52 protein-coding genes and 8 pseudogenes are annotated in these 56,878 nt (G+C 51.4%); 20 read left to right on the plus strand and 40 right to left on the minus strand.

Annotated features, from left to right (window positions below):
* Window positions 1-264: pseudogene (locus ACIPF8_RS22655) on the plus strand (hypothetical protein); the annotation flags it as partial.
* A 64-nt stretch (window positions 265-328) separates the two neighbouring features.
* Here ACIPF8_RS22655 and ACIPF8_RS22660 read toward each other — a convergent pair.
* The 21 genes from ACIPF8_RS22660 to tssH all read right to left on the minus strand — a co-directional run bounded on the left by ACIPF8_RS22660 (window position 329) and on the right by tssH (window position 27,463).
* Entirely contained in the window at window positions 329-562 is a 234-nt protein-coding gene (locus tag ACIPF8_RS22660; RefSeq protein WP_400425729.1) for an ATP-binding protein, read from the minus strand.
* Window positions 547-1,656, minus strand: a complete 1,110-nt coding sequence (locus tag ACIPF8_RS22665) for an ImpA family type VI secretion system protein (RefSeq protein ID WP_400425731.1) — start codon at window positions 1,654-1,656, stop codon at window positions 547-549. Before ACIPF8_RS22665 ends, ACIPF8_RS22660 begins: the two co-directional genes overlap by 16 nt.
* Window positions 1,650-2,783: a type VI secretion system baseplate subunit TssG gene (gene tssG / locus ACIPF8_RS22670; RefSeq protein WP_400425853.1), complete on the minus strand. Its 1,134-nt coding sequence runs from the start codon at window positions 2,781-2,783 to the stop codon at window positions 1,650-1,652. Before tssG ends, ACIPF8_RS22665 begins: the two co-directional genes overlap by 7 nt.
* A gap of 8 nt (window positions 2,784-2,791) precedes the next feature.
* Window positions 2,792-4,672, minus strand: coding sequence for a type VI secretion system baseplate subunit TssF (gene tssF, locus ACIPF8_RS22675; RefSeq protein WP_400425733.1), 1,881 nt, complete (start codon window positions 4,670-4,672; stop codon window positions 2,792-2,794).
* Window positions 4,673-4,726: 54 nt separating this feature from the next.
* Entirely contained in the window at window positions 4,727-5,284 is a 558-nt protein-coding gene (tssE, locus tag ACIPF8_RS22680) for a type VI secretion system baseplate subunit TssE (protein ID WP_400425735.1), read from the minus strand.
* A gap of 20 nt (window positions 5,285-5,304) precedes the next feature.
* Window positions 5,305-6,045: a type VI secretion system accessory protein TagJ gene (locus ACIPF8_RS22685; protein ID WP_400425737.1), complete on the minus strand. Its 741-nt coding sequence runs from the start codon at window positions 6,043-6,045 to the stop codon at window positions 5,305-5,307.
* Window positions 6,046-6,137: 92 nt separating this feature from the next.
* Window positions 6,138-7,283: a TagK domain-containing protein gene (locus tag ACIPF8_RS22690; protein WP_400425739.1), complete on the minus strand. Its 1,146-nt coding sequence runs from the start codon at window positions 7,281-7,283 to the stop codon at window positions 6,138-6,140.
* 66 nt (window positions 7,284-7,349) lie between these two features.
* A complete protein-coding gene (locus tag ACIPF8_RS22695; RefSeq protein ID WP_400425741.1) occupies window positions 7,350-8,294 on the minus strand; it encodes a TagF domain-containing protein in 945 nt (314 codons plus the stop codon).
* Complete coding sequence (tssM, locus tag ACIPF8_RS22700) at window positions 8,294-12,337, minus strand: type VI secretion system membrane subunit TssM (RefSeq protein ID WP_400425743.1); 4,044 nt, start codon at window positions 12,335-12,337, stop codon at window positions 8,294-8,296. Before tssM ends, ACIPF8_RS22695 begins: the two co-directional genes overlap by 1 nt.
* Window positions 12,338-12,351: 14 nt before the next feature.
* Window positions 12,352-13,767 carry a type VI secretion system protein TssL, long form gene (tssL, locus tag ACIPF8_RS22705; protein ID WP_400425744.1) on the minus strand — a complete coding sequence of 472 codons (1,416 nt, stop codon included), beginning with the start codon at window positions 13,765-13,767 and terminating at the stop codon, window positions 12,352-12,354.
* Between the two features lie 101 nt (window positions 13,768-13,868).
* Window positions 13,869-14,147: a PAAR domain-containing protein gene (locus ACIPF8_RS22710; protein ID WP_400425746.1), complete on the minus strand. Its 279-nt coding sequence runs from the start codon at window positions 14,145-14,147 to the stop codon at window positions 13,869-13,871.
* 63 nt (window positions 14,148-14,210) lie between these two features.
* Complete coding sequence (locus tag ACIPF8_RS22715; protein WP_400425748.1) at window positions 14,211-15,839, minus strand: T6SS phospholipase effector Tle1-like catalytic domain-containing protein; 1,629 nt, start codon at window positions 15,837-15,839, stop codon at window positions 14,211-14,213.
* Window positions 15,840-15,952: 113 nt separating this feature from the next.
* Entirely contained in the window at window positions 15,953-16,558 is a 606-nt protein-coding gene (locus tag ACIPF8_RS22720) for a DUF3304 domain-containing protein (protein ID WP_400425750.1), read from the minus strand.
* Window positions 16,559-16,571: 13 nt separating this feature from the next.
* Window positions 16,572-17,360, minus strand: coding sequence for a DUF4123 domain-containing protein (locus ACIPF8_RS22725; RefSeq protein WP_400425752.1), 789 nt, complete (start codon window positions 17,358-17,360; stop codon window positions 16,572-16,574).
* Window positions 17,357-19,933 (minus strand): type VI secretion system Vgr family protein, encoded by a 2,577-nt coding sequence (locus ACIPF8_RS22730; RefSeq protein WP_400425754.1) that lies wholly within the window; start codon window positions 19,931-19,933, stop codon window positions 17,357-17,359. The genes ACIPF8_RS22725 and ACIPF8_RS22730 overlap by 4 nt, the downstream gene beginning before the upstream one ends.
* 49 nt (window positions 19,934-19,982) lie before the next feature.
* Window positions 19,983-21,332 (minus strand): type VI secretion system baseplate subunit TssK, encoded by a 1,350-nt coding sequence (gene tssK / locus ACIPF8_RS22735; protein WP_400425756.1) that lies wholly within the window; start codon window positions 21,330-21,332, stop codon window positions 19,983-19,985.
* Between the two features lie 14 nt (window positions 21,333-21,346).
* Window positions 21,347-21,880, minus strand: a complete 534-nt coding sequence (gene tssJ, locus ACIPF8_RS22740) for a type VI secretion system lipoprotein TssJ (protein WP_400425758.1) — start codon at window positions 21,878-21,880, stop codon at window positions 21,347-21,349.
* Window positions 21,881-22,017: 137 nt separating this feature from the next.
* Entirely contained in the window at window positions 22,018-22,500 is a 483-nt protein-coding gene (locus ACIPF8_RS22745) for an Hcp family type VI secretion system effector (RefSeq protein ID WP_400425760.1), read from the minus strand.
* Window positions 22,501-22,651: 151 nt separating this feature from the next.
* Window positions 22,652-24,175, minus strand: a complete 1,524-nt coding sequence (tssC, locus tag ACIPF8_RS22750; RefSeq protein ID WP_400425762.1) for a type VI secretion system contractile sheath large subunit — start codon at window positions 24,173-24,175, stop codon at window positions 22,652-22,654.
* A 15-nt stretch (window positions 24,176-24,190) separates the two neighbouring features.
* Window positions 24,191-24,718: a type VI secretion system contractile sheath small subunit gene (gene tssB, locus ACIPF8_RS22755; RefSeq protein WP_211443017.1), complete on the minus strand. Its 528-nt coding sequence runs from the start codon at window positions 24,716-24,718 to the stop codon at window positions 24,191-24,193.
* A gap of 51 nt (window positions 24,719-24,769) precedes the next feature.
* Entirely contained in the window at window positions 24,770-27,463 is a 2,694-nt protein-coding gene (gene tssH / locus ACIPF8_RS22760; RefSeq protein ID WP_400425764.1) for a type VI secretion system ATPase TssH, read from the minus strand.
* Window positions 27,464-28,048: 585 nt separating this feature from the next.
* On the opposite strand from tssH, the gene mnmH reads away from it, so the two are divergent.
* Complete coding sequence (gene mnmH / locus ACIPF8_RS22765) at window positions 28,049-29,074, plus strand: tRNA 2-selenouridine(34) synthase MnmH (RefSeq protein WP_400425766.1); 1,026 nt, start codon at window positions 28,049-28,051, stop codon at window positions 29,072-29,074.
* 140 nt (window positions 29,075-29,214) lie between these two features.
* Here mnmH and ACIPF8_RS22770 read toward each other — a convergent pair whose 3' ends face one another.
* From ACIPF8_RS22770 to ACIPF8_RS22790, 5 genes are all read right to left on the minus strand, one after another.
* Entirely contained in the window at window positions 29,215-30,009 is a 795-nt protein-coding gene (locus ACIPF8_RS22770; protein ID WP_400425768.1) for a DUF5677 domain-containing protein, read from the minus strand.
* 95 nt (window positions 30,010-30,104) lie between these two features.
* Window positions 30,105-30,308 (minus strand): hypothetical protein, encoded by a 204-nt coding sequence (locus tag ACIPF8_RS22775; protein ID WP_400425770.1) that lies wholly within the window; start codon window positions 30,306-30,308, stop codon window positions 30,105-30,107.
* 85 nt (window positions 30,309-30,393) lie between these two features.
* Entirely contained in the window at window positions 30,394-31,482 is a 1,089-nt protein-coding gene (locus ACIPF8_RS22780) for a fatty acid desaturase (protein WP_400425772.1), read from the minus strand.
* A 19-nt stretch (window positions 31,483-31,501) separates the two neighbouring features.
* On the minus strand, window positions 31,502-32,251 hold the full coding sequence (locus tag ACIPF8_RS22785) for an autoinducer binding domain-containing protein (protein WP_400425773.1): 750 nt from the start codon (window positions 32,249-32,251) through the stop codon (window positions 31,502-31,504).
* 890 nt (window positions 32,252-33,141) lie between these two features.
* Window positions 33,142-33,378 (minus strand): hypothetical protein, encoded by a 237-nt coding sequence (locus ACIPF8_RS22790; protein ID WP_400425775.1) that lies wholly within the window; start codon window positions 33,376-33,378, stop codon window positions 33,142-33,144.
* Window positions 33,379-33,496: 118 nt separating this feature from the next.
* Between ACIPF8_RS22790 and ACIPF8_RS22795 the strand changes: the two genes are divergently transcribed.
* Window positions 33,497-33,898, plus strand: coding sequence for a helix-turn-helix domain-containing protein (locus ACIPF8_RS22795; RefSeq protein WP_400425777.1), 402 nt, complete (start codon window positions 33,497-33,499; stop codon window positions 33,896-33,898).
* 584 nt (window positions 33,899-34,482) lie between these two features.
* Here the strand turns inward: ACIPF8_RS22795 and ACIPF8_RS22800 are convergent.
* Window positions 34,483-34,755, minus strand: a complete 273-nt coding sequence (locus tag ACIPF8_RS22800) for a helix-turn-helix domain-containing protein (RefSeq protein WP_400425779.1) — start codon at window positions 34,753-34,755, stop codon at window positions 34,483-34,485.
* Window positions 34,756-35,168: 413 nt separating this feature from the next.
* Between ACIPF8_RS22800 and ACIPF8_RS22805 the strand changes: the two genes are divergently transcribed.
* Window positions 35,169-35,582 (plus strand): hypothetical protein, encoded by a 414-nt coding sequence (locus ACIPF8_RS22805; protein WP_400425781.1) that lies wholly within the window; start codon window positions 35,169-35,171, stop codon window positions 35,580-35,582.
* Between the two features lie 5 nt (window positions 35,583-35,587).
* Here the strand turns inward: ACIPF8_RS22805 and ACIPF8_RS22810 are convergent, their stop codons facing one another.
* Window positions 35,588-35,830: a helix-turn-helix domain-containing protein gene (locus ACIPF8_RS22810; RefSeq protein ID WP_400425783.1), complete on the minus strand. Its 243-nt coding sequence runs from the start codon at window positions 35,828-35,830 to the stop codon at window positions 35,588-35,590.
* A gap of 290 nt (window positions 35,831-36,120) precedes the next feature.
* Window positions 36,121-36,402: a hypothetical protein gene (locus ACIPF8_RS22815; RefSeq protein WP_400425785.1), complete on the minus strand. Its 282-nt coding sequence runs from the start codon at window positions 36,400-36,402 to the stop codon at window positions 36,121-36,123.
* Window positions 36,403-36,466: 64 nt separating this feature from the next.
* On the opposite strand from ACIPF8_RS22815, the gene ACIPF8_RS22820 reads away from it, so the two are divergent.
* Window positions 36,467-36,928, plus strand: a complete 462-nt coding sequence (locus ACIPF8_RS22820) for a hypothetical protein (RefSeq protein WP_400425787.1) — start codon at window positions 36,467-36,469, stop codon at window positions 36,926-36,928.
* A gap of 252 nt (window positions 36,929-37,180) precedes the next feature.
* Here the strand turns inward: ACIPF8_RS22820 and ACIPF8_RS22825 are convergent, their stop codons facing one another.
* Entirely contained in the window at window positions 37,181-39,421 is a 2,241-nt protein-coding gene (locus tag ACIPF8_RS22825) for a phage/plasmid primase, P4 family (RefSeq protein ID WP_400425788.1), read from the minus strand.
* 227 nt (window positions 39,422-39,648) lie between these two features.
* Window positions 39,649-39,885 (minus strand): helix-turn-helix transcriptional regulator, encoded by a 237-nt coding sequence (locus ACIPF8_RS22830; protein ID WP_400425790.1) that lies wholly within the window; start codon window positions 39,883-39,885, stop codon window positions 39,649-39,651.
* Between the two features lie 155 nt (window positions 39,886-40,040).
* On the opposite strand from ACIPF8_RS22830, the gene ACIPF8_RS22835 reads away from it, so the two are divergent.
* Both ACIPF8_RS22835 and ACIPF8_RS22840 read left to right on the plus strand, forming a co-directional pair.
* A complete protein-coding gene (locus ACIPF8_RS22835; protein ID WP_400425792.1) occupies window positions 40,041-40,772 on the plus strand; it encodes a hypothetical protein in 732 nt (243 codons plus the stop codon).
* Window positions 40,773-40,900: 128 nt separating this feature from the next.
* Window positions 40,901-41,603, plus strand: a pseudogene (locus ACIPF8_RS22840) (IS6 family transposase).
* 151 nt (window positions 41,604-41,754) lie between these two features.
* Here the strand turns inward: ACIPF8_RS22840 and ACIPF8_RS22845 are convergent.
* The 5 genes and pseudogenes from ACIPF8_RS22845 to ACIPF8_RS22865 all read right to left on the minus strand — a co-directional run bounded on the left by ACIPF8_RS22845 (window position 41,755) and on the right by ACIPF8_RS22865 (window position 44,709).
* On the minus strand, window positions 41,755-42,069 hold the full coding sequence (locus ACIPF8_RS22845) for a phage tail assembly protein (RefSeq protein WP_400425794.1): 315 nt from the start codon (window positions 42,067-42,069) through the stop codon (window positions 41,755-41,757).
* 108 nt (window positions 42,070-42,177) lie between these two features.
* Window positions 42,178-42,705: pseudogene (locus ACIPF8_RS22850) on the minus strand (phage major tail tube protein).
* A 21-nt stretch (window positions 42,706-42,726) separates the two neighbouring features.
* Window positions 42,727-43,839 (minus strand): annotated as a pseudogene (locus tag ACIPF8_RS22855) (phage tail sheath protein).
* Window positions 43,742-44,065, minus strand: a complete 324-nt coding sequence (locus ACIPF8_RS22860; RefSeq protein ID WP_400425796.1) for a hypothetical protein — start codon at window positions 44,063-44,065, stop codon at window positions 43,742-43,744. The pseudogene ACIPF8_RS22855 and the gene ACIPF8_RS22860 overlap by 98 nt, the downstream one beginning before the upstream one ends.
* Window positions 44,062-44,709: a phage baseplate assembly protein V gene (locus ACIPF8_RS22865; protein WP_400425798.1), complete on the minus strand. Its 648-nt coding sequence runs from the start codon at window positions 44,707-44,709 to the stop codon at window positions 44,062-44,064. Before ACIPF8_RS22865 ends, ACIPF8_RS22860 begins: the two co-directional genes overlap by 4 nt.
* Window positions 44,710-44,936: 227 nt before the next feature.
* On the opposite strand from ACIPF8_RS22865, the gene ACIPF8_RS22870 reads away from it, so the two are divergent.
* From ACIPF8_RS22870 to ACIPF8_RS22890, 5 genes are all read left to right on the plus strand, one after another.
* Complete coding sequence (locus ACIPF8_RS22870; RefSeq protein WP_400425800.1) at window positions 44,937-45,221, plus strand: hypothetical protein; 285 nt, start codon at window positions 44,937-44,939, stop codon at window positions 45,219-45,221.
* Window positions 45,222-45,307: 86 nt separating this feature from the next.
* Window positions 45,308-45,655, plus strand: coding sequence for a DUF6404 family protein (locus ACIPF8_RS22875; RefSeq protein ID WP_400425802.1), 348 nt, complete (start codon window positions 45,308-45,310; stop codon window positions 45,653-45,655).
* Window positions 45,656-45,841: 186 nt separating this feature from the next.
* Window positions 45,842-46,525 carry a response regulator transcription factor gene (locus ACIPF8_RS22880; protein WP_400425804.1) on the plus strand — a complete coding sequence of 228 codons (684 nt, stop codon included), beginning with the start codon at window positions 45,842-45,844 and terminating at the stop codon, window positions 46,523-46,525.
* 386 nt (window positions 46,526-46,911) lie between these two features.
* A complete protein-coding gene (locus tag ACIPF8_RS22885) occupies window positions 46,912-47,340 on the plus strand; it encodes a hypothetical protein (protein ID WP_400425806.1) in 429 nt (142 codons plus the stop codon).
* A gap of 670 nt (window positions 47,341-48,010) precedes the next feature.
* Complete coding sequence (locus ACIPF8_RS22890) at window positions 48,011-48,304, plus strand: hypothetical protein (RefSeq protein ID WP_400425808.1); 294 nt, start codon at window positions 48,011-48,013, stop codon at window positions 48,302-48,304.
* Between the two features lie 18 nt (window positions 48,305-48,322).
* On the opposite strand, the gene ACIPF8_RS22895 is transcribed toward ACIPF8_RS22890, so the two are convergent.
* Together ACIPF8_RS22895 and ACIPF8_RS22900 are read right to left on the minus strand one after the other, a co-directional pair.
* The gene (locus tag ACIPF8_RS22895; protein ID WP_400425810.1) at window positions 48,323-48,814 is read right to left on the minus strand and encodes a phage virion morphogenesis protein; all 492 of its coding nucleotides are present in this window, start codon (window positions 48,812-48,814) and stop codon (window positions 48,323-48,325) included.
* Window positions 48,787-49,194: a phage tail protein gene (locus ACIPF8_RS22900; protein ID WP_400425812.1), complete on the minus strand. Its 408-nt coding sequence runs from the start codon at window positions 49,192-49,194 to the stop codon at window positions 48,787-48,789. Before ACIPF8_RS22900 ends, ACIPF8_RS22895 begins: the two co-directional genes overlap by 28 nt.
* Here ACIPF8_RS22900 and ACIPF8_RS22905 point away from each other — a divergent pair.
* The 3 genes and pseudogenes from ACIPF8_RS22905 to ACIPF8_RS22915 form a co-directional block, all read left to right on the plus strand.
* A pseudogene (locus ACIPF8_RS22905) lies at window positions 49,126-49,881 on the plus strand (terminase); the annotation flags it as partial. The gene ACIPF8_RS22900 and the pseudogene ACIPF8_RS22905 sit on opposite strands and share 69 nt — an antisense overlap.
* Window positions 49,882-49,970: 89 nt before the next feature.
* Window positions 49,971-50,950, plus strand: a pseudogene (locus ACIPF8_RS22910) (phage portal protein).
* Entirely contained in the window at window positions 50,947-51,156 is a 210-nt protein-coding gene (locus ACIPF8_RS22915; protein ID WP_400425814.1) for a hypothetical protein, read from the plus strand. The pseudogene ACIPF8_RS22910 and the gene ACIPF8_RS22915 overlap by 4 nt, the downstream one beginning before the upstream one ends.
* Before the next feature lie 1,240 nt (window positions 51,157-52,396).
* Here the strand turns inward: ACIPF8_RS22915 and ACIPF8_RS22920 are convergent.
* Together ACIPF8_RS22920 and ACIPF8_RS22925 are read right to left on the minus strand one after the other, a co-directional pair.
* A pseudogene (locus ACIPF8_RS22920) lies at window positions 52,397-52,927 on the minus strand (IS3 family transposase); the annotation flags it as partial.
* A gap of 21 nt (window positions 52,928-52,948) precedes the next feature.
* Window positions 52,949-53,757 (minus strand): annotated as a pseudogene (locus ACIPF8_RS22925) (IS3 family transposase); the annotation flags it as partial.
* 443 nt (window positions 53,758-54,200) lie between these two features.
* Here ACIPF8_RS22925 and ACIPF8_RS22930 point away from each other — a divergent pair.
* The 5 genes from ACIPF8_RS22930 (at window position 54,201) to ACIPF8_RS22950 (ending at window position 56,827) form a co-directional block, all read left to right on the plus strand.
* The gene (locus ACIPF8_RS22930) at window positions 54,201-54,386 is read left to right on the plus strand and encodes a hypothetical protein (protein ID WP_400425816.1); all 186 of its coding nucleotides are present in this window, start codon (window positions 54,201-54,203) and stop codon (window positions 54,384-54,386) included.
* A gap of 399 nt (window positions 54,387-54,785) precedes the next feature.
* Window positions 54,786-55,601 (plus strand): septum site-determining protein MinD, encoded by an 816-nt coding sequence (minD, locus tag ACIPF8_RS22935; RefSeq protein WP_400425818.1) that lies wholly within the window; start codon window positions 54,786-54,788, stop codon window positions 55,599-55,601.
* A gap of 1 nt (window position 55,602) precedes the next feature.
* Window positions 55,603-55,869, plus strand: coding sequence for a cell division topological specificity factor MinE (minE, locus tag ACIPF8_RS22940; RefSeq protein ID WP_400425819.1), 267 nt, complete (start codon window positions 55,603-55,605; stop codon window positions 55,867-55,869).
* 48 nt (window positions 55,870-55,917) lie between these two features.
* Window positions 55,918-56,100 (plus strand): hypothetical protein, encoded by a 183-nt coding sequence (locus ACIPF8_RS22945; protein ID WP_400425820.1) that lies wholly within the window; start codon window positions 55,918-55,920, stop codon window positions 56,098-56,100.
* Between the two features lie 103 nt (window positions 56,101-56,203).
* A complete protein-coding gene (locus tag ACIPF8_RS22950) occupies window positions 56,204-56,827 on the plus strand; it encodes a hypothetical protein (RefSeq protein WP_400425822.1) in 624 nt (207 codons plus the stop codon).
* The last annotated feature ends 51 nt before the right edge of the window (window positions 56,828-56,878 follow it).

Consider the following 56,878-nt stretch of genomic DNA (forward strand, 5'->3'; position numbering starts at 1 on the left):
CATCGGGCATACGGCGACAGAATGCTTATTAACGAAACAGAAGATACAGAACTGGAATATTTTGTTTTACCGGAGGTTTTCAACAATGAGATATGCAAAGGCTATAGCCCCAAGATGGTCAAGAAGCTGTTAATGGATCGGAATCTATTGGTCACGGAAGGAAAAGGTGACAAGGTCAGAGCTGATCGGAACGAACGCTTGCCAGGTTTAGGCAACACGCGGTGTTACCGATTTAATTCAAGAATTATGAGTGCGGAAGCATAAACTCATGCTCTTTTACGTTCGAATTTGACTTCTATTTAAAGAAAAAATATAGGTCATGCCGAGATCAATCAATTTGATTTTTTTGTCCTTTCCTGTGATGTGAATAGAGTTTTTTAAAACTATAGCTGTTATTCCCGGTTTCGATTAAATGGTGAGGATGGGTCAGGCGATCAAGCAGGATTGTAGTCATCTTAGATTCTCTGAACACTGAGCCACATTCCGAAAAGCCCAAGCTGGTCGTCATGATGAGGTTGGTGCACTCATAGAAATGCAGTGCGATGATTATTCCTGTTCCCAACGCGCCAGCAAATCCGGCGGAATCGATTGTGCCACTTCAGAAAATCGTTTCCCCACCATTTTTTCCGCCTGGCGCAGCAGGATGGCAACTGGGCTGCTAGGCTCCACTAGCTCGAACCATGCACGCGCTTCCTGTATAGCTTGCAAAGCCGCCTGCCTTCCGTTGATGGCGTGATTAGACATATCGGTCGGGTTCATTGATGTATTCCCTTGGTCGCTAAAGGTATCCAGGTATTTACGATTGCCGCTTTGAGAGGAGGACGATTGCTTGATGTCTGCCGAGTTGGACTCGAGAGCCGTCCTCTGCGCCTTGGCGTCCTGTGCCGGTATCTCGGCCGGCTTTACCATGGCGACGCCCGACTTCGACGCGAACAATCCCAACAGACGTGCGAGGGGTAGCAGGTCCGGCGCATCATCTTGCAAATCGCTTTGAGACCACAGTTGCAGGCGTCCAACCAACGCCGAGGCGTCCGCCAAATCCTTGAGCGTAGCGTCCCGGGCATGGCGTAAATCCACCAATTGACGTTGTACGGTCTCAACCGAGAGCGCATCTGGATGACGGGGGGATGCAAAGGCACGCTCTACATCACGTACCTGCAAGCGCATAGCCGTACTTTTGGATAACGTGATGTCTCGGATATCGGACAGCAGCCCATCAGGGTCGGCTAGCGCAGAAAGTGCATTTGCGCGCATGGCAAAGTCTCGTTCACCCTCAATTAGTAACTGTGGATGAATATGCTCAGGATAGTGCTCCAAAAATCCAGCCAACCTGGTCAAGCCTTCCTGCAACCCGGCCGCTTGCGTACTGCGCGTTCGACACCGCAGCAGCAATACCAACAACGTAATATCGCGGGAACGCAGCAACAGACGCTCGCAATCGCGTTCAATGTCAGCCCAGTTAGGACCTTCCGGCGTATCCACAAAATCACCATACTGGGCATCGTTCCTTGGTGCTGCTTTCGCCATTAACAGCATATATTCCGGGTCATATTCCAAATTTGGCCCACACGGCTCGCTCTCCGACAGTGGCGCCAACCATTCGGGCGTCGCCGTCCCCATCAGATTGTGTAGTGTTTGCGTGAGTTTATTTAACATTGCGGTGTTCCTTGGTGTGTCTTGTTCCGCTGCGCTCCTTGGCGCATGTAGTGTTCAGGCTCAAAAACCATCCCGGTAGTGGCGGCCTGCGATGTATCGCTGTCACCTAACCAGGTCGCCCATCCCAACTTTTCTTCACCACCAATACGGGCCGGTGTGGCCGCCGTGGTGGCGACCTTGAGTTCAACTTCCCATTCGTATTCGAATCCGACGAAGGCTCTGACCCATTCGACCAATAGCGGCAGGTCGCGTCCTTGCGGTGTCAGATGCAAATATTGCGCCAGCGACAATGGGCCGATGACGATACGGAATTTATGCTGACGGTCCGGCACCGCCTCGCCCAATAGCGCCCCCTCACTCATCACGCTGGCCACCGAAGCTCGTCCCAGCATGGTGTGTTCGTCCTCGGAGACACTAATCCAGTGCAACACATGCTCTTCAATTTGTACCGGCACGCCGAAGAAATGCGCCAGGGTCGTCGCCAAGCCGTCGGGATTCCTGGCCTCCCGAACCAAATGCGCGGAGGCCGCCATGCGCGCATGGGGCGGCAATGGCGACGACTGGATATTCACCGGGTCATTTCCGGCCAGTCGGCTGACATATTGTGAGAATTGCTCGTCATCGGCCCGATCCAGGCCGGCAGCCGCCTGCGCCTGCGACCAGGCAAGATACATCTGAGTCATGTAGCGGTGGTGAAACGTGTCCAGGAAATTGATCAGAGTTGCATCGTGCCTGTTGTCCAGGCGCTCTTTGGCAATTTCCGTAAAGTGGATCGGCAAGGGGCCATTCGGCCCCAGCATGCCTAATCCGAACAGGCGAATCTGAGGATGCTTTGTATACGGGTCAATTGCCGCAATTTCCCGCGGGGAGAAGGTCATTGACGGTTGTTGTCCAAGTCGAAACGGCTCTTGCCGCGGCAAAGTGGCCCGGCCAATAGGTGGCAAGTGGGAATGACGCGCAGCTGTGGCCCGCAGCAAGCTCACAAAGCCGTATCTCCAGGGATAGGCGGCAGCATCTATCAGGCGATAACGCCAGGTCGCCGCATCGACCGTTCTCAAATTTACCTCGTTAGTCGCCCCGCCTTGCGTGGTGAGACCTGTAGTAACGGCTTGATTGTCGGAATCCATCGTCAGCATCAGACTACTCCTCGGCCACCCATGCGTACCGGCCAACGCGTTACCATGCCGCGCTGCATCGAATGCAACTCGGTTTGGGTAAACACATTAATCGAGACATGACGTGCCAGCCAATGCTCCAGTATTAAACCGAACAAGTACGGACTGGTGCCGGAGAAACCTGTTTCGTCAACCGTCAGTTTGCAAGCGACACCACGGCCGTACACCAGCGGCCCTTTACCAGGCAAGCGGCGGGTCACAGGTTCCACATCGGAACCTATTAGACTTTGCACTTGCCGCATCTGTGCCGAGTCCTCGCCGGTAACAAATAAGCGCAACATATCGCGCAGCGCCTGTCCGCCCTCGCGACCGCTCATATCGGTCAACGGCAGATAATTGAAGCCCAGTTGCCGAATCAGGCGCCAGGCCATCTCGCGCTCGGCAAACGGCGCTTGCGGCGTACTGGGCGGGCGAATCAGGCCGACACTGGCGACCGGCAGAGAATCAGCCACGCGTAAATCGGATTGACCATTGCGGGGGACTAATCCCGGTAAATCACGGTTGGTCAACAGCGCATTGACCGCCAGATGTGACAGATTATCCGCATACGGCGCTTCGTTTTGGTCGACCAGAGAAATGAACACTTCCGTACCGGTGTAAGGAGTACGCGTGCCGTATTTGCGCGCCGTTGAAGAGGTCAGGCGACGCTCCCGGCGCATCGAGAAATAGCGTCCGAAATTTCCTTCATCCTGGTTCAAGGTTTGAAACAGCGGACGAAATGTTATTGCCTCGGCATTTTTATCTGCCTGGGCGCTGATTTCCTGCACCGAAAACACCTCATAATCCATCGGCCGCGCTCGGTCCGGCACCAAATGGAATTCCGCCTGCGCCGAGTTCAGTTCGACCCGGTCGGTACGCTTCGGAAACAGGTTGATGACCGGTGTGCAGTGCAAGGCGAACTGCTGTGCATCGACATGATTGCTCAATGCCCCGGGCGGCTTAGACAGAAGAATCACGATTTCCGCCTCTTTGCCATGTATCCGTGCCAAGCCGGGTGCCAATTGGGTCAATGCGAAAAAGAAAAAACGGCTCGGGCAGGAAAAATATTCATGCAACAGGTTGTGCCCATGAAAAGTGTTCCAGGCCAGCGGCAACAGGCTTTGGTCGGGTTGCAATCCCTCGTGCACCAGGGCATCTTTGACCACGACATGAGGGGTGCTGCCTATCGCACCCGGCGCGCCGGTAAAGGTCGCCACTGCCGAGGTGTGCAACAACTCGAATAAATGCGAGGCCATGCCTTCTTCACCGCATAAATAGATGGGCAAACGCTCCAGCCCCTGCAAATCAGAAAAATTCAGCTCGCCATCGATGCGTAAAGTCAGGCGCAGCGCGCCTTGCACCTGAAGATGGGCCGGCAAATGCCTATCCATGGAAGGAATGTCCGGCGGTGCGCCTGTCAGCCGCGCCGCGACAATCTCAATCGGCCACAGCATGACATCGGCACTGCTGCGAAATTCGCAGGTTGTTTTTTCTCCTTGGGGGATTTTGGCGTGAAATGCCGTCTGCCTTGGCACTTTGAAACCGCGCCGGAGGTCACCCTCCTTCGAATTCGGATGTAATTGCGCCACTGCCATCGACGGTGTGGGGCAAATATAATTGGGATAAATCACTTCCAGCAAACGCTGCGTAAAACGAGGAAATTCAGCATCCAGCTTGATTTGCATACGGGCCGACATAAAGCAGAACGACTCGATAAGGCGCTCCACATACGGGTCGGCTACTTCGATACCGTGCATCCCCAGTCGTTTGGCAATCTTCGGATGTTGTTCCGCGAATTCGCCTGCCAATTCGCGCATGTAGACGAGTTCACGGTTGTAGTAATCGAGAAGAAGTGGGTCCATACTATTTTGCCTAAAGAATAATTGTGTGTTTCGTCGCCGGCACAAGCCCGGCTTTTACTTCTCGTTTATCGACATCCGATTGGTCTCTAAATCGACCGAGCTTTGCACCATGAACGTCATCGGGTACGGGTCCATACGAATCGCCCCGCGGATTTCGAACAACAGCACGTTATATTGCCGTTCCGCGCCTTCTTTCATCAGCGGCACGATCTGCAACGTTTCCTGCATCAGGCGCGGCTCGAAGTCGAAAATCGCACGGCGCAGGCGCTGCTCGATGTCAGCCCATTTATGCTCGGACAGATAGCTGCCGGCTAACGGCGGTACGCCGTAATTGATGGTCGACGCGGCAGCTTCCGCATGACGGTCGCGGTCCAGCAAATCTTCCATGTTCACCGTGTTCAACAGGAAGGCCAGGTCGCGCTGGATGATTTGGCGCATTTGCGTACGCGTTACCGTATATTCCCCAGGTGCTTCGGAACTGCGCAACGGTTCGTCGTCGCGCAGGCGGTCGAACAGCGTCGGCAGCAGATGCGCATTTGGATGTCGCGGCGCATTTTGCTTGTCGTTGGCTTTGTCATCAGAGACGGGATGACGCCAGGCTGCTTTTTCCATGATGTATTCGTGTTCTGTGGCTAAGGATTTTGTGCAAAAGTAATGACTCGCAAATCGAGCAGCCCAACATCACCGACATCCGTCATCCAGGTCTTCTGACCAAGGCCAAAAACACCGGTTTTTCCTTCTTCTCGCCAACGGCTTTCGCGTGAAAGGCGGATGGCGCCGTCAGCCAGCTCAGAGCCCGGATAACGTACCGGCAAGTAAGCTTTCAATGCCGAACCATCGCGCAGGCTGACCTCGGCGCGAGTCCAAATCAGGTCGAGCAGGCTATGCGGTGGCTGAATGTTGAGGGTGGCGATTTCACTGAACGGGCACCAGCGATACATGTCAGCGACAACCATTTCGCACACTGGACCGAGGCGCGAATCGCTCTCAGTTATCCACGTGAATGTCCCTAAATTGCTCTCGCCGGCGACTTCCGGCGCGGCCGACAATGCTTCCTCACGCTCCACATCAGCAGCATTGACATCGCCATTCCCCGCGGCGGACAAGGCATCCAGCAAACGCAACAACCAGCTTGGAGGGGTGCCCACCATATGACCTGGTTGCTTTTTCCCTTGAAAAACGGCAGCCCGCAGCATTTCGCTACGAATCAGGTCACGCATGACCTGCGCGGTCGACACCAGTTCGGCGTCCAGCTTGGCGCAAACCTGCAATTGTTTAAGCGCGCGCTCCCACTGTCCCAACAGACATAATGTTTGAAACAGTCCCCAGCGCAAGCTAATATCAGTTGGCGCCGAACGGATGTCGTTTTCCAAACGTACTAAAACACTCATCAACGAATCCTGCTGCAACCAGCTATTGAGCGCGCTGCCGTGGTCGGATGCATTGCCATTTGAGACGTGTGTGGTCATGTCGGGTCGGAGTCCTTCGTCGGTAAAACCTGCTTTTCTGCATCCTGCCTGGAGTCGGTGGCGGCCCAATAGGAACTATCGGGACTAAAGGCATGGTGCTCGCGCCGGGTCAGAGAAGGTAAATTGGAACGTTGCTTCGGCATCGCGATGCCTTGCGCGAATAGATTCAGTACATCATTGTCTGGCGTCGTAGAAGGCAATTGCCACTCTTGCGTACCGAATTGCTGAAACAAATTCTCTATATCTAGCTCCCCCGATACTAAATCTTCAATCGAAATATGTTGCGGAATATGGGCAGCCAGCTCGGTCGGTGTGCTGAGAAGGGAGTCGGTGAGTTCTGGCATCGCTTGTATATTGAGCTGTGCATGTAGCGATGCCGGGTCTTGAACCGCCTGAATATAATCTTTGCCAAGCTCTTCAACGATATTGCTGTGAACACCAGGGTCAACAATCTCATCGTCTCCACCCTGATTCCCCTCATCAATAGGGGCATCGGATGGGAATTCAAAGGCTGGTGCTGCCGGCATCACCATGTTGTCCACGTGTGATTTGGTCTGCGCAATATAAGCTGCATCAAGGTGCTTGCCATTGATAATGTCTTGGTCGCTGAGCATGGGCAACGATGAATGGGGTGTTTTTTCCCTCCCAAAATCCATTCCGATAGCTTCTGGAACGATATCAAACAGATTCGCGCTGGCCATCGGCTCCAGCGGACTGTGTTTGCCACGTATCAAACTGGTCAGTGACGCAGCGGCATCATCTGTCCCAAACTTGGGCAACGGTATTGTTCCTGTAAGCGTCGCTGCGTTTGTTATAGTCGGTTGGAGAGCAGAATGCTGGCTAACTTCCGGCCTATTGACTTCGCCGACCTCCAGATGCAACATTCCCAGCTCAATCCGGTCACCCGCATGCAAAGGCAGACTCTGCTGATAGGGAAGCGGCACATCGTTGACTGAACAGGCCCAGCGCTGGCTATTACATACTAGCCACCATCCACCTGCTGCGGCACCGAACGTGCGCCAGCACACGGTGCACCGCATGTCATTCAACCATCTACGCTCCGTTTCTGGCACATATTCGGCGAACTGCTTCTCGCCCAGGACCGTATCGGCAGTAAAAATGAGCGTGGCTTGTAGCGTCATGCCATGCTGGTGCAAAACGCGTAGATGTAAATTGTGCTTAAAAGGAATCATCAATTACTTGCCAAGTTAAACCACGTCCTGCATACGCTCCGCCGCTCCCACAAACCGCCCCTGCAAATCCTGCTGCCAGAAGGCAGCACGTTGCACAGCGTCAAGCTCACCGCCCGTCAAGCGCTGCGGCCAGTCTGCCCAAGGTAAGTAGCGCACCCCGTGCAAACGATGTATTGGGTCTTCTCTGTGCGGAGATGGAATGAAGCGCTGGATATTCTCCTGTTCCGGTACCTTTTTAAAACCGCCGAATAAACCACGCCAACCTGGCTGATATAGTGCCCACAACTGTTCCAGTTGCGACACTAGCCCAATAAGGCGGTCTGGTTGCTTTTGCGGATTCTGCTGATTACTGGGGCGGTCTAGTTCAGTTTCTTCCGCGTACACTGCGTGCGCCATCGCGCGGGCGGCTGCAAATAGCCAGTCACAGGGCTGCAGCGCATAGCCTTTGAAGTATTGTTTAATCCAGCGCGGCGATGCCGTTTGCATCATGACCAGCGGATAAACGCGCCCAATCTTGTCCGACGACGCCATCCAGACTCCGACTACATGCTCTTTGGCAGCAAAAGGAAAACTACCTGGCGGCAGTACAAAACACCACGGTAGACCGGCATGGCCGGCCGCAGGAGGTGCGATTTTATTTTGCGGGGATACATGGATGATGGGCATCGGCGGTTTCGACAAGATTTCGCGCGGGTCGACCAAATCGATAGGCGTCAGGTGACTCCATTTCGCGTCTTCCGCACGCTTACGCTTGGCGGCCACGGTTTTTAATTGCGGCGCCGGTACCTCGATAACAGGTCGTGCGGCTTGCAGATGCTGGCCTATCCAAGCCTGTAGCGCTTCACTCTGTGCATACTTGACGTTATGCCGGATGAAATCACCGCGGCTCGGCATCTTCCCCCATAACGTCGGGTTACTGACCGTTGATTCACGCAGAAATCCCGGTAGCCACATTGCCATTACCGCGCTCCTGGGCACTGAAAGGATTTCAACAAGTCCGTCGTCAATGGGCTAGCCAGGCTGCTGCCGGTATTGATATCGAGAACCGCCTTGCGGCCGTCCAAGCTGAAATTGGCGATAACACGTCCTGCCGTGGCCGTATTGACCAACTTGGCGCGCTCAATCAGGCGCATCAGCGCCCATGGGCCACTGGTGATGATGGACGAAGTAGCGGCGCTGATACGTGGCGTGGCGGTCAATTCTGCATTGGCACCCCCGCGAGGACCAGGCCAGGTCACCGCCAAGGTTTGTACCGGGCCATGTGAATAACGTTGCGTCTGGCCATCGATATCGATAATCAGCTCGGTGATGGTCGGGTCCACATCGGTGGCCTTGATGTCCATCTTCCAGGCCATTTTCTTGCTACCGGGCTCTCTAAAGAAAACATCCCGGATGGTATTCATCCTCGCAAATGCGTCCGGATTCGGTCCTTGCTTGGCCAGCAGTTTCAATAATTCGCCCATCAGGGTCGGGCCGGATGCCGCACCCACGCCGGTTGCCGGTACGCCAGATGCCGCGGAGCTGGCTAACGCATCGGAAGACGCCATTTGATTGGCGGTCTCTGGGTTCTTGTATCTCCAAGGACGGCTACTGGTATCGACAAACGGCAATAACTGCTTCTGGAAGAAGTCATCGGCAGCGCCGCCGGCGGCAAAAATGCGGGTGAAATCTTCGATGCTGACTTCCTGCGTACTATCCGAAAACGGATAACGGCCTTCGATACTCTGCTTGCACGGGTCGCTCACCTGGTATTTGAGTGCCCCGACAATCCGGTCCAACTGCGTTTGGGCCTGCGTGCTTAAAATCGCCGAAGCACCCTGTGCAACCTTGTCAGTGCCGCTGTCGGCCAGTGCGGTCAGAACCGCCTTAAATGGCGCAGGTAATTTACCCGCTTCCAGTTTCAACTTCATACCGGCATCGGCAGCGCCGGGCGGCAGGCTGTTTGTGCCCAACGCCGTGTCGGCGACAACCAGCACGGTATAGTACTCATTCAGCAGGCCTGCAATATTTTCCAGGCCAGGTTTGCCCCCGCCGGCCGCCGGAGCAGCGGAGTCGTCCGCTTGACCGGTCACGACTTCACGCAGTGCAGCAAAACGACTATCGACCAACTCGCGTTCCATCCGCTCTTGCGGGCGAACATTGAGGCTTTTGGAGACTTTGCTGGCTTGTTGGTCCAGCTTATCGGTAGCCTTGTCGAAAAAACCTTTATCTTCATTCGATTTGGCTATCAGCGGCTTGGAGAGCGAGGTCTCGCGTGCAGCGGCACGGGCCAGGCGCGAAAGCGGTGAATCGGGCGAAGCAAAGGCGCGTAGCACGGTCAAATCGAACGTCAGGTTGCTGCCGGTGACGGTACGGATATCTTCTAGAAAGTCATTCCACTGATTGGCATACTCAGTCAGATACTGGCGACGGATGTCTTCCGTCAGGCCATCATCACCCAATGCGTTGGCGACGTCGTCCAGCGTTTTTTTTTGCGTTGAGACGTAATTTCCCATAACCCAAGCATCATCCTGCTTGGCCAGCTTGACGAATTCGGGCAAACGTTTGTCGAATAGCTTGAAATAGCCGTCATAGGTAAGCAGACCTGGAATCCCCTTATCCAGAGGCTTACCCGAAAAACGGGTAAACACCGTGCCGGCCTGAGGACCCACCGCGCGCGTCAGCGTGAAGTCCTCCGGCGATTCGGAGGCCATGGCTTGCTTGGCGCGCTCATACAAACGCTGGGTCGACGTGTCCGCATTCAAAAAATTCCGGGCATCCTGCACCAGCGCTTCGTTCTTGACGAACGACGATTGGACTACCCTCTCTTCCGAAAACAAGTGGTTGATATGTCCAATCATCGACGCCCGTCCGCCAAATACCGATGCGCTATCCGACGCCTCCCAGTCCTGCAACACCCATGTTTTTACATCGGTGGCGTTGTAGTGGTTCTTGTCATTAATGAGCAAGTAGACGCGCAAGGTGTTGTAAGCGGTCTTGGCGTCCTTAGCGTCAATCGCTGCGCGCAATACCACTTCCATGCGATGTACGATTTGCGGCAGCAGCAAGGTATCTTCCAGACGGTTGTAGGTGGTATCCGCCGCGGCCAGAATCGTGCTGCCGGTATATAAACCATAGCGATAGCTCATCGCAGGGTCGCTAACATCTAGACCCCGGTGCAAAGGCATATCTTGTGCAGTCGTCAATGCATCGGGCACATGCTTCAATCGTTCTTCGCCGGATTGGGCGAACAGATTGGTGACCAGCGTTTTGAGCATGTCCTTCTTTTCCGTCACCGACTTCAGATATTGCTCGTTATTGGCAAACGATAGCGATAGCGCACTGGCCAAGGCCAGGAAGAGAACGATGGACACTGCATGTCCAATCAATCGCAACACTCTGAAGCGAAATTCCCAGCGTAAATTGGGACGGACCAGATGCGCTTCCGGAACAATTAGGCGGGTAAACAAATCGCTCAGGAAATAGCTGCGATTACCGCTCAGTGCTGTCCCGATGAGTTGGGTCCGATTTGGACTATTCTCATTCGATGGACTCACATCCTGGCTCGCAGACGGCGCTTGGCGTAAGCCCAATGCGACATAGACACGCTCCATGAGCGTCAGGCGATTGCCGGGAATGACGTCTTCCGATTGTGCAGCACTTGTAAAATAGACACCACGCAAGTTGTGGTGCAATTCCGTTGCGTCGAAACGGGAATCGAGGAAGATGGCCCCTATCATCTGCGCCAGCATCTTCGAAAGTCCCTCAAATTCTTGTGGCAAGGCATAGAGCAAGCGCCGGCGTCCGGCGTCGAACTCTTCTTGAACCCGCGTGTTCACGCCGTCGTCCAGACGCTCAGCCAACGCGCCCAACTCCGCACGCACTTGCAACAGCAACGGGCTATCGCCAGCCTCGTTCTTACCAGAAGGAGCCGGCTTGGACGGGTCTAGATACGGTAGCGTAAAACCCCACGTCTGGGCACGACCTTCCGAAGTCAATGACTGGAAATACTCATTAAAACCTTCGAGCAAATCCATCTTGGTAATCGTCACATAGACCGGAAAACGTATTCCCAACTCGCTGCGCAGTTCTGCCAGACGCGCGCGCAGGTCGATGGCCAGCCGTTCCCTATTTGCCGCAATCGGGTCCAGCAATTCCTGAGCATCGATAGTCAGAATCGCGCCATTAATTGGTGCACGACTCCGGTACTTGCGCAATACGGCCAAAAAGCCATGCCATTCAGCCGCATCTGGTTGCTGGTTGACATCTTGCGAAACATAACGCCCGGCGGTATCAATCAATACCGCCTCATTAGTTAGCCACCAGTCGCAATTCGTGGTGCCTGCTTTGCTGGCTTGTGCCGCGCCTGAATGTTCCGTCAATGGAAATTTCAAACCGGAGTTGAGCACCGCCGTGGTCTTGCCGGCGCCAGGATTGCCAATAATCATGTACCACGGCAGTTCGTACAGATAGCGTTTACCTTCCACCAAACGACGCCAGCTTCCGCCGTTCGAGCGCATGGCTTTCAACTGCAGCATGGCGCGCCCGATTTTACTGTTGACTGACTTTAAAGCTTCCTTGGCATCTTTGCCCGCCTGAGTTTGATTGTCTGTCTTTAAGCGGAACAACGTGTCGCGCAGGTTTTCATCCGTGCGCATCATTTGGTACAAATGGTAGAGACCATAGACCGCATAGATAAACAGGATGATGGCGATGACGACTGACCGTTCAAAGACGGTGACTAGCGGCTGCATCGAACCGATAGCCAGCAAGGGACCGGCATGCCATATCAGCAGGCAAAGGCAAGCCACGCCGATGATGTGCAAGGGCTTTTTGAGAAAGAGCGTCAAGATTAACGCCAAGGTCAAAATCAGGACGGTGATGCGCATACCCACGGTTGCTAGTGGGCGCATGCCGCCAAAGGCAAATAAAGGCCCTAAAAACCAAATCGCCGCAACGAGTAGCACGATGAGCAGAAACGCCAGCATTTGGCGTGAAAAGATGAAATCGGTAAATTTTTTCATAGTAGTTTGTCAGCTCAGCGAGCAACGTCAGCAGGTACGGAGGCGGGAAATGGGGCTGCAATAGTTGTTTTTGCAACGCTGCCATCGGACTGCCTGACGATAATTTCGACCCTCCGGTTCTGTGCGCGCTGTGCTGGCGTCGCATTCCCTACGACTGGCTCTGTATCCCCCTTACCGCTGATATTCATGCGCGAAACAGAAACGCCGCGGACCTGTAAAGCGTCTGCCACGCTGGCCGCGCGCTCTTCGGAGAGCATCTGATTGTTCGGAAACTTGGCGGTCTTGATGGGGATATTGTCGGTATGGCCAATCACTTGTACCGGTCCGGAGACCTTGGCAATCTGGTCCGCTACCTTATCCAACAGCGGTAAGATTTTAGGAGACACCTTGGCTTGCCCAGGTACAAACATGTCGTCCCCCTTGAAGGTCACGGCGCTATGCTTGGAATCCTCGTCGACCTTCACCTGGCCGCTGGCGATTTCGTTCTTGAGCAGCTCCGCTAGACGTAATGGCGGGGAAATTGGCCTAGGTGGTGGCGTCATCTTGCCGATAGCATTGATTTGCTCTTCCAACGCATTGCTGTGCGTGAGCAATTGATATTTGTACCAGGAGAAGAGACCAAACGCAGCCAACGTCAGCACCGAGGCGGTCACCCAGACAGGAACACTGCGCAACAGACCGAGCTTACCTGCGGCTTCGCCTTTCCAGTGTGGAGACAAGGCCAGCGGAACCGGCTCGCGTGCCTTCGACAGCGCCGCATAGATATGGGCGCGGATTGTATCGACGTCGCGTCTGCCATTTGGCTGAGTGCTGTATTGTCCTTCGACACCCAGCGCCAAAATACGGAACATGACCTCCAGCAAATGGATATGCTCCATAGGATTAGCCATCAGACGGCCAATCAAGAGGAATACCTTTTTACCGCCCTGCGTATCGCTATGAAACTGCGAAGCCAGCATCTGGGTTGACCAGACTCCGGCACCGCCATCCTTGCCACCGCCCCAGTCTGTATGATTGGCAAATTCATCCAGAGCACTGCACAGGGCATAGCTGGCCGCTATCGTATGCTCGCGCTTGATGTTTGCCCGATTACATAAATTGGTAAAAGTGATGACTTCGTGTTCCAGCAGTTTGCGGAAGACAGTCACTTGGTCCGGATGGGGAAATATCTGCCTCGGAAGTTGGGCCAAGGCCAGCAACAGCGGCTTGGCTGCTTCGAGCAAGGGATTGCGAGCAGCTTGGATTTTTACAAACCGGCGGTTAATTTCATCGGTCGGCTCCAATCCTGCGTCGACATTGGCACCAACGTTCAGGCCGGAAAATAGGCCGCCACTCTCGGCTGGGCTGTCTTTTTGAGATGCATATTTTTCGGACAGCTTTTCGATAGACTCATCATCTTGAGATGCAAGACTGGCGGTATTAGAATTCATAATAGAGTTAGGCTTAAAAATAAATCGGTATAGCAATGCCACTGCTAGCGCAGAGGATGGATAAATCTGTGTATCTCTTTAAAGTCAGCGGGAGCGCATTGTCATTTACCCGACGACGCGCCGACAGTGCCGATAAGCGTGCAGCCACATTCCGTTAAGTCGCCATCACAGGCGGCGGGAATATCACCAATCAAGTAGCCACTGGCCGTGATGATTTTGTTCACGCCATGCGGCCTACCATCGGGATAAAATTGCGGACAACTGACCAAATCGCCCAAGCGCGCAATGGCGCGCCCCAATACAGAGTGTTGAGGTGACCCCGTTATCACTCTGCCGTTGTGACTGGTGCCATCTCCTACTCTGATAATCATTTTTTCCATATAGCCCCCGACGAAAAATAGCCGTTGTCATCGTTAAACAGGACGGCTTCAGATATTTCCTTGTCATCCCAAAGCTCCGCTATCATTCGGCTCTACCTCCGCAATCATTGCTACGTCATCGCCTTCAAATGCTTTGCGATACCGCCAGTAGCCGGTAGGCTCCATCAATGATTTGACAAATCCAGCATATGAGTCGTGGACGAATTGGTCGAAAAAACGACATAACGACGACGAGATAAGTGGAGCATTTTTCTTGACCAAGTCCAGAATCATTGGAGCTTCCGGGTCTAAGTACGGTGCGAGCTGTGGAATATCTGTCTCTGCGGCGCGCTGGCGGGCGAGATTTTTCATCTTCGTCTTGTAAGCGGGAAAATTCGTTTGGGCCAACTTAAAAAGTTCAGCAGATTTTTTTGGGTCATCGTCAATGAACTTGGCATCGTCAATAAATTTTTGATTAGCCTTCCGCATCAAATCGCTATCTTTGATTCCTTCTTTGTCTACCCCTGTAGCCTTTTTAAACTGTTCTATTTGGGAGTATTCAGCGCGCACCTTCCAACGCCAGGTCAAATAGGGCTGCGCCCATTCGTGCAATAATTTTCCTGAAGTTCCAGACTCGGTAAGAAAATCGGCATGCGCTTGCGTGACGCGAGGATTAATCGCGAATGGATTGTGTAAAGTTTTTGCATCTAACGCATGCTCTTTCGTCATTGGTACGTTGGCGGCCACTGCACAAGCAAACATGTGATTGAGGGTAATTTGCGACAGCTTCAGAGCATCACCCTCAGGTTGGGTAGCGCCAACGGCGACACCTAATGCACCGGGCTCGTAGCCACCACCGACATCGCTGTGGGCGCCTGGATAGGCAAACTCACGACAGTTGGATGGAAGTTTGCCGCCGACTTCGATAGTATCAAGCGGGAAATTCCTGCGAAACTCGTGCATCGCCACCATGTGAACGCAATACTTGGCGTATTCCGGTTTCATCTGCAGATTGCCTGGTTTGGCCCAACCTGCATGACCACGTGTTTGGTCAGTCAATGTGTCGCTAACGAGGCCGTAGGACGACACAGTGTCGAACAGCCCAACAAAACGTAACTGGACAATGACTCCGGCCAGTTTTCCGTCAGTCAATATCTCGTTAAGCCATGTGCAAAACACCCGTGCTTGCGCGGCCCCTCGGGAAAAGCCGAAAACGTCCACCATGCACTCGCCTATTTTGACTTTGTTACTCGGGTCTTTGAACTTTTGCTCAAGTTGCGCGACAAGTTTTTTGAGCAACTCCTTCGGCGTATCGTCTGTCTTTAGGCCATATTCCATGCCTAACGGAAGAAGGTAGGTTTTTTCCTGCTGGTCACTGACTATGTCACGAGTGCAGAGAACCCTGATTTGCTTATCAGTAAACATCGATGTCTTAAATGCACGCAGATGAATCGAATCGAGCACCGTCAGCAGGCCGAAAAGAATCCGTTCTTCGCACCCCCAGGCCAACCCGCTACCCAACTTTGGGCTTTCCCCTCGCTCACCAATTTCCGTGAAAATTGTGCCGACGCCAGGAACGTATTGTCGGTATAGTCCTTCCTCCGGTTTGTCCCAGTAGGCGTCGTAGAGGCGTACAACATTGGTGTGTCCCATGCCCGGCTTATCTCGGTCCATATTATTATTCGTACCATCAAAGAATAATCCAACGCTCATGTTGAGCGCGCATTCCGTGGGGCTAACACAGTACTTCGACTTGACCCAACTGATTCCGTCAGCGGGGGCCACCTTGGTAGGAGTGAATTTGGTATATTCCAGCGTGTCTTGTCTCATTGCGTGGCCCCAGTTCGCTTTTGCAGCAACTCTTCTTTCGTGAATAATTCTTGAACAGGTACGCCTACCGTCGCGGTCGCGTCATCGCGCGGGCCGTATGGAATCGGATAATCGGGGTGCAACACACCAAGATTGCTTGATATCACACGGACTTTTCCACCCGGGAAAAAATGCACATAGAGTCGGCCTGGTTCGTCGTATTTCTCGATGGGGACTGTGGCTTTGAATAAACCTCCGGATTTTATGCTGGTGTAATTTTCCGCCTCTATCTCTGCGCGATTTTCATGACTCCAGTCACCAACGCTCCAGCGCACCACTGCTGTCATACCTGGGCGCCATTTTTCCGGTAACGCAGCGCAGCAGATATTGCCCCCGCCACCTCCTGTGCGCGGAATATTTCCCCCACCAGCATTGTCGATATAAAACTCCGACACGTTAAAATTTGGCCCCATATGCTGTACGCCAATCACGTTTACCGGCACTAAGTCAGTATTGACGCGCTGTGCCTGTAAGTTGGCACAGGCCGTCAAACCTAAGAACAGCAGGCCCACGAAGCAAACATGTGTCCAACAACGGCGAATTCCATGTTTTGCAGAATGCATAGTGATTCCCTTTTTATTTAGAAGATTGTTTGACCGCTTGATGCGCCAGAATGACCGACAATTGCGGGTCGTTCAACAATGCGCCCAACGAATGGAATACTCGCACAACAAAGTCAAGAAGTTGCGCTCTGTCTGTGCATCCGGCATTTTTCCAAAGTACGATGCTCTGCTTGGCCCACTGATAATGGTCGGCTGCACTACCTAAAAAATTTTGCGTCGGATATGTGGTCTTGATATTGAAAATCATCTGGTCTGGCTCAGTAGCATCACTTAGCGCTTCGATTTGTGCATCGCTAAAAATCAGCGGTGGTGTAACAGCCTCTGCAGTAACATCTGTCAACGGCAAATCGACTAATTTCCCATCGCGCCCGCGTATCTGCCAACGGCTAAGCAACCTGGTCAGTGTCGCCCATTGTTCAGGCGTGAGCGTCGTCGCCAGTGCTGGAAGTACACGACAATCGGCAAAGCGCAGCACGTAATGTTCCGAGTCTTCTGTGGAAAAGAAAATGAATTGACGCAGATGCTCTGTCAGTACCTCTTGCGTCAACTCCGTGTCGATAAGCGAAAAATGCAGGCGCGGAATCATTGCGCATAGCATCTCCTGCAGGACTTTGCCGTCGCCGGCCTGGTCCGCCAACTCCATATCAATGACGAGGGGACCAAATTCGGCCGCGTCATCCTTATATACAGGCGTGAGCCAAGACGGAAACCGGTCAGGCGCGCCAGTAATGTACGTCGAGACACCGCCAATCATGCCGGCATCGAGCAATACAAATGTTTTATGTTGATGAGTATCGTTCATGAGTAGGTCGCGGAATAATTGCCGGATAGCGCGGCTTTAAGTAGGCAGGGAATGCAAATATCCGATGTCGGCATTTTGGTGGGTACCATAGGTAAAGTATCCGGTCCCGGCACGGACAAGCTGGCTGCATTAATCTTGCGCACACCCAGCATGCCATCGGTAATATTGGTCTTATTCATGCGCTGATAAGTCCCGTTGACCTTATGCAGAATCTCATCTTCGGCTTCAACAATGAAGGTTTTGCATTTCACGATAACGGTGTCTTGTGCAAAAATGTGCACATTACCGTGCTGCGCCTGCAGGTCGATATCTCCGTAAGCGGCAATCAGCTTCATCCCTAATTTATGCGCAAAGAACCGTATCCCCTTTAATGCGCTGGCCAAGATACCCTGCTGCGCGGTGATGCTGGTATGGCCGCCACTGGTCAACTGGTTATGCTTGCCGCTGGCTATATGAGTGTTTTCCGGGGTCGTGCTGGCAATTCCGGCAGGACTGGACAAAACTAAGTGGGGTTGGGTGAATTCGCCTTGCTTCCCACTTCCTTTGATTTCGTCGTTTTGTTGCTTGAGTTCTTTGGTAACATCGCTTTGGGATACGTCACTTTCCTGCGCTTGATGATGCTCGGCGAGTTTCATGGCTTGTTCGGCCAAACTTCTTGCTTCGGTCAAACGCTGAATACTTTCGTCGATGTCTTTAATATGACTGATGGCCTTGTCGCGTAGCTCGGTAGAAATGAGCATACCCCGGCCAGCTCGCACCGCTCCATGCCCACCAGTCTCAAGAGCAAAGCCTTCACCCCGCTCGTCTTTACGACCTTGATTATCTTCAATACGGGTGATATACCCCAAACTCAACTGACTGTGCAGGTGGTCCGATTTCAGCTGCGCCTGAATCTTGCCCTCACTATCGTCCATCACCAGGTGATTGCTTCTCCCCCCAGCAGCGTTACCCCCGCCGGGCGTGAGTTCCCTGGAACGAAATCCGGACAACGCTTGCTGGCTAGGTAATTGCCATGGATGCAAATTGCTTTGATTGTGGACGCGGTCCGTGCAGATGGGCAAATCCGGATTACCGCTAATGAACCCGATGAGAACTTCCTGCCCCATGCGCGGGATATGCACGCCACCCAGCTGGTTGCCGGCCCATGGCGAAGAAACGCGGACCCAGCAGCAGCTGTTCTGGTCGTTTTTTCCGAGGCGGTCCCAGTGGAACTGTATCTTGATACGACCCAGATTGTCAGTCCAGAGGTCCTGATTTTCTGGGCCCACCACGATGGCGGACTCCACGCCATACATCTTCGGTATCGGCGTTTTACTGGCTGGACGATAACCGCCGGCGCCGCGCAACGGATAGACATCGAAGTCCACTTCCACTTCGTGGCGTTGCGCGTTCGGATTACCCGGGCTTTGGGTTTCCTGGGCGACTTCTCTGATGGTCAGCTTGGTGCTGAGAATCAGGTAGTCAATATTGGCGGTATTGCGCGGATGACCGTGGAGTTTGAAACTGTGGCCCGGCTGCATACCCTTGAGATGGCCACTGCCGTAGGCACGATAAGCCTTGCAATGCAGTTGCTCCATGCGAATACGGGCCAGGAATTGCCCCTCATCCAGCGGCACATTGGTCGCCTGGTTCGGACCGGCTTTGGGCTGCACGTAATGGCTGTGCCCACTGCTAGGGTTGTGCCACTCATACACTTCGTGTTGATTATGGCCGGCGTCCTGAATCGGGTCTTCCTGGGTGACGGTCAGGTCAGCGCGCGGTCGGGTGTAGTCAAAATCCCTGGTCGTAAAAATGCCGGATGTGAGCTTATTGGCCGGGACGAAGGCGTGGATATATTCCTCGTCAATCTTGGCGTTCGGTGTGTGAAACATGACCGTTTGATACGCTTCACTGGCATTTGGCCGATAACCGCCCATGTAGTCGGTAAAAATAAGGCGGTGCTTACCCTCGCTATGTTCAAAGAAATAGGAAATTCCCCATGTCTCGCACAAGCGGCTCACAAAATGGAAAGTGCTTTCGTTGAACTGGGTGGTGTAGTCACGCTTTGGATAGGTATCGATTAAACGCCATTCAATCGAATAGTTCAGTCCGGACAGCGACTCATCGATGACTTCCTTGACCGTCTTGTCCTGAAAAATCTTGCAGTCGGTGATAAGGGTAGCCATAGACAACCAAGGCTTGAGCCGGACTTCATAGAACGCGTATCGCCCTTCCACACGCAAGAACCTGGCATCATCGATGATGCCGTTGATTTCGCGTACGCCGGCGCCGACATTGCCCATGCCGCTCACGCCCACTTGTCCGGCAACGAAACTGCCACTGCCTTCGAGCTGAATCTGCACCGACATTTCCTGGCCCAGCCATTCCTGCGTCTTGAAATCGGCGGTCTGGCTAATCAGATGGTTCAAGGCATCGGGCGTCTTCAGGACGACCTGATAGTCGAACAGACTGTCCACGCCTTCTGTGCCGATAATCGATACCGCCACTAATGCCGGCTCGCCCATCAGCACCGGAATCACAGAGCTGCTCACGCTAAGCGTGCGGCTGGAGAACTTATCAAATAGGGAAGTCATGTTCGGTCATCCTTTAGCTGTATGTTCATTTCGCGACGATATGCTGCGGTTACTTTTCCCGCACGCCCCATAGTTCCAGGCGTAATCCAGGGAAGTCGCCGGCGATGTGCATGGCCAGGCCCCCGTGCTTGAGAATGTGTTCCCACATCGGGCCGCTATTGCCAAGCTCGTAATAGACGAAACCGGCATTGAACGGAATTTGCCGCGGCGGTACTGGCAACGCCGACATACTGATGCCCGGCAGATGTGAGCGAATTAGTTCCGGCAGCCGGTCGGATGGACCGACCTTGCTTTGCGCGGCGAATTGCGTGACCAGCAAATCCGATGGCATTTGTGCAGCGACCGCGAGCACCAGGTTGCCGAAACTCTGCAGCGTGGCTGGGTCAATCGACGCCAGGCGCATGCCATGCGGCCGGACTTCGAAGTCGATGCGTTGGGCGCTGCGCACCAGTACTTCATTCAACATCGCATGTACATCGTCAGTCAACTCCTTGAAGGTGACGTAAGGATTGACGTGCTGATAAGCCGGCCACTTCTTGGGACGCCGAGTGGTAGTGCGAACGAAGGTCGACAGCTCGCCACCGAAGCTGCACAGCAAGGTATATAAGTCTTCGGGTGAGGTTTCCTGCACCGTGAGCATATGGTTGAGCAATGGCTCGTAGCGGTTGAGAATTTGCAGCAGCAAGTAGTCGGAAACCTCAGCGGCATCCGACGCCTTGCCGTCAGCGCCGGTCAGGCGCGATGCTAGCGTATTGCCGCGCAAGTGGGTCAAACCCTGTATTTTTGTCACCCAGCTGGACAGCAGCGTATTCGTGCCAATACCCGTCACCGGCGGAATTAGGTCGAAATCCAGCTCAGCGCTGCCATCCGAATGCAGCGCGGTGACCTTGGCAATCGGCAGGCCTATCCAGGCGTCCGTCAATTCCTTGTGCGGCAGCAGACGCAAACGCAGCTGCGCCAGTTGCACCAACTTGGGGCCCTGGCCAATCGAATTGGCATCGCGCAGCTCTTCATCTATCACAGCGTAGCGTGCCAGCGACCCGCCACTACCTTCATCGAAGGTGGCCTCTTCAGCATTCGGTGTGCGAATCGGCACGGCCAGGTAAATCAGCTGGTCGATGTGTTCAGGCTGAATGGTCAACGGTGGCGGCGGCGGCGTTTGGGCCGGCATCTGGAATGGCGTGCCATCGGTAAAAATACCCGCAGCACTGGAAATCACCAGTTTGCCAAGCGAGAGCGAACCAATGTCGATGGCATAACGATGAAAACCCCAGTAGAACGGGGTCGACGATGCGGCGCGCAGATGCGCGTAGCTTTCCAGATAGCGCTCTTGCTGCTGAAAGAGTTGGGGCCGTAGAAATAAACCTTCGGTCCAGATGACTTTGTTATGCCAGCTCATGAAATACGCGCTTTCTACTTGATTTCGGTGATGTTGATGTCTTTGGTTCGCAGCTCAATATTCAGCTTGGCCTTGGGCGAAGGCAATACACTGCGATACCAGGCAGCTTCCGGCGCGTCAGACAGTTTGTAGACTTCGCGCCAGGTGGCATTCGGTAAATCGCGATACGCTGCCAGTACACCGATGACAGCGGTGTCGGCGTAGGATGCACGACGAATGGTCTTACTGTCGCCGGGGCGCAGGATGAATTCGTCCTTGACCAGCATGTCGGCGCCCAACACGGCTTTATCGGTATTTTGTAATGTAAAAAAATCGGCTTGCTTGAACGTCTCGTCCGACTTCAATTCATACACGCGCACCATGATGGGCGCGGCTTGTCCCTGGTCGGTCGGATTGACGTCGTCGGTGGCGTGAATCGTGATATCGAGTTTGGTCGGCTCTTTGACCACCTGAGCCTGACCAATCGCCGGAATGACGAGCAGCAGGAGCAGCAAGCTCGACAAGACTGCAAGGCACCGTCGGCGGAAATGTGTTCGAAGAGAGTTCATGAAGTTATCTGGTCATTGTCAACATCGCTCACACGCATGTCATTTTCGGTGGACATCGAAACTCTGGTCCAACTAAAACCTGGGACTGGATACGCACACAGGCGTACCCAGCCCCAGACTGGGTAATACAATCGCAATTAACCTTCTTTGTTGGCCTTGATGTCGTAGCTGGCAGTGACTGCACCGCCGCTGCCGCCTTGCGCGTTCTGCACCATATACTCTTGCATGACTTTGGCGAACGACAGACGCACTTGCTCGGAAATCCGCTCGTCCTTGTTACTGCCGGAAGGCTTGACCATCGTCACGATGACATCGCTCATGGTCAGCTTCAGGTATTCCAACGGATTGCCGCCGGCTTTACGCACCACGAGCACTGCGGTGTCGATGTGCTTGCCGCTCAGGCAGTACTTCATCAGGTTAGGGCTCGAACGGTCTACAAAATGGTCGAATGTCAGGTCTTCGACTGTCGCCTTGCCTGCGCCACCGCCGCTGCCCGAATGCATGTTGGTGTCTTGGCGGATTTCCCAGGCCCAGTTGCTGACTTCGATTTCGTTCTTGTGCTTGTCGTCGCCAGATTCACCTTCGATGCCCGCGATTTTGATAAAAATATCTTGTGCCATAGCCATATTCCTTCTATTTACGTTGATAAAATACTACTTAAAAATAGCAGATGAACTTGCGGTATTCATGTTCCTTCTGCCGACTGCAACCACCCTTTGATAAAACTACAGCCGCAAAATGAGGCGCCGATTACAACGCCTCATTTTTTCATTAAGCAGCTTGCTTAATGGACGGCAGCTTGGCGACGAGTCGCAGTGAAACAGTCAAACCTTCCAGTTGGAAGTGAGGACGCAAGAAGAACTTAGCGCTGTAAAAACCTGGGTTGCCTTCAATTTCTTCCACCACGACTTCGGCCGCAGCCAACGGACGCTTGGCTTTAGTTTCTTGGGAAGAGTTGGCCGGGTCAGCATCGACGTAATTCATAATCCATTCGTTCAACCAGCGCTGCATATCTTCACGCTCCTTGAACGCACCGATTTTGTCGCGCACGATGCATTTCAGATAGTGCGCAAAGCGTGAGCTGGCGAACAGGTACGGCAGGCGTGCCGACAGGTTGGCGTTAGCCGTTGCATCGGCATCGTGATATTCCTGTGGCTTTTGCAGGGACTGCGCGCCGATGAAGGTCGCGTGGTCGGTATTCTTGCGATGGACCAGCGGAATGTAGCCGGCGCGGGCCAACTCAGCTTCGCGACGGTCTGAAATGGCGATTTCTGTCGGACATTTCATGTCGATGCCGCCGTCATCGGTCGGGAAGGTATGACATGGCAGGTTTTCGACAGTACCGCCGGATTCGACGCCGCGAATCATCGTGCACCAGCCGTAGTTCTTGAAACTGCGGTTGATGTTGACCGCCATCGCGTAGGCGGCGTTGCTCCAGATGTACTTCTTGTGGTCGGCGCCGTCGGTTTGCTCTTCAAAATTGAATTCGTCAACCGGATTGGTCTTAGCGCCATACGGCAGACGCGACAGGAACCGCGGCATGGCCAGGCCGATGTAGCGCGCATCGTCCGTATCGCGCAGCGAATTCCAGGCGGCGTGCTCCAAATTCGAGGTAATCTTGGCCAAATCGCGTGGATTCGCCAATTCCTGCCAACTTTCCATCTGCAGGGAAGATGGCGAGCCCCCCGAAATAAACGGTGCATGTGCCGCGGCAGAGATTTTGGCAATCGCGCTCAGCAGTTCCACATCAGGTGGCGTGTGGTCGAAATAATAGTCGGCCACCAGGCAGCCGTATGGCTCCCCGCCGAGTTGACCAAACTCTTCTTCGTAGATGCGCTTGAAGACTGGGCTTTGGTCCCACGCAATGCCCTTATGGCGGCGCATGGTGCGGCGCAATTCGTCCTTGGAGATATCCATTACGCGGATTTTGAGTTGCTCATCCGTTTCCGTATTGGTGACCAAGTGACTCAGGCCACGCCAGGCCGACTCCAGTTGCTGGAATTCTTCCTTGTGCAGAATCAGATTGATTTGCTCGGACAGCTTGCGGTCAATTTCGGCAATTACCGACTCAATCGCCGAGTAGGCGTCGTCGCTGATGGTTTGCGTATTGGCCAACGCCTGCTGCGCCAGGGTGCGCACGGCAGCTTCGACGGCGTCGCGCGCCTGGTCGGTTTTTGGCTTGAATTCGCGGTCAAGCAATGCCGAAAATTCATCGGGAGTAGCAAATTGGGTAGCAGCTTGACCGGCGGCTGATTTGGCGGCTGCGCCGACAGCACTCGATTTTTGGACGCTCATGGTTTTCCTTCTCTTTTAATTCAACTTGGTTGCGGTGTCGGCGCCATTCGGCTTGGGAGTTGCCGCCAGGGCCTGCATCAAGGCAGGGTCCTGCAACAGCTTGTTGACAAGGCCTTCCGCACCGGACTTGCCGTCCATGTAGGTTTGCAGATTGGAGAGCTGTGTGCGCGCCTGCAGGAGCTGGTTCAGCGCATCGACTTTGCTGGCGACGGCCGCTGGCGAGAAGTCATCCATGCTCTCGAAGGTGATATCGACCATCAGATGCCCGTCGCCGGACAAGGTATTTGGCACCGAGAAGGCGACGCGCGGGGCAATCGCTTTCATGCGTTCGTCGAAGTTGTCGATGTCGATTTCAAGGAATTTGCGGTCCGCCACAGCTGGCAGCGGTGCGACCGGCTTGCCCGACAAATCAGCGAGTACGCCCATGACAAATGGCAGTTCGATTTTCTTTTCGGCGCCATAGATTTCAACGTCGTATTCAATTTGCACACGGGGCGCGCGATTGCGGGCGATGAATTTTTGCGAATTATTGCTGCTGCTCATAAAAACTCCCTTCAAGTAAGGTGGGGCGATGATGCGATTGTGATGATTGGCTTAGTCGTAACTTGTCTCGTAGCGAAGCCCTCCCTCTGCGTCCTGAGGGTCAAAGCCCAGATGGATACGGGTAATGCTGCGATGTGTATTACGGTTTTCTTCCAACGAGGCAAACCAAAGCCGCGACAGCTTGGGCAAAATGCTCTGTTCAATGAAACTGACCAGCAACCGAGCGCCAGATTCGGAAGTGCCGCATTGGTCAACGATGTGGGCAACCACCGCGTCGCTGATTTCCAGGGCAACGTGGTGTTGCGCGCGCATACGCGCAATGACTTTGTCCAAATGCAATCGAACAATACGAATGAGAGATGCGTCATCCAGCGGCAAATATGGCACCACGGCGAGACGGCCAAGGAAGGCTGCAGGAAAGACTTTGCGCAACTCAGGTTGCAAGGCTGACGCAAGCGCCTCCGAGGTAGGCGCCGTATCAGGGTCCTCACACAAGGCAGAAATCAATTCCGAACCGGAGTTGCTGGTTAAAAGAATGACGGTATTCTTGAAATCGATGAATTTGCCTTCGCCATCTGCCATCCAGCCTTTGTCGAAGACTTGAAAGAACATTTCATGTACATCGGGATGGGCTTTTTCGATTTCATCGAGCAGTACTACGCTATAGGGCCGGCGACGTACGGCTTCTGTCAGCACGCCACCCTCGCCATAGCCGACATATCCTGGCGGCGAGCCTTTCAGCGTGGAGACGGTGTGCGCTTCCTGGTACTCGCTCATATTCACGGTGATGAGATTCTGTTCACCGCCATAGAGCGTTTCGGCCAATGCCAGTGCCGTTTCGGTTTTACCGGCACCGGAAGGTCCGACCAGCAGGAATACACCAACCGGCTTATTAGGGTCCGTGAGGCGCGCCTTGGAAGTCAAAATACGCTCGCCCAACATTGCCAGAGCGTGCGGCTGCCCTATGATGCGTTGCTCCAGGGTCTGGGGCAACTCCAGCACCGCGCTGATTTCGTCCTTGACCATTCGCCCTAGAGGTATTCCGGTCCAATCTGACACAATCGCCGCAACGACGGCTTCACCGACATGCGGGGTGATGAGTGGCGTATCTTGCTGTAGTGCCGCAAGTTTCGTTTCCAGCTCATTCAGTTCCGCCAGTGTTGGAGGTGATGCGCTATCGTTCTTATCCTCGGTTTTATCTTGCGCGGCAAGTAGTGTGCTGCGTTTATGAATGATTTCTTCGACGAGTGCACGCTCTTCCTGCCAACGGGCCTCGAGTTCGGATAGTTCCTGCTGAAGAGTGGACAGCCATATTTCAAGCTCCGACAGTCGCTGCGTATTTGCATGGCCGACGCTGGCTTCACGAACAATAAGTTCTCGTTCAAGTTGCGCTGCTGCAAGGCCTTGACGAAGATATTCCACACGCGCAGGCGGAGTGTGCAACGACATGGCGACCCGCGCGCAAGCGGTATCGAGCAGACTAATCGCTTTATCCGGCAACTGGCGCGCAGGTATGTAGCGGTGTGAAAGCGTGACTGCAGCGCGTACCGCGTCATCCATAATCCAGACTTTGTGATGCTCGGTAAATGTGCCAACCAACCCACGCACCATGTTGATTGCGGCGACTTCTTCCGGTTCCATCACCTGTAGCACCTGGAAGCGGCGAGTCAACGCCGGGTCCTTTTCGATATGGCGCTTGTATTCGCTCCAGGTGGTGGCGCCAACGGTTCGTAGCGTTCCGCGCGCCAAGGCAGGTTTCAGCAGATTGGCAGCGTCACCCGTACCAGCTTGCCCGCCAGCGCCAATCAAGGTGTGAATTTCATCGATGAACAGAATGACGGGCACCGGGGAGCGTGTAGCTTCTTCAAGCAGTCCCTTTAGGCGCGACTCGAATTCGCCCTTCATACTGGCGCCGGCCAGCAATGCGCCTACATCTAGGCTCAGTAACCGCACCTCACGCAATGCAGGCGGCACTTCCTGTTTCGCAATTGCGAGCGCCAGACCTTCCACGACAGCGGTTTTACCGACGCCGGCTTCCCCTGTCAGTAAGGGGTTGTTTTGTCGTCTGCGCAGCAGAATGTCGACCATGGTGCGAATTTCATGTTCGCGACCGATAACGGGGTCAATGCGTCCGGCGCGTGCGTTTTCTGTCAAGTCCGTGCAGTACTGCGCCAAGGATGACTTATCCGACGCCGGATTCGTCATCGCACGACTGGCTTCCCCCGGCACGGCCGAAGGCAAGCCAGAACCATCGTGTGACGATTCGTGACTTTCCGGTGACTCAAGCACAATTGCAGGTAACAGTTCTGCAAGGTCTTGCGAGGGAATTTTGGAAAACGCAGGGGAAATACCCAGCAGCACGCGTCGCAATTCTGGTGTTTCAACCAGAGCGCACAGCAACCAGGCACCACGGATGCGATAGTCATCCGCGAGTAGAGTGGCCGTCACCCATGCGCGTTCAATCGCGGTTTCAATATGATGAGAAAAGTCGCTGATGGAAGTCGCACCCGCTGGAAGCGCTGCCAATGCAGAAACCAAATCGCGGTCCAACGTCGCTGCATCTATTTGAAAATGCCGCAAGACACGCTGCCAATCACCATCGGGCAGTTGATGCAACTGATTCAGCCAATGCACCAACTCTACGTAGGGATTACCACGTAGTTTGCAAAAGGCCGTTGCAGATTCGACCGCCTTAAAAAGCGTGGTATCGAGTTTGCCGAAAAGAATATGACGGGAAAGACTCATCGTGAGGCACCTGCTTTGTTTTGTTTTTCTGCGTGGCACCGCAGCGGGGATAAAAATTATAGTAAGTAACAGGAAGATTTTTCGTCAACGCCGTGCGCAATTCACGACTCTTCATGGAATTTCAGAAAAATCTCACAGCATCTTCAGAAAAATTTCATCTCACTTTTCTGAAATTATTTCTCACATACAAGTTAGCAGATAATTTCATCGTCAAAAGAAACTGCTCGCTGTGATTGCCTAAAATCAACCATTGTTTGCAAAATTTTTCCCGACGAATTATCACTAATTGTTAAGCATTGTCATTAATTAGCGAGTACGTTTTTCAATCCGTTAGTTTTCACTGGAAGCTGTTCAGTCAACTGAAAAACAGCCAACGCCGAAATGGTTCTCAGCCCGAAATTTCTCATTAATTACACGCAGCCATTACTGGCGCGAATCACATCTGAATGTGCGTAGAAAAAAACGAGTCACTCAAGAGTCAATTGTCTGATTTACGGCTGCGAAAACCAATAGGCCTAATTTCTAGGGGAAGTTAAAAAATTGAGGTAACCTATAGGGTTACTAAAAATTTACGCATTGCGGAAAATGGACGATTTTAAAAATTACGACCTCATCATTGACGCGCGTTGCCCCCGTGAATTTGCGGAGGACCATATTCCTGGAGCGGTCAATTTTCCCGTAGTGAACGACGATGAATATGCGGAAGTGGGAACCTTGCATCGTACAGACCCGATGGGCGCCTATAAAATCGGTGTGCAATATTCATTGCTGAACATCGCCAGGCATTTGGGTGAAAGTTTCGATACCTATAACCGCAAGAGCCGCATACTTGTTTACTGTTTTCGCGGTGGCAAACGTAGCCGTCTGTGGTGCGACGCGCTCGAAGTCATCGGCTATCGCGTGGAGCGCCTTAAGGGTGGATGGAAGGAATATCGCCGCAGCGTCAACGAACAACTCAAGAATTTGCCAGGAACGTATCGCTACAACGTATTAACCGGCCCGACAGGATGCGGCAAGACACGCTTACTCACTGCACTGCATCTGGCAGGCGCTCAAGTCCTGGACCTCGAAGAACTAGCCGTTCATCGCGGCTCAGTCATCGGCGCCATTCCTGGGCATACACAGCCATCACAAAAACTGTTTGACAGTTTTTTACTCCTCCAACTTTCCACCTATTCAACCGACCGCCCAATATGGGTGGAGGCCGAGAGTAAGAAAATTGGGAATGTTCAGTTGCCGGAAAATTTACTGGAAACCATGAGAGCTGGTGTCACTCTGCAAGTAGAGACATCTATGCCGCAACGGGTAAAAATGTGGAGGGAAGATTACGCGCATTTCGAGACCGACCCGAATTCTCTGGTGGCGAAGCTAAAATTTCTCCGGCCTTTGGTCGGTAATGCGGAAGTGGCCGCATGGGAGGAATTAGCCAATAAGCGCGAAATTCCAGCCTTGTTCGAACGCTTGATGCGTTCACATTACGATGTCGCGTATCGGCGGTCCTGTTTACGCAATTATCCAACGATAGACAGTTCTCCTGCCCTCACGCTTGAAGACTTATCCCCGGAAGCGCTCTTTCCAATTGCAAAGCAACTCATCAATCAATATGAATGATGCAGCGTTATTTTTCGTTCGATTTTTTCAAATGGCCGACAGCCTCGACCCAGAGCTGACGATGCGGAAATAGTCCCGCGCAATTCGCCATGAGCGGCGACGGGGACAATGGAGGCTGACGGTCTACTCGATAGTAGTAGCTAGCTTTCGTTGCCATCTTCCGCGACGAATTGTTTGATGACTTGATTCACTCTCGCCCCAATGGACGTGAGCTCAGAATGCTCTCTCGACACTGCTGCAGCTGTGCACATAAAGACACTGGCGGCCATAAGGAATACGACCTCCGCATCTTTCTCGCATTCCTTGAGTGCCTTTGGTTCTGAATAGCCGGCCATCTCCATGTCGGTATATGGGCCTCCATGTACGAAAGATGACAGCAGAGCGTATGCAGGGACAATTTGGGCCAAGAATGGGCTGTCCTTGCCGACGAAACCGAACTGCTCACCCGCGAGAAACTTAAGTATTGCGCGGTACTTAAACTGGTTGGAATATTGCTCCAACTCCCTCTTGCTCAACTTCGCAGCTTCAGGATAGAGTTTTTCCAATACCATCTTAACATCTGCTACAACTGTGTTTCCCAGCAGAGTTTCTGCCATTGAAATGGCAGAGACATAGTCTTGGGCTTCGACGGCTCCACAAAAGGAATAATACTCGCTGCCAATGGAATCTGAGTTCTCGCGGACAAAGCGGGACCAGATGTACATGAAACGGAGGTAATGCTCGCAAAAGCAGCGAAACAGGACTTTGAAGGCATACGGATTATTGGACTCGACGGCATCGAACATGGCAGTTTTCAGACTGTTAGTCTTCGCGCAGAAGCCGAACATGGCCCGATAGGTGTCCGGGAACGCTGTCCGACCGATACTGGCAAAGAGCGTCGCTCCATCGGTTTTGACGATATTAAAGTAGGTGTCATCTGCATCGCGGTAGTGCATATTCGTCAATCCTAACGTGAAATTTCTCTCTATCGGCAATGGTCACCCTACCCACGAAAATTTCATGTTTTTGCGTTTTCACACAACCTCGGCCGTTAGGAGTCGATTTCGGAGTTCAAATACGCCGCCAACTGTCCGGGCGACATAGCAGCCACCGTATCCTCAATCATCTCTAGCGCCGCAAATCCTTCCCGGCTCCGCACGAAATTTCGCTCGTCGTCCGAAAGAGAACGTTGAAGCTTTTCTTCGCAGACGTCGATAATTTTTGCATGCCATTGTGCGACTTTCTGATTATCCATTATGGACCCGTTCTTAACATTTCTTCTTCAAACCAAACATCTTCATTGCCGGGCACCAAGGGGACTCGCCAATCCGGCGCAAACGCTAAGTATCGCGTAAGGCTTTCACTACTCTGGTAGCACCTGTGCAGTCGGCATCGTCTACTGACGTCTCGGTGTTCGCAATCCAGATTGCCAGCCTATCTTTCATCAGACGTGTAAAGAATGTCGGGAACAGCGCAACAACAAACATGACCGGATAGGACGCCGGCAGTGACAGGCCTCCTTTGTTGAGACTCAAGGCATAGTATGGCTTTGCTATGGTCAAGTGGTGTTGCCCATGGAAAGCATGGTTCAACGTCACGCATGCCTGCATCCAACACCCATCCTCCCAAGAGTAACCATAGTCGGCCATTGCTGGCGTGTCTTTTTCGGACAAGCCCCAATGCTGCAAGTAAGTGATTGCCTGCACCGAAAACGCAGCGCCGGCAACTTGAAACAGGTATATTCCCAGGCCAATCATACCGGCGAAGATATAGTAAGCCGACGCGACGGCAATTGAAATGAGCAGTTTGCCGACCAGCCGGTTCGCAAACCACCTTGACTTCGTCCGGTTTAAGCGCGCACTCTCATAATTCCAGGCCACGCGTAAAGACCGCATATAGCGGCGGAACGCGAAGACATAGATTGATGTCCCCGGCACTGCCGCATCACTTTCATCATGACTACCGTTGCTGGCATGATGGCTGAGATGTTCTTCTGTGAAATGAAAATATCCTACCGTCGCGTCGAGCAAATCTCCCAACTTGCGATTGAAGCGGCTGCGAGAATGAATGAGCTCGTGCGCAATGGCAGTGTTCAGGGAGCACACTATCCACAGCGCCAGGGTAAAGCCTATGTATTCAGAAATGGTCATCGGCTTGGTGGCGAGAATCCACATTGTCCAAGGCAGGACGAAAGCCCAGCACGTACAATATAGACGAGGTATCGCCCGCAAATATGTACCAAGAAGCGGTGATAGCTGCCGGTTGGGCGGTGACAAATCGTTGCCAATAAATTTTCGCACCAACGGCAACAGCATAAAGAAGAAGGCCACCGACAGCCACGGAAAGTCCATGTACGTACCTGCAACGAGCAACATTTGCGGTATCAGCGCTAATAAGTAGCCGGCATTCTTGATTGGCCTGCTTTGCATTCTCACCGCGCCACCTTCTTTATCCGAGTAATCCGTTGAATTTGGCGATGGCTACGGCGGCACCAATTTTATCGACATTGAATTTGTCCTGAATGACGTTCAGCAGCCGATATAGCTTGCTCGATGTGATGCCAAGTTTTGCACTAAGTTCCGTCACTGCAGCCCCGTTTTTTACCTGCTGCAGCATATTGATTTCTTCTTCGCTGAGATTGAATTTACGGGCGGCCTCTGCCCTCAAAAAACGAATCCACCAATCAAGTAACTCCATGCCGAGTGCACGGTAAGAAATACGGTGAAGATGCATCAATTGATTGCCGACATCCGCGGGTGCGTCAACGCCGATATATAGCAAGCCAATTCGTTCATTTGCGCTTTGGCTACTGTGGGTGGGTATCACCATTCCACTTTTAAAACCATATGTAGCGGCGACGCTCAGCATTTCAATTTGGCCACTCGTCTGCAACACAATCTGGTCGGCGATGATGGGTTCAGTGTTATAGCGGCTGTACTCAACAAACGGGTCATTCATAAACCATTTACGCTCGTTGTAAATGCGGCACCATTGCGGGTCGCAACCAATAAAATAGCGATAGCTTTCCCTATCGTTGCTTCTATCGTCAGACGTCAATGTAGAGTACACATATGACGTTGCTCCCAGCACCAAGACAACTTGTTTGGTGAGCGAGGCCACGTCAGCTTCCGATTGGCAACGGGCTATTTTTCCCAACGCGACATAGGCATCCTGCGGCAGAAAATGTTCTATTTCCATGTCGAATCTTCTTTAGTCATTTCCCGGCGTGCAACCTACGCAGTGGGAAATTTTATTTGGAGACAGCAAGCCAGGTTCGCTTTAATTGTCTTTTGTGCAACTATTGAGATAAAATAAAACCGGCTATCCCGGCTTTATTGTGCATCGAAACTTATTTGTGAACTGTGAACAATCTTTACATCTGATTGTTCATTCATCCTCTTGCGTACGTCTGGCCGGCTTGTTGCAGTATCTGCATACGATATTGTCAATGATGTCGGATGTGGGCCGCAATTGCCAAATATGCGAGGTTGACTCTTCGCAGTATTCGCATTCTTGGATGAGAAGATAAAATTCGCTGGCGCATTGCTCGCACTTGATTTCATGTATCTGATTTTGCTCAAGCACTTCCCAGTCATCCTGATATTGATGACCGCAATCAGGGCAGGAAAAGCTGAGAGTGTTTTCGGAAGTCATTTCTTTTTGGTAAAAATACATTCGCCAATTTCTATGACGGCACATTGGCCGTTATTACAAATTGCTGGTGAAAATAAAAGGACGGCCAACCGACCGTACTCACTTTTGATAGCGTCTTGGTCAGTATAGTGCATTGTGAATTGGAATCGTTTGAAACTGATGTCCTTGATCATTAGGTGGCAGGGGGTCACTCTAAAACTGCGTCATTTTGCGTCACATTGACGCAACGAATTTCCCCGTGGCCCCCGCGCAGCTTGTGGACTTTGGTTTTTTTCCAGCTGCGTTAAAAGCAGTGCATTTAACTCTCAGGACAGGCGAGGAGGGGACTGCGATCAGCGATATGAAATCGTGGAATAATTGCTTTGCTCACGGAGTGTCGCGATGACAAGATACTTTTGTACCGTCAATGGCAATCGGCTTGTTTGTCAGATCTACTAATGCCAATCCCTATCGGCAAACTCAGTGGCCGAGATCATCCCTGACAACATTATCTTTAAAACTGCTTCTGTCGTTGCTGCGAATTTTGCAAGATGAAACAACGCTACAAGATTCTCGGCAAAGATGATGGATTTTTGAACGGTCTCAGGATCGGCATCGGGCGCGATCACGGGCATCATGTCAAGAACAATGTCCCTGACTTCTTCGATGGGGGGTAAATTCAGTATGAACATAGAGTTTTGGCGAGGTAATTCGAATGAATTAGAGTTTTTATCTTGTTGAGTAAAAAAAACTTTAAAAAATGCATATTACGTCATAAATTGCATTGTATGTCATTTATGTGGGGTTGGGATGAGCCAACACTCTATGTCATCAAATGACATGGGGGGAATCCTCTTGGAAGATCAGGCAAAGCAGCGCGACAAGCATCTCTCCAAACTGATTGGTGCGCGTTTGGCGGCAAGGCGTAAAGAATTGAGATTGACCCAGGCAGAACTGGCTGAAAGACTGGGAATTGAGAAGGAGAGTGTTTCGCGCTTGGAAACGGGAGGGATATCGCCATCTCTTGGGAGACTATCAACGTTGGCTGGTGCTTTGGATTTTCCAATGGAAGATCTGTTGCGGGATACTTCTAGTCATCCTACTGACCAAGCCGCGAGCCTGATCGCATGTCTAGCAAACTTATCTGAGTCGAAGCGCGCATTGGTTTTACGTATGGCGACCGAGTTCGCCGCAATTTTGAATAACGAGTAAATTGACGGCGACAATCTTGCCGATCTTAAAAATTAGCCCCCGTAATTTTGTGTTTCTGGGAGCGGGTTTTAAGATTAGGGAACGAGTTCTTGGAGGCAGTTTTTCTCAGTACGAGTAAGACTCGCTAGCTGATTTAATAGTTTGCCTCCAATGCTCCCATCAAGAACAGATCGCTACAGTGGTGTGATGGGCTCGTTTATCCTCTATTAAACGCAATACGTCTCAATTTTCCAACAGTCGTTAAATTTTTTTTGAAAATTTAACATGAGTAATCAGTGCATAAAAGCACTCGTTTTCAGGTTGGGTAGTAAAATAATTTGGGGGTACTTCTGGGGGTTCTTTTTATATTTTTACGAATAAAATCGTTTATTTATAAGGGCTGGAGGCGATGATTCGAATCCCCCTCTCGCCAAAAACACTGATAACCCCTTGATTTTATTGATAAATCAAGGGGTTTTTCATTTCGACTATCAAATCAACATCAAATAGAAAACCTCCTTATTTGCGTATCGCGCGCGTTTGCTTCGTTACGGGAGGGGGAGCAGTCGCGGGCAACGTATTTCGGTTGGTTGCAAGCGGCCCCTTCAGCGCATGAAATTTGTTGTCACCTGCCGAGCGTCAAGTTGGGACGTCAATTGATCTAAAAATCCATGTGGATCAGTTTTCAAGGCGCGCAGTACATCGATCAATTCAATAAAATCTAATCTGCGGCCCGCAGACTCGTATTTTGAGACAAACGATTGGGGTTTGTTCAACATTACGGCAACTTCAGCTTGCAACAAGCCTAACTCCTTGCGCCGCTCGGTGAGCAGTTCTGCAAGGACAATATACGACGGGGAGTGAATAGGGTGAGCCATGATTACATCCTAAATCCGGATACGAAATATCCCATATTGGGATATGATATAATATGTTTAGGATACACAAAATGGACGCTCCCCCAGCGTTCGAGATCAGTGCCCCTATGCATTGGTAACGACATAGTGACATTGATTAAATTGGGGAATGCGTCGCGGTGCGATTGTTCGATTTGGTGTTTCAGAAGCGTCGTATTAAGTTTTCTGATGCCTATCAATTCCCGTTGATTCCGCATATATCGATTGCTCAATCACTGCAGTTAATCGACGCTTCGCTCGACATCTTGTGTAACCCAGTTTTATCCCTTCTGTTTCACATCAATATCTAACCATCCAACGAGCGAATGCCTTCGCATTTCGACATCCGATTGATCGGAGGAAATCGTTCGTCCATACCTTATTAAGGAGTTCATATGAATCGAGATACTCACGACAAACAGGAAAGTCACGCAAATACAACTGGTGATGGTAACGACGTTGGGCCACCAATATCACAGGAGGAGCTGGAGTTGTTTTCCGCCTTCATCGTGTTTGTGCCAGCGCAGATCGGGCAACCGCTCTTTGCGCTTGGCGATATCGTCGCCACACGTGGCGCCGTGGAGCTGCTGGATAGGCTGGGCGTCAATGGGAGCGTGTACTTGAAGCGGCATCAGTTCGGCGATTGGGGTGTGGTTTGCGCAGAAGATGCAACAGAAAACGTTCGGGCGGTTACGGACGGCAATCGGATATTGTCAGAGTACAGGCTAGGGGGGAGGCGTGAACGGCTTTGGATAATCACGGAGCATGATCGTAGTGTGACAACGCTTTTACTACCGGATGAGTATTGATCGTCCTAAAGCTTCGAAACAACCATAAGTTCCGAAATTTTCATGTCGAGAGCTTTAGCTATACGAGCAATGTGCAGTAATCCAGTGTTTTGCTCGCCGCGCTCAATTGATCCCATATAAGAACGATCAATCCCGCATTTCAACGCCAACTCCTCTTGAGACACCGCACGTTCCTTTCTCGCACGTCGGACACCCGCGCCAAACGCTGTTAAGGCTTTATCTTTCGAATGGGGAGATGCAATTGGCATGCCGCAATTTTCTCGGTATGATGCCAATATTGCCACGGGTAATCTTCCTCATTTAAGGTGTTAGTTTGCATCATGACATTTCGCTGTATCAAGATTCTTATTCTGTACTCTCAAAGGAGAAAAAATGCTGTTCAGTCCACAAAAGTCAACTCACGCGGTGGTCGTGACTTTGTTTATCGCGCTTTCTCAATATTCTTATGGTCAGCAAATACCGCCCGCATGTGCGCAGCTAACTAGGGCGGCTGAAGTATGCGCAACGGATTTCCATGACTTAGAAGAAATAATGAGCCCTAGTACAGCGAAGGACAATGGATTTGATCCAAAGCAAATGGAGAAACTGATAAGAGCAACCATTCAAAAAGAGGGCGCGCAAGTTGTTGCTGAGCGATGTGCCACGGAGAGGGCAAAAAACGAACTTCTACGTTCTTTATCAAATATCGCGTCAGCCATGGGAATGTTGGGTGGGGACCCTCGCCGATGCATGAGAGCGTTCCAGCAAATAAGATAATTTCGACATTCTCATCAAGTATTTCGTTCTTGCCAGATGTGTAGCCTTCTGATTTCTTTTGCATTCGGTTATTCAAATACAGAATGTAAAAGCGCTTTATTGACAAACAAATTCCTGAGGATCATTAAATGATATCTATATTGCGCAATTTCCTTTTTCTTGCCACGGCTCTTTTGGTGGGATCTGTTTTTGCGGATGACAACACGACGATAGCAACGCGGGCAGGAAAACTCTCGATCACAGGTGATGCAGGTAATGTGAGCCTATTTTTAGACCGTAAAAAACTGAGCACCGAAACAGATTCATTGCGAATGTCATTTAAGAGTAAATTCGTTTTGAACGACAAGGATGTTGTGCTTGTGGCGGATGGGGTCAGCGCAACTTGCCAGTTGAATTTCTTTGTCACTGTAGTGAGCAAATATGACGTAAAAATATCGCCATCGTTTGGCACTTGCGATGATGGTCCACAAGTGATTCAAAGTGGTGCCAGAATCATGCTGAATATGAAAGATGAGAAAGGCAAGAGGGTGAAATACATTTTCGAAAACGGCGTGATTTCCGAGAATGGGAAAGTTCTAAAAGCACAATGATCTGCCGTTGAATTTATCATTCACGCTCCAATAAAAGCTGTCCGCAACTGCTTTAATTCGAGCTATTTTCCCGTAACTTCGATTGAAACAGCGATGGCGCACGCGTTCAAATCGCAGTACTTGTGTGCCGGTGGCTGCGGCGGTCTGCAGCGGGTTAATGAAGCTCAACGAGCGACGCAATGGCGATGACCCATGCCGCATAAAGCACATAGGTCATCGCTTCAAGAACTACCGGGGTACGTCTATTGCAATTTAGTTCCGGAGACGAAAGCCATCATAAAAATTGCATTGAGTGCTCTTCTTATGGTGAAAACCCTTTTCTACTAGGCTCGCCCGGAAGGCCGCCACACTCAGAGGCTTGCGACGCAGCGTACGCATGTAATTCGTGTAACTGTCGTATGCAACGCTGGCCTGAGTATGCTCGCCTTCCTCCTCGGTGCAAAACTCAGACTTCCAAGCATGTACTGAATCGGCATCCTTGCGCAGCTTATTTTCCAGTTTTTTAATAGCAGCACAACGACCCAATCCGCTAGCAGAAAAACCCTTTGCCCCATCTAACATCCAGTTGAGAATGCCGGGATATTCCTTCGCAAATTTTTTCTCGAGATTTTCGTCAACGTCCTTTTCTCTGATTTTCTGGTTGAAGGGGATAGGCTTGATACGGCGCCACATTGCTTCATCACTAGCGCGAATCTCAGGCACCTCATTGGTTGAGATCCACAGTTTTCCCTCAGGCTTGAACGAAAAAATATCACCATAAGTCTGCCGCGCTGTAATCTCGTCACCACCAGCATACTGCTTGATAAATGCGTCATCGAGCTTGCGGTCAGTGGGCAGTTCCGTGCAGACAACCATGCGTGCACCATATAAACGCGCAAGCGCCGGCGAAGGACCGTTCGCATTGCCGCTGTACGCGCTGGTCAGTAAATTTGGCGCGACACTCTGACCATATTCACCCATCATCGCTTGCATCGTGCGCATCAGAACGCCCTTACCGTTACCACCTGGGCCGATTATCATGAAGAAAATCTGTAAGTTGGCATGGCCAAACATGGTGTATCCCATGGCGCGACGAAGGCAACGATGTAAGTCATTATCTTCTCTCAATACTGAACGGAGGAACTCAGCCCAATGTGGGCATTTCGCATTTGGATCGAATTCGACGTTTGCTTGCCGACGCAGGTAGTCGCTCGCTTGCGCATTACGGAATTCGCCGGTGGTCAGATCAATCACTCCGTTCATGACCGCGAATAGGTTCGGATCTTTATCAAAATCCTGGGCCGATATGTTTAACTCATCCAGCAACTCAGCTTGAGAAACGATAGCCTTCAGGCCGCCATTGCTGCGAAAGCGCTTAACCGAATCGTTACCTGCGTTGCCTTGGCTCAATTCCTCAATGAAATCCCGCGCAATTCGAAGAGGGGCCTGCATATCGACTTTCCACACAACACCAGAAAAGTACAGCCATGACTTATTAACACGGTCGTAACGCAAACGATGTTTTACTGAGTCGGCAAACAGATCGGCCATAGACATTTCATCAAGTGCTAAATTTTTATCTCTTTTTTCGCGGTTAGCAAGCCAGAACAGTGATTCAATATTTAGAGCACCATCAGCCTTAAAAGCATCCCAGTGTTTACGCTGCTCCACTTCATCGAACTTGGTCGATTTCTGCGACCACTTCGTCCATAAGTCGTATCCGCGTTCAGTGCGATCTGCACTATGAATCGCCTTGCCGAAGCGAAGCCACAACAAGCGATTATCAGCATTGATTCCTGTTATAGTTGCCTCGACTCTGGCACGCATTTCCGGTGTCATTTCTTTAGCCGGATTGATGTCTGTAGATACGCCATTGCCGGTTTCATACAATTTCTTGTCCGACGTGTTCGGCGCCTGTATCACCAACTTCATTTTTTTGATGAAGCGGTCGATGGCAATGCGCTTAGGATCCTTTTCAATATGAACAATTTTGACTAAAAACGGTGTGTCGCGTTTCCAGTTGATCGTTCCCGGCATGCGCATGACACGGCTTGGGTCGCAAATATTAGGGTCAGTCCCGAGTGATGTCGCTAACGCCTTCTGTATAGGTTTGAATTGAGCAACGTCGCAATCCTTGACCAGCCAGTAAGCATGGAAGTTTCCTGGCGACGTCTCGACAATCAATTGGGGTGGAATAGGCAAGGCGAGTAATTTTTCTTTAGTCATCTTGTTGTCATCGCAGTCAATGAATAGCGCAGTGATGTCAGTCACGTTCTTAGAGCCACGGCCATTACCACGGTTGATCATCATGCTGACCTCCATCTGATCCAGATTGGCAGTCATCAATTTGTCTTTGGTTTTAGTAGTCCATTTGCTCAAGAAATAATCTGATTTTTTTTCAAGACCAGGCTTCTTACTGAATGTTTGATAGCACGCTTTTACGTTAGGGTGGAAAATTGTCTTGAATTGATACATCTCGTCAGTTACTGGTTTCAACTTTGATTTTGTACTCATTTTTTATCTTTCATATAGCCCTACCTCCCCGTGCTATGGGAGCGATGGAGGCAAATCACGGGCGTGTGATCTAGGTGAGTCCCCGTTTTCTTTTTATAGAAATTAAAAGAAAACGCTTCCATCTCCTCCATCTTCGGGGGAGGCAACGCGTTGACAGTGGAATTTATGATGAAATTGCAGTTTTTTTTCTTACGGAAAACAAATCTGCAATTACCATCAGCAATCGATTACTTGCGTTGTTGAATGCGGCTTTGCATCCAGAGATTCACCTCTGTGTTCAACCATGCCACTGCCATGCCTGTTTTTGTCAATTGGACAGGTGCAGGAAACTCGCCCAATTGGATTTGCTGATAAAGGGACGATTTGGACAAGCCGGTCATTTGTTCGACTGCTTTTCTGCGTAAAAAAATCAGTGGCAGTTCGACAGTATTTTTGGTGATATCTTTCAAAACTATGGTTTTCATAAACGCTCCAGTAAGCCGCTCGGCGCTTTCCCGGTAGAGACTCAAATGCCTATACTTGACGTATTTACTCGGGACGAAATGGAATTTTAGAAACGACTGAATTATTTACATTGATACTTATGTAAATATTTGATTTATTTGAAAAAAATAATGATATGCAACTGGATAAAAAAGTAAAAATGAGTGTGATACGGGAAAAAACTGTCGCAGAGGAAAAATTGCTTACGAATCGGAAGGTGATGTGGAAACTGCGAAAATCTACGTTAAATTTTCGAGAAAAATGGCTTCCGAAAATCAAAAAAGAAGCGCATAAAACTCTTTTTTTTAGAACGGCCAAGGGAGAAATTCGGTACGCTTATTTAGTGAAGAAAAATTCTGAAGTTTTAGATGATCTAGAAAGAAGTAAAGGCCGACTCAGCGCAAAAATAAAGCTGGCTAAAGTAGGGAGTGGGAAGAAGAAGTTAAGCCCCGATTTGTGGATGCCAACGATAGTACGAAGTTGTGCCGGTTTCTCACTGCGGATTTATGCTGCCGTTTCTTCTCGCGAGGTTTCCTTGGTAAAAGCAAGGACACTTACCCGGAGGGTGGGTATACCTTTGCCGCCGGCAGGGTATCGATATCGATTACACATTACGGCTGGAAATCGCTATCTGTTGGCGACGACGGTTGTTGATAATTTAGGTCGCTCTCGAATATCTACTGTTCCGTTCACTCCGTGGATTATTGTGGAGTGCATCAATTCATTTTCCGAAAAGAATTACAGCCTAGTTGGCTCAGAAGGCATGATATCTACTGAGAGACCACGCCGGATGATAGTGTCAACGTTAATTCAAAACGATAAGGACAGTGGTAAGAAGGAGAGCGATGAAGATTGGGCCCGACGATGAAGAAATTGCATTCCATCTAGGCGGGTGATGATGGTTGCGATTCGATGTCTGAAGTTGCCTTTGCCAAGTGCCCTTTTGGGTTCTGTTGCAGTAAGCTGGTTCTGATAGAGTAAGCGGTTTGACAATGGATGAATGCGATGAACGAGACGTTACGCAAGGTGCTCAAGCGGCGGCACTATCCGCTGGAAGTAATGCTAACGTGCGTGCGCTGGTAGGTGGCATATCCGTTGAGCCCTGCGGCATATCGAAGAAATGATGCATGAGCGCGGCGTATTCGTCGATCACACGACCATCCATCGCTGGTCGCTCAAGATTCTGCCGGTGCTGGCAGCAATGTTTCGCCGTTGCAAGCGACCTGTCGGCAGCAGCTGGCGCATGGACGAAACCTGTGTGCTGGTGGGCGACCAGTGGAAGTATCTCTATCGCGCCGTCGATCGTGATGGGGGCATGGTCGACTTCCTGCTGACAGCCAAGCGGGATCAGGCTGCGGCACGCCGCTTTCTGGAACGCGCTATCGGCCATCACGGCTTGCCTGACAAGATCACCATCGACAAGAGTGCTGCCAACAGGGCCGCCATCCAAAGCATTCAGAATGAGACTGGTGCGCCGATCGAACTGCGCCAGGTGAAGTATCTGAACAACGTCGTCGAACAGGATCATTGCGCCATCAAACGCATCATCCGGCCCATGCTCGGCTTCAAATCCTTCCGATCAGCTACCAGAATCCTCGCCGGCATTGAGACCATGCACATGCTCAAGAAGGGCCAACTTAATTGCCTCGACAGGCAAGTTGCGTCCGCAGCAGAGCAGTTCTATTCCCTGGTTGCATGAAATGAGCATTGCGCGCCTTCTCTCCCGATTAACTCCTTATCGCAACAGAACCAATTCGTCCATGGCCTACGGCGGCCAGTGAAACACCACTGCAATATCGGCCATCGGATCTTCTACGAATTCGGGTAGACCACTGGACGATCGGCTTTCTTCAGCAAAAAAAAATGGCCACCTCAGAACCCAGCGCCATCAGGTCTGAGAGGTCGAGCTTTGCCACGTCATGCGACGCCAAAGTCGGGATGGTGATGCACGGCAATACGCGCTGCAGAGAAACGACATCCAGATTACCGAGATCCATCAGCGAGACGCCGCGCAGCTCCCCGGCGACGGGTTTACGAATTTGCACGCTGGTGATCAAGGTATCGCCACGTGTCAACGGTTCTTCCAGGGTAATCGTTTTATAGACGCCGGCATCGGCCGTGTCGGTGAGAAAATTATCTTGCGTGTTCTTGGAGGTGATTTTCATAAGATGGAGTCTTTATAGGTGAATAAAAAAAAGAAATTAGTGTTGGTGTTGATGCTGGCATTGATCTCGGGTCTGACAGCGTTGTTGGTCGTAACGCTAGTCCCAAGCTTAGAGGCCTATAGCTCGGCGAATCGAAGCATTCGTGTCTTTACCACCAATTTTTTCGACGCCGTTAATGAAATTAAATTCGTAAATGGGCTTGTTATCGATGGTCAGCTTGTAGTAGCTGCTGGCGGTCGCGAATTTCTACTTGGTGTCGTCCCCGACCTTGGCGACGCCCATATCGATCTCCTTATGGCGGCCGCGCACGACGATCTCGACGGCCGAGATGACGCCGTCGTCATCGCTTTCGTAGCCGCCGGCAAAGCGCAGTTGCGTGGCGTTGTGGCTGCGGGCGCCATCCTGCAGCAGCGCGTTGATCAACAGGCCGCCAGCGGTCCATTCGAGGGTGATGGCTTCGTTGCCCGGATCAACGGGGATCGGGCTGCTCATGCCGCCGGCAATATATTCCTCGGTCTTGCGGGATAATTTGGGGAGGGTGACTTCCTCGATCTCGCCGCGATAGGCTTGGCCGCTATCGAACAACATAAAGTCCTTGAGTTTTTTTGCATGCCCATGCTGTGGTGTGCTTTCTATGCAAATGGGATAGGTCGGCGACTACGCGTTAACGGCAGCGGCGAAGTCGGGCAGGTGGTGGTCGGTGATGCGCTGCTGGAACATCAGGTTTTCCAGCGGCGGGACAGGCGCGTAGTCGTAATCGATGGCCAGCTTGCCGTCCTTCAAATTCCCCTTGCTGTTGTACTGTTCATCGAACCAGGCGCTACCGACCAGCAGATAACCCTGTTTGACCAGGTCGCGGAACTTGGCACTGATGCTCTCATTCATGTCTTTCACCAAGGACGGATGCATTGGTACGTCGACATAGGCCATGTGCGCTTCGGCAATCGTGTCGGCGACGACCTGGGCGGTGCGGGTGTAGTTCTCAAAGTAAAAAAAGCCTCCGACCTCGCAGGTACGAGAACCCCAGAAACGGAAGTCACCGCTGTTGATCAAGGTGGTGACTTCCTTCGCGTTGAGGTAGCCGGCATCGGTGGCCGGATCTTGCAGATCCTAGAACACGTCCACCGAAATGCCGGTCGGACCGTTTAACGGGATATTCGATAAGGTCTTGTACCAGCCGATTTCCTAGTCCAGCTTGGCGCGCAGATCCAGCGCGTAAGCGACTGCCGGGATGCTAGCCTCGGCATTGGTGGCAGTGTCCCAGCTTACAAAATCCGGCCAGATCAACATCAGTTCACGCTGGCCGAAATCCTTGCGGTACAGCAAAGCATTTTCCTTGGTCAGACAGCCGTGCGCTGCCGCATAGACGAAGCCGCGCAGTTGCTGGGCCACGCTGATCAGGGCATTGGTGACGGCCTTGGTGTCGAGCCCCGAAGCGCCCAGGATGCGCGGCTTCACCCCGGTCCGGGCCTGCGCCGCCAGCAGCGCCTTGATGCCGGTGCACTGGCCGGATGCTGTGGTGGTGCCGATCACGTTGGAGGTGGTCTCAGCCTCATCCTTGCCTTCAGCCACGCGCACCACAATCGTGAACGGCTTAGTTTGCGCGCCGATGGCTTCCAGGCTACGGCGTAGCGTGCCGGTGGTGCCGGCTTTCCCCAGGGCGGAAATGACATTAGTCAGCAGCACAGGCGTGTCGATCGGAAACACCTTGGGATCTGCATCTTCGGCGGTGGCAATTAAACAGATGACTGCGATGCTGATTGTACGGATCGGACGTGTACCCTCGGTTTTCCGAACGTAGCATAATGTAGGCGGTGGCGGCATAGATTCGCAGCACGGTCGCACCGTTCAACGGTTGGTCGATCAGCCCCGGCATTTCGGAGCCGTAGGGGCGGCGCATCAGGCACGAACCAATAGGAGTGGTCAGAATGTCGGTCAGTGACTGGCGGATGTGATCCGAGCGAGCCATAGCGCGACCGGTACGGGCGTTCATCATTTCGGGCCACCTACATCGTCGTCGCCTTTCTTCACACCGCCGTGCGAATGCATCACTAAGCTGACGCTGTTGGCGATCATGTCGACGGCGGCCTGGATGATGCCTTGCACCATGGCAGCCGGTTCGCCTTCTTTGCCGGCCTTGACGTTCATGCCGCTATTCAAGGCGACAGAACCGTTGACGATCAGATTCTTTTGCACCGTCAAATTGCCGGTGCATTCGGTGTCCTCGGCGTTGGAGGTGACTTTACCGGGGGCGACGGTGACGCTGGTGCCGTCCGGCAGCGTTGCGCTCAAGATATGCGCGGCACTGTCGTACTGGATCACGGTGCCGTCGATGTAGCGCGTGGTGTGGTGCGCCGGATTGGTTGACGGCGGTCGGGATTTATCGGAATAGAGCGCCGGCAGAATCACGGCATTGGGCAATTCGCCTTCGGGTGACAAGACGATGACCTGTTCGCCTACGGACGGCGGGAACCATGATTGTGCATCACCGGCGCGTAACGTGATCCACGGGCGCCAAGTGGTGAGATTGCCGCCGACGCGGACGCGCACGCGCTGGGCGTCGTGATCGATATCGGCAATGGTGCCGAACCGGATCAGATTCAGAAGTAGGCGTAGCAGTTCGGAGAAGTCGGCAGTCATGCATCGCATGTTGCCGGGTTGTGCAAATTACCGCACCTGGAAGCGGGTTGGTATCGGCGTTAGTGACTGAGGGAACTCTGGTTAGGTGGGGATATGTGGATGTTACTGTTATTAAATGTTGATATTTGAAAACTATCGTCAAAAGGCAGGAAAGGTGATCGACAAGCGATGCACTGCTATTTAGGATGGCTTCACATTTGAAGATAATTCTACTTGGAAGGTTTTGCATGCAAACCTACGCTAGTAACCAATTTCTCCGTAATAGCCTAGATAAGATATCCGACCTGGTCGTAATGGCGAGGGGAGGGAGAAATGAGCATCTTACTGTTGATAAGATTATTCAAGATGTTTTTTTTTATTTGGGTAGGCACAAACCGCGCGATCCTGATGCCATTTTATGGGCATTCAAAAATGGATTAATGGCGTTGGCCGACCGTGCTGACGATGGCATGTCCCATCATTTGCGCGAGATGGCTTTGCGCATTCGAATGATCTGCGTCGTTCCCGAGTGAAATCTCTCAAGTCGATACGAGACGGCTAGATTCAGCCATTCTTCGCTGCCGAGGTTTCTTTCATTACTGAACGCAACACGCCGCTGATGCCTTATTCATTAAAAATTGACGCTGCGCTGACTTTACTGGCGGGCACAAATATACCGAGCAACAGCTACGCACCGTGGTTGCATCGCTTGTTCTGGCAAGCAGGTCTTTCAGTACCTCCCCCGCATCTCGCTAGCCTTTCTTGTAACTGTCTTTTTTTTGGAGGATGGTTCAGCGTGGTCTGGGGAGGTAGCTTGTGGTTCTTGGTATGGTTGCCTATTGGAGGGGCGGTGATGGCTTGCTTGATGCAGGCGATGCTCGCTGGAGTCGCTTTCGGCCTCATGATGGCGCTGCACTATTACTTCGTCTCACGCCGACATCATTTGCCTTCGTGGAGTGATCTGTAGATTGAATTCTCAGTAGATTTCTAAAATCCACCGAGTTGGCGTAGCAGAGAAATACGAACTAATACTTGATCAGTACTAATGATTCCAAATAAAGACCAGATGCGATAGCGATATTTTATCCGTCTTTGTTGGTCGTACTGAAACGATTTTCGAATTGCTAAATTTCTGCATCAGAAACGCGAAAATATGAAAATTGCTATTCTAGATGATGACCCAATTCAGACTAAATTTACCAGCGAGTTACTGACATCTAGCGGTCATGCATGTGAAGTCTTCAATAGTAGCAAAGCATTATTGGATGTCCTAAATATTGATAGTTATGATCTGTTAATTCTTGATTGGCTGATTCCAGAATTAAACGGACTTGAGGTGCTATTTTTGGTTAGACAAAAATTGGCACCTAACATCCCTGTTTTGTTTGTCACTTGCCGTTCCGATGAAGAGGATATTGTTCATATTCTTGAGGCTGGCGCCGATGATTACATGATTAAACCTTTCCGAAGTAAAGAATTGGTTGGCCGTGTGCAAGCTCTCTTAAGGCGAGTGTATCTCGAGAAAAAAAACGATGATAAAGTTATTTTTGATGACTATGTATTCGATGTGCGTTGTTCTCTCCTCAATAGAGCCGGTCAGAATATTGAGTTGAGCCCCAAAGAGTTTGAGATTGCATTATTGATTTTTAGGAACTTTGGTCAACCTGTGTCGCGTGCATTCATACGCGAAAAAATATGGATCAGTAATGTGGAAATATCGTCGCGTACCATCGACACGCATATATCGAGGATACGAATCAAACTGCAACTGACCCCAGAAAATGGATATCGTTTGAGTCCGATTCATCGCTATGGATATCGTTTAGTGAAATTGTAGCGAAATTAAAAAGCGAATGACGGCGCATATCATATTGGCGTTCTGGTCGGTTTTTACTTCCATACGCTGGCGCTGCGATCGATATCGACGTAGTTTTTAACCGCATGCGATTCGATAGTCATCCGCGGTCATGTATCGCATTCTTCCTGAGGGCGCTGTAGGAACATGGGGAGGGGATGTTGATAGGACTATTATCCATTCTTGTTTGCGTCGTGCTTTCTTTGCAGCAGGACGAATGTGCACTTTCAGCCACTTACATCTCACACAAATCTGCATCACCTACGATGTGTCTGCCATGGCATTCTGAGCGTGTACCAAATGAATTGAGATGTTGTTGTCAACATTCATCAAATTTGTAATACAACACGTTTAAAAGGAATGAAGCTATGAAAACCACTCTCCGTCTTTTAATTGTTGCCGGTGCCGGACTGGGATTCGCAGTTGCGGCATATGCTGATGTATCCGTCCAGGTGAACGCCAATCCATCCGCAAACTACGTTTCTAAAACCACTGTGGTGGTGAGCACGCCAGCAGCTAGCTATCGTCCTGCACCCATTGTGGTAAAGCAACCGACTCGAATCGTATATCGCCCTACGCCTGTTTTTGTTCGTCCCAGATCCGTCATTTACCGGCCGGCACCTGTAGTCATAGTACGGCCACGCCCCGTCATTTATCGCCCGGATCCGATCGTGGTGATCCGGCCGCAGCCAGTGATTTATCGTCCTGCTTCAGTATTTGTTCGTGACGAAGCGCCTCGCTATGTAGGGGACTATGGTGCATATGGCAGTTGGCATCGCCACTATTGGGGAGGCTAACAGCAGGCGTTGATCTGTGTCATATCGTTGTGGAGAAAATTCCTTCTGGACTGCAATGTGCGGTTAATGTAGCGTAGTTCCACATCACGAATCAATATTTGATCAGTCGCACTTAATCTAAGCAAAGGCCGGGCCGGGTAGCAATACGCCGGCCTTTTTGATACTGTCGCGGTGGTGAATTCAATTTGATAAAGGCGAGCGATCTATGCCAATCGCGCAAAAGAAGTGTTTAATAAAAATGGCTATCATCTCGCTTAATTTTTATTTTTTTCCTACGGATGGTCTCTAGCGTTGCGACTCTTTGCAGTTTAACTCCTCTCTTTCTACCGCATAATTTATTGAGTTTCGCGTTGTGCGATGTAGTCCGATGCCTGCTGGCAAGCTAGCGATTCGTTCGGCGCGGCTTCAACTCAAGTCCTTGACGATCCAGCTCATAACTCATGTGCTGGTGAGATTGGTAATTTGCTGTCATGGTACTTATGAGCTACAGATTATTGCTTTATGAAATTGCTGCTAGCCGGGAGGCAAGAAGTGTGTACGAGGTGACATATACACTTGCAGATTGTAAATTTATTTGAAAACGATTGTAAAAATCCGTGTTTAACATTGGACGAACTGAACCGACTTCAGCGATTATTTTGACTAGCGATCGCTTTTGAAGAGATGTCAAATGGAAACCTATGTCAACGATAATTTTCTCAATGAGATAATCGATAAAATTTTGAGGTGCGCGACACTGGCTCTTTATGGCCAGGATGTCCGATTCTCGGTACTTCTCGCGATCAAAGATGTTCGCTATTATTTGACGAAGGTCAAGACCGGAGACCCTAGGATCAATCAACGAATTTTTGAATGTAGTTTGGCAGCATTGGCAAATAATACGCATCCAAGCATACCTGACTATAAAAAAACTCTTGAATACGCGGTTTCGCTGATGGCGATTGATTTGCCTAATTCAGATTAATGACACGAAATACTGCTATCAGAAACTGCACATGTGGTGCAACAGCGCGTCACGAATCAAGGTTTGATCGTTAGCGCTGAAACCAAGTAAAGGCCGGGCCGGGTAGCTATACTCTGGCCCTTTCTTTGAAACCTTGTCGGTCAATCCCTCCTGATGCACGCGGGCGATGCGCGCCACACGACCAAAGAAGCCAACCGATCGCTGGTTTTCATCCTGCTCGATTTTCAGGTTTTTCTGCAACCGGATTTTTTGAAACATCGCCGCCTTCTGCCGTTTTACTGTTCCCTTCTTGCCGCGTAAGTTCTTGCGCTGTTTCCGCTTAACGTAGGGTGTGCCGTCCGGCGCTCGTTGGGCAGCAGTGCTTTGCGCCTGGGAGCGCTGCAAGTCCTGGGCGATCTTGCGCGTCACCACCCGGCGCTGACCTGGTTGCAGTTGCTCCAGTAACGCGACGGCCCAGGCTTCAATCGCGGTGAGGTCATCACTCATTCGGGATTGGCGGGTGTGTGCCATTCTGCCAGCAACGACTCACCCGTATAAGCTTGCCAGAACGCGTCCGTGTAGCCTGTTGTCATTTGCGGCTCGGCCAGGTGCTGCACTTCCAGGCGAGCGGCGCCGGCCTGCTTCACCACCACCCGTTCAGTGAGCGCCAGCGTGATGGCGATATCGATCGATTCGTGATTGTTGTAGTCGACATCAAAGCCGATTCCACTCTTGCACAAATCGGGATTATCCAGAAGATCGCGTTGGTGTAGTTGCACCCACGCCAGCAGCGGCACCATGATCGCGTCTTCGCTGTCGGCGTAGTCGGTAATGATGATGTTCAATTTGTACCGATACTCAAACGACAGCGAGGCGGTGCCGGTGCCGGTGGCCAACTGCGCGATTACCAATACAGCCCCGACCAGTTCGACAATTTATTGATGTGTAACTTCGTCGACGACAACAGGTCGATTTTTCCGCTGGCCGAGCTGCAGCGCTGCATGGTCGATGCCTGGGACGCGTGGGATGACGTTAAGCCGTTTGCAGAGTGCCCGTTTGGTTATCGTCTGGTCTGGATTGGCTACGACCCTTCATTGAGTGGGGACAGCACCGGTTGTGTAGTGCTGGCGCCGCCTGTCGTCGCTGGCGGCAAGTTCCGCGTCCTGGAGCGCTTCCAATGGCGCGGCATGGATTTCGCCGCGCAGGCGATCCGGCAAATGACCCAGCGCTACCAGGTTGAATACATCGGCATTGACACCACCGGCATGGGCATCGGCGTGTTTCCGATTGTGCGCCAGTTCTTCCCCGGCGCCACAGCCATCAACTATTCCCCCGAAGTGAAGACCCGCATGGTCTTAAAAGCCAAGGATGTCATCAGCAAAGGACGGCTGGAATTTGACGCCGGCGCCACCGACCTGTCGGCGGCTTTCATGGCGATTCGCAAAACCATCACTGCCAGCGGCAGGCAAGTCACCTACGACGCCGGCCGTACCGCCGACACCGGCCACGCTGACCTGGCCTGGGCATGCATGCACGCGCTCGATCACGAACCGATTGAGGACATATCGGAATCCACGACCTCATTTATGGAGATTTTTACATCACGAAGAAACAACGCTTTAAACGCACAGGGCAGCACGCCGCCGCGCCGCCGGCAGCGGCAACGCCGTCCGTAGCAACCCAATCGATGGAGGCGTTCTCGTTTGGCGATCCGACGCCGGTGCTCGATCACGCTGACATCATGGAGAACCTGGAGTGCTGGCTCAATGGCCGCTGGTATGAACCGCCGATCAGTTGGCAAGGTCTGGCGAAATCGTTTAGCGCCAGCGTCCACCACAGCAGCGCCATTCACTTCAAGGTCAACATCCTGTCGTCCACTTTTGTGCCGAACAAATATCTGTCGCTGGCAACGTTTAAGCGCTTGGCGCTGGACTTCATGACCTTCGGTAATGCCTATCCAGAAAAGCGCATGAGCCGCACCGGCAGGTTACTCGAGATCAAGCACGCGCTGGGCAAATACACCAGGCGGGGCAAGGAACTCGATAACTACTACTTTGTTCCTGGCTGGCAGCAGGAGTACGCATTCACCAGGGGCGCGATTTTTCACCTGATGGACCCGGATGTGAACCAGGAGGTGTAAGGCATGCCGCAATACCTGCCTGCCTTGCAGTCGGCTTGGCTCAACGAATCCGCCACCTGTTCCGCCGCAAGTATTACCAAAACGGCTCGCACGCCGGCTTCATCCTCTACATGACCGACGCCGCGCAGAACATTGAGGATGTCGACCAGCTGCGCAAGGCCTTGAAGGAAAGCAAGGGGCCGGGCAATTTCCACAACGTGTTCATGTACGCACCGAACGGCAAGAAGGACGGCATCCAAATTCTGCCGGTGTTGGAAGTTGCAGCCAAAGACGAATTCTTCAACATCAAGGGTGTGACCCGCGACGACCTGTTGGCTGCGCATCGGGTGCCGCTGCAACTGCAGGGAATCATGCCGAGCAATGCCGGCGGCTTCGGCGCGGTCGAGCCGGCGGCGCGCGTGTTCGCCCGCAACGAGCTGGTGCCGCTGCAATCGCAATTTTTAATGATCAACGAATGGATAGGAGAAGAGGTCGTGAAGTTCGACAAATACCTACTGGACAGCATGGACGGGAAGAGCCCAGCATGAGCGACGTAGCTGACCGCGCCGAGTGGCGCATTGCCAAGGACATTGAAAACGCCATGGCGCGTGCACGCAAGATGCCGCAACTGGTGGCCGATGGGCATTGCCATTACTGCGACGAGCAGATCGCACATGGCTTCCTGTTCTGCAATACGGATTGCCGTGATGACTACCAGAGCGAACAGGAGGCGAAGAGATGTGCCGGTCGGTAACATGTGAAATATTGTGAGATCGCTCTCACGCATCACGGATTGGTTTATAGTGAAATCACTCTCTTAGTGGGGAGTCCCTTGATTCACGTTCAGCCCGCGCCGCAAGGTTAGCGGGCTATTTTTATGTGAATCGCTGCTCCTATACATGCTGTAAGTGCCGACGATACCTACATCGCTTCAAGCCGCCTCACCTTGCTGTGTTACATCTTGGCGTTGATCTGCTTCACATAACAAAGAGCGACTGATCTCGACTTTAAATTTCCAGCTACACGCGCTTGTGATGAATGCGGAACGCACTGCTTTTTACGTGCTTAGCTAAAACGCTAAGTACCCAAGCAACGCGGGATTCGTCGAGGGATAGATAGTTCGGTACTGAAGTTAGATGCAGCAACAAATTCATCAGTGCAGCTAGATTTCTATCACTTTTAACAGGTTCGTCCGTATAAAAAATGCGTTAATGTTGGGCCTGGATCTATCCAATCCGATGTTATTGCAACCCGCGCCGAAAGGTCGCGGGCTTTTTTTGTGAGTAGCTTATGTGATCGTTTGTGAAACCTTCAACGGAAGACCAATAGATATTGCGATAGTCTGGTGAGCATATCGCTCGTGGGAGGGCTGTTCCGCAATGTTGATTTACGAAACGATTGTCAGAGCGAACCGCAAGTACTTATGCGGATCGGACGCGAACGGTGCTTGAATTCTGCTGATGTCCGACCTATAGTCAAATCGTTTCATGGTCACCCAAGCAATTTCGCCCGCGCCGCACAGTCAGCGGGCTTTTCTTTTATGGGAAGATTGCTCGCACGCCTACAGCAAGTAATGGCAGCGCCTTAAGCCGCTTCGCGGTACATCTTTACGCCATGGTGCCGATCCTTTGCCATACAAAAAAAGCGACTGATCCCGACTCCAAATTTCCAGTCCCCCCACGCCTGTCCGCCCCGTTCCCTCAGTTGAATGATAGGTCTGAATAAGTTTGGCCTGCGGTTCCGCCGCTTGTGAAAGTGCGGTTAAGAGAGAAAGCGAACAAAAGAAAAATTTACTCGGCATACATTCTCCTCCTTCGGTGACCTAAATATTGGGTTTCCATGACTTTTTCAGAGAAGTTGGTGCCAGCAGATCGCGCGGATCGATTTAGATATTGGCTGCGTGACCGCAAATATCTGAGAAAGTGTTTCCCGTTTATTCTCCTTTGGTATCAATAATTTGATCTGGCCTTCCCCCAACAGCACGGACACTTCCGCTAGGCGCATTTTAGATTTTCAAATTGTACTGGGCTGATATAGCCGATAGTTGAATGTCGGCGTCTTGGATTGTAAAACCTTTCTATGTAGTCGAACACGTCTGCACGTAAATCATCCCTGGTTCGATAGTGCTTTCTGCTTAATCGCTCAGTTTTCATCGTCGAGAAGAAGCTCTCCATCGCGGCGTTATCCCAGCAATTTCCACGACGGCTCATGCTGCACACAATGCCATGCGACTCCAGCAGGCGCTGGAAGTCCTCACTGGTGTACTGAGAGCCTTGGTCTGAATGGTGCGGTACAGCCCGAGGGCGTCCTCTGCGAAAGACAGCCATCAGCAATGCATCCATCACCAGCTGCGCCGTCATTGTCGACTGCATTGACCAGCCTACGACACGCCGCGAATATAAGTCTGGTACGACCGCAACAAACAGTCAGCCTTCACCGGTCCACACATAAGTGAAGTCGGCTGCCCATTTCTGATTGGGGGCCGTTGCCTCAAACTGCCGGTCCAGCAGATTCGGTGCAATTGCATGCACGCTAGCTTGAAGTTGGCCATGATCGACGCGAATCATGTTTGGCAAAGGCAGATGTTCAGCGATACGGTCCAACACCCGCGCCACTCGCAGCCCCGAGATTGAAGTATCGACTTCGATGACAACGCTCTCCTTGGTGAAGTCGTCAACGACGTTCAAACAACGTATACGCCGGCCATCTGCCAAAGCGTCATGGATGAAGTCCACCGACCAGGCGTGATTCGGTTGGGAGGGAAGTAGCAATGGCAATCGTTCAGTCAGAGCGATCCGTTTGCGGCGACGCTTTCTCACCGCTAAGCCAGCTTTGCAATAAAGCCTTTAGACGTGTTTGACATTGATGGCCCAGCCTTCTCGTTGCAGCAAGATATGAATCCGCCGGTAACCGAAACGCCGTCTCTCCCCGGCAAGCGCACTAATACGCACACTCAGGGCGCCATTGGCGTCGGCTCTCGCTTGATAGCGTAGCACTGAAGTCGATATATTCATCAGCCCGCAGGCACGGCGCTCAGAGAGCTGCCATTCCATCTTCAGAACGGCAACCGCTTCGCGATGTGCTTGCGGGCTTACCACTTTCGAGAAACGACATCCTTCAAGGCCGCATTGTCGAGCAGAGAATCAGCTAGCAAGCGCTTGAGCCTACTGTTCTCTTCTTCGAGCGCCTTAAGGCGTTTGGCATCGGAGACTTCTGTGCCGCCAAATTTGGCCTTCCACTTGTAATACGATGCCTCCGAGAAGCCGTGCTTACGGCACAGCTCCTTTACCGGAAGACCGGCATCGGCTTCCTTCAAAAATCCAATGATCTGTTCTTCACTAAATCGTTTCTTTATCGTCCGTTCCTTTGAGAATCGGACTCTACTACGTTATGAAGCTAATGTTGGGGGCAGGTCATGAACAATTGAAAACTGAGCTTGGTGCTTCTCTGTTGATTTCAACAGCTGCTGATTTAGATCAATCGCCCTGAGTTTTTTAAATGGGGGAGTATCAAAAACGGCGATGCTATCTCAGAGCCGATTGTTTATGAATGTTAAAGCGGCGGTGATCGCCAATTTTTTTCTAAACGAAGGTGTCGAGGCAACATACATGTGAACGATTGATAAATTCATCTTGCCTTGAGGACTCTTATGACTTGTCGAGACACATTTTCGCGTAGCATAAATATTGTCCATCTACGCTAAGTCTGGTCGTGATATCGCATATGTGACTTTGGATATGTGACGACTTGGAGATTGTGGATTGTCTCTGTAATGAAATTGATTGATAGGAGGAAATTATGATTGTTGGATTCCAGAAAAATGGCGAAAGTGATGCTATTAATCTTGATGAGCACACATTGGAATTTTCTCTGGAGGCGGAAAATTACGCTGCTAGAGACCGAAAGAAAGTTGAGTGCCGTCGAAAAATAGAAGACGCGTTGGAAAATATGAGGCAACGCCGTGCTGATCTGCTTGGTATGTGATCTGACGAAATGAGATTCGAACGTGCGAGATTGAAATGAGATATTTCAAGATGAATTTTTCTCGTGATTTTTTTCGACTATTTGATGAATTTCTGAACAATTCTCGCAAGATCCTCTTAGGAGTCGGTATTGTTTGTATAGTTTATTAAGGCCTAATTCTCTGACTAAAAAAGAGAGTTTTTTCTCTGCCTCTAGGAAATAGTGAGCTAGAAGCTGTATCCGATTTTTTATATGAAAGTAAATTTGGCTAGATACTATGGCGTCTGAATAAAATTTTCGGGCTCTTTGCGGCTGATTTTTCTAAGATTTAATTCGATCTTTTATCAGTTCTATTGAGCTGGATACTCTATCGCCTTGAGTAATTTTCTTGTCTTATGTTGCATGTGAAGTAGGGATATCTTGGCAAAAATCATCGTTGTTACGTCCGGCAAAGGCGGAGTTGGCAAGACCACCTCCAGCGCCAGTTTTGCATCGGGTCTGGCCATGCGCGGCCACAAGACTGCGGTACTCGACTTCGATGTCGGCCTGCGTAACCTGGATCTGATCATGGGCTGCGAACGCCGCGTCGTGTACGATCTGATCAATGTCGTCAACAAGGAAGCCACGCTGACCCAGGCCCTGATCAAGGACAAGCATTGCGACAACCTGTTCATCCTGCCTGCTTCGCAAACCCGCGACAAGGATGCGTTGACGGAAGAAGGCGTCGAGACCGTCCTCAACGACCTCATCAAGATGGATTTCGAATTCATCATCTGCGATTCGCCTGCCGGCATCGAGCGCGGCGCAGTGATGGCGCTGACCTTTGCCGATGAGGCAATCGTCGTGACCAATCCGGAAGTCTCGTCGGTGCGCGATTCCGACCGCATCCTCGGCATCATCCAGGCCAAGTCGCGCCGCGCCCAAAATGGCGGCGAGCCGGTCAAGGAACACCTGTTGATCACACGTTACTCGCCGAAGCGCGTCGAAGCCGGCGAAATGCTCTCATATACCGATGTCCAGGACATCCTGCGCATCCCGTTGATCGGCATCATCCCTGAATCGGAATCCGTCTTGCACGCCTCCAACCAGGGCAATCCGGCGATCCATATCAGGGGCAGCGATGTAGCACTGGCCTACGAAGATGTCGTCTCGCGCTTCCTCGGCGAAGACGTCACCCTGCGCTTCACTTCCTATGAGAAACCGGGTTTCCTGCACCGCATCTTTGGAGGGAAATAACATGGCATTGCTCTCGTTCTTATTCAACAGCAAGCCGAAGACTGCATCGGCCGCCAAGGAGCGACTGCAGATCATCATCGCCCGCGAACGCAACGGACGCAGCGGCCATGATTTCCTGCCGGCGCTGCACAAGGAGCTGATCGAGGTGATTTCGAAGTACACCAAGGTGAATGCCGACGACATCAAGATTTCGCTAGACCGCCAGGGAAATCTGGAAGTGCTGGACGTGAATGTGGTGATGTCAGACGCCGAATGCCATATTTTATGAATGTGAATTCGAGATCAGCTCATTATGGATATTTTTTCGGACCCTTCAATGAAAAGAGATAAACGAAAAGGCAATGAAAATATGATCGGTTGCATTGAAGCGGCGGTTTCTGAACATTCACCAGAGGAGATTTATGCGTTAAGTGAGAAAAGTAAAACTGAAAAGCGCCGCATGATTGAGGATGCGCTGGAAGAAGCAAGACAACGTCGTGTAGATTTGGAGTATATGTAAGTTGTTCAAAATTCTTTGGTTTTGGTTACGACTCTAATTAAAACGGCGATTTTCAGCAGAAAAATATTCTTATGAATACTACGATGTTTCTCAGCGAAATGTGATGATAAAAATTGATCTGATAGCTGAAGATTTTTCGATATTTTCCTCTCAGAAATTGAGGAAGTTGCTTAAAGAAGTAGAGAAGGAGATAAGGGCGAGGAGGGGGGCAACAATATCGGCTTCGAATACGCCAGCCGCGGTATGCAATGCGAAAATTTTTCCGAGCATTTCAAAGAATCCAAAATTACAAGAAAAACGACGTGTTCTGAGAGACCCTGGCCGTAAAAGCAACTTGCTGAAGTCCTCAGGTGGAAACGTAGATATCTGCTCCATCTTGGAGGGGGTGGTAATTGCTATGGAAAATATCGACGCTCCGCAAACCGACAAATCAAAGGAAGATCAGAATTTTCCTGGGTTTGCCAATAGTTTAAGAAGTGTGAGAACCGAGGTTCAAGTGGAGTCTCGCTCTATCCATGACAGAGAAAACGTGCAGTTTGAAAATAATAGGATTGCCGTCAAATCAGAATGGCGCGCGCACAAGGTAGTTATGACAAGAGTAAAGCTGGGTAAAAACTTGACTGCAATTGCTTCTCATCCTGTGACGAAATTGATCATGCTTAGAAAAGAAGAGACAAAAACTGATTTAATTAATGTATCCAATTTTGAATTTTCGAATTTGATATAGAACCCTCCATAGAAAATGGATGATAAACATGAATGAGAAAAGTTGCCCCTC

Source organism: Collimonas sp. NPDC087041 (genome assembly GCF_044745265.1).
GTDB lineage: Bacteria > Pseudomonadota > Gammaproteobacteria > Burkholderiales > Burkholderiaceae_D > Collimonas.

What these genes read in the sequence shown, in the direction of transcription:
- ACIPF8_RS22800 (WP_400425779.1), bottom strand. Translation starts at nt 34,755, where the DNA reads ATGGCTCACCCTATTCACTCCCCGTCGTATATTGTCCTTGCAGAACTG.
- ACIPF8_RS22790 (WP_400425775.1), bottom strand. Translation starts at nt 33,378, where the DNA reads ATGTTCATACTGAATTTACCCCCCATCGAAGAAGTCAGGGACATTGTT.
- tssH (WP_400425764.1), bottom strand. Translation starts at nt 27,463, where the DNA reads ATGAGTCTTTCCCGTCATATTCTTTTCGGCAAACTCGATACCACGCTT.
- ACIPF8_RS22780 (WP_400425772.1), bottom strand. Translation starts at nt 31,482, where the DNA reads ATGCAAAGCAGGCCAATCAAGAATGCCGGCTACTTATTAGCGCTGATA.
- tssG (WP_400425853.1), bottom strand. Translation starts at nt 2,783, where the DNA reads ATGGATTCCGACAATCAAGCCGTTACTACAGGTCTCACCACGCAAGGC.
- ACIPF8_RS22865 (WP_400425798.1), bottom strand. Translation starts at nt 44,709, where the DNA reads ATGACTGCCGACTTCTCCGAACTGCTACGCCTACTTCTGAATCTGATC.
- tssC (WP_400425762.1), bottom strand. Translation starts at nt 24,175, where the DNA reads ATGAGCGTCCAAAAATCGAGTGCTGTCGGCGCAGCCGCCAAATCAGCC.
- tssJ (WP_400425758.1), bottom strand. Translation starts at nt 21,880, where the DNA reads ATGAACTCTCTTCGAACACATTTCCGCCGACGGTGCCTTGCAGTCTTG.
- ACIPF8_RS22775 (WP_400425770.1), bottom strand. Translation starts at nt 30,308, where the DNA reads ATGGATAATCAGAAAGTCGCACAATGGCATGCAAAAATTATCGACGTC.
- ACIPF8_RS22770 (WP_400425768.1), bottom strand. Translation starts at nt 30,009, where the DNA reads ATGCACTACCGCGATGCAGATGACACCTACTTTAATATCGTCAAAACC.
- ACIPF8_RS22715 (WP_400425748.1), bottom strand. Translation starts at nt 15,839, where the DNA reads ATGAGCGTTGGATTATTCTTTGATGGTACGAATAATAATATGGACCGA.
- ACIPF8_RS22880 (WP_400425804.1), top strand. Translation starts at nt 45,842, where the DNA reads ATGAAAATTGCTATTCTAGATGATGACCCAATTCAGACTAAATTTACC.
- minE (WP_400425819.1), top strand. Translation starts at nt 55,603, where the DNA reads ATGGCATTGCTCTCGTTCTTATTCAACAGCAAGCCGAAGACTGCATCG.
- tssE (WP_400425735.1), bottom strand. Translation starts at nt 5,284, where the DNA reads ATGGAAAAAGCAGCCTGGCGTCATCCCGTCTCTGATGACAAAGCCAAC.
- ACIPF8_RS22805 (WP_400425781.1), top strand. Translation starts at nt 35,169, where the DNA reads ATGAATCGAGATACTCACGACAAACAGGAAAGTCACGCAAATACAACT.
- ACIPF8_RS22720 (WP_400425750.1), bottom strand. Translation starts at nt 16,558, where the DNA reads ATGCATTCTGCAAAACATGGAATTCGCCGTTGTTGGACACATGTTTGC.
- ACIPF8_RS22710 (WP_400425746.1), bottom strand. Translation starts at nt 14,147, where the DNA reads ATGGAAAAAATGATTATCAGAGTAGGAGATGGCACCAGTCACAACGGC.
- ACIPF8_RS22690 (WP_400425739.1), bottom strand. Translation starts at nt 7,283, where the DNA reads ATGACGCTACAAGCCACGCTCATTTTTACTGCCGATACGGTCCTGGGC.
- ACIPF8_RS22820 (WP_400425787.1), top strand. Translation starts at nt 36,467, where the DNA reads ATGATATCTATATTGCGCAATTTCCTTTTTCTTGCCACGGCTCTTTTG.
- ACIPF8_RS22730 (WP_400425754.1), bottom strand. Translation starts at nt 19,933, where the DNA reads ATGACTTCCCTATTTGATAAGTTCTCCAGCCGCACGCTTAGCGTGAGC.
- ACIPF8_RS22950 (WP_400425822.1), top strand. Translation starts at nt 56,204, where the DNA reads ATGATAAAAATTGATCTGATAGCTGAAGATTTTTCGATATTTTCCTCT.
- ACIPF8_RS22815 (WP_400425785.1), bottom strand. Translation starts at nt 36,402, where the DNA reads ATGCAAAAGAAATCAGAAGGCTACACATCTGGCAAGAACGAAATACTT.
- tssB (WP_211443017.1), bottom strand. Translation starts at nt 24,718, where the DNA reads ATGAGCAGCAGCAATAATTCGCAAAAATTCATCGCCCGCAATCGCGCG.
- ACIPF8_RS22830 (WP_400425790.1), bottom strand. Translation starts at nt 39,885, where the DNA reads ATGAAAACCATAGTTTTGAAAGATATCACCAAAAATACTGTCGAACTG.
- ACIPF8_RS22835 (WP_400425792.1), top strand. Translation starts at nt 40,041, where the DNA reads ATGCAACTGGATAAAAAAGTAAAAATGAGTGTGATACGGGAAAAAACT.
- ACIPF8_RS22930 (WP_400425816.1), top strand. Translation starts at nt 54,201, where the DNA reads ATGATTGTTGGATTCCAGAAAAATGGCGAAAGTGATGCTATTAATCTT.
- ACIPF8_RS22895 (WP_400425810.1), bottom strand. Translation starts at nt 48,814, where the DNA reads ATGGCACACACCCGCCAATCCCGAATGAGTGATGACCTCACCGCGATT.
- tssF (WP_400425733.1), bottom strand. Translation starts at nt 4,672, where the DNA reads ATGGACCCACTTCTTCTCGATTACTACAACCGTGAACTCGTCTACATG.
- ACIPF8_RS22825 (WP_400425788.1), bottom strand. Translation starts at nt 39,421, where the DNA reads ATGAGTACAAAATCAAAGTTGAAACCAGTAACTGACGAGATGTATCAA.
- ACIPF8_RS22745 (WP_400425760.1), bottom strand. Translation starts at nt 22,500, where the DNA reads ATGGCACAAGATATTTTTATCAAAATCGCGGGCATCGAAGGTGAATCT.
- ACIPF8_RS22875 (WP_400425802.1), top strand. Translation starts at nt 45,308, where the DNA reads ATGCCTTATTCATTAAAAATTGACGCTGCGCTGACTTTACTGGCGGGC.
- ACIPF8_RS22795 (WP_400425777.1), top strand. Translation starts at nt 33,497, where the DNA reads ATGAGCCAACACTCTATGTCATCAAATGACATGGGGGGAATCCTCTTG.
- ACIPF8_RS22885 (WP_400425806.1), top strand. Translation starts at nt 46,912, where the DNA reads ATGAAAACCACTCTCCGTCTTTTAATTGTTGCCGGTGCCGGACTGGGA.
- ACIPF8_RS22810 (WP_400425783.1), bottom strand. Translation starts at nt 35,830, where the DNA reads ATGCCAATTGCATCTCCCCATTCGAAAGATAAAGCCTTAACAGCGTTT.
- mnmH (WP_400425766.1), top strand. Translation starts at nt 28,049, where the DNA reads ATGGACGATTTTAAAAATTACGACCTCATCATTGACGCGCGTTGCCCC.
- ACIPF8_RS22945 (WP_400425820.1), top strand. Translation starts at nt 55,918, where the DNA reads ATGAAAAGAGATAAACGAAAAGGCAATGAAAATATGATCGGTTGCATT.
- ACIPF8_RS22870 (WP_400425800.1), top strand. Translation starts at nt 44,937, where the DNA reads ATGCAAACCTACGCTAGTAACCAATTTCTCCGTAATAGCCTAGATAAG.
- ACIPF8_RS22890 (WP_400425808.1), top strand. Translation starts at nt 48,011, where the DNA reads ATGGAAACCTATGTCAACGATAATTTTCTCAATGAGATAATCGATAAA.
- ACIPF8_RS22915 (WP_400425814.1), top strand. Translation starts at nt 50,947, where the DNA reads ATGAGCGACGTAGCTGACCGCGCCGAGTGGCGCATTGCCAAGGACATT.
- ACIPF8_RS22695 (WP_400425741.1), bottom strand. Translation starts at nt 8,294, where the DNA reads ATGGCAATGTGGCTACCGGGATTTCTGCGTGAATCAACGGTCAGTAAC.
- ACIPF8_RS22845 (WP_400425794.1), bottom strand. Translation starts at nt 42,069, where the DNA reads ATGAAAATCACCTCCAAGAACACGCAAGATAATTTTCTCACCGACACG.
- ACIPF8_RS22665 (WP_400425731.1), bottom strand. Translation starts at nt 1,656, where the DNA reads ATGTTAAATAAACTCACGCAAACACTACACAATCTGATGGGGACGGCG.
- ACIPF8_RS22860 (WP_400425796.1), bottom strand. Translation starts at nt 44,065, where the DNA reads ATGATGAACGCCCGTACCGGTCGCGCTATGGCTCGCTCGGATCACATC.
- tssL (WP_400425744.1), bottom strand. Translation starts at nt 13,767, where the DNA reads ATGAATTCTAATACCGCCAGTCTTGCATCTCAAGATGATGAGTCTATC.
- tssK (WP_400425756.1), bottom strand. Translation starts at nt 21,332, where the DNA reads ATGAGCTGGCATAACAAAGTCATCTGGACCGAAGGTTTATTTCTACGG.
- tssM (WP_400425743.1), bottom strand. Translation starts at nt 12,337, where the DNA reads ATGAAAAAATTTACCGATTTCATCTTTTCACGCCAAATGCTGGCGTTT.
- ACIPF8_RS22725 (WP_400425752.1), bottom strand. Translation starts at nt 17,360, where the DNA reads ATGAACGATACTCATCAACATAAAACATTTGTATTGCTCGATGCCGGC.
- ACIPF8_RS22785 (WP_400425773.1), bottom strand. Translation starts at nt 32,251, where the DNA reads ATGGAAATAGAACATTTTCTGCCGCAGGATGCCTATGTCGCGTTGGGA.